This is a genomic window from Chitinophaga sp. (genome assembly GCF_035538455.1).
GTDB lineage: Bacteria > Bacteroidota > Bacteroidia > Chitinophagales > Chitinophagaceae > Chitinophaga.
In genome coordinates this window covers 1-57,671 of sequence record NZ_DATLKJ010000202.1, presented here as the reverse complement: position 1 = coordinate 57,671, position 57,671 = coordinate 1, and the positions used below count along the sequence as shown (strand labels likewise).

Below are 57,671 nucleotides of genomic sequence, written 5' to 3'. Positions count from 1 at the left end.
CTGAAAAGCAGCGATAGCTTTCTTTGTAGTGTCGCCAACCTTCCGCGTATTCTTTTCATCATTTGCAACCGGTAGCCCAACTTTACCCAGCAACACCTGCAATTTTTCAGTGCGCGTCTTACTATCCACATAAAACGTGTTATGAAGCGCAGTATTCAATACCTGTAGTGTATGATCATTCAACTGCCCCGTGGGCGTAATCCTGTGCTGCTCCTGCAATGCCTTTATGGCTTCCACGGAAGTCGTTCCCAGTGTCTTGGATTGTAATTCCCCAGCAGCAACCGGTAACTTCAGCTTTTGCAAAGCGAGATGTAAATTACCGATGTCGTTTTTGCTAAGGTTGGTAACGGTGGTAATGTTAAGCTTGTTCATTGATAAATATTTGAGGTTAGCGGTTGGGGAATCTGAACAGGCTGTTTTGGGGCCTTCTGTTTATATACTCAGGTTTTAGTTTGAACATTCAGTAAAATCAAAGGATCAGGCTGTTGATTCGTAATTGTAAAAGTTGTCTGTGGTGCTAGTGGAACAATCGCGGTAGGTGATACAATCACATGCTCATTTTTATTTCCTTGCTGTAACTGCATAATAGCATGGCCACTCAGGCAGTAAACCAGTTGTGCCGTGCCGATATGATCGTTTTGCCATGTTTGGTTGTAGTCAAGACGCTGCAGGGTACAGTCTGCGTTTATACCCTGTATCAGGCTATTCACCGTATCACTATATACGCCGAACTGGCTGTTGTTAGTGACAGATTGCTCCCCCGCTGCAGACGGCTGGTTATTAGTGGTCTCCGGTTGTCGCCGTCTTATATAAAAAAACATATACAAGACCAATATCAGCAGATAACCCGATAACGCCAGCCAACTATGTGTTAAGAACCACATGAGTATTGCAGTAGCTAAAAACACGATAGCAAGTGTAATGACAGTTTTAGTTTTAAATATTGTTTTCATCTCTTTAAATATCTGCTGACATCATTTAGAACAGTTTACTCAGTCCATATCCGATTACGCCAAGACATGCACCGATAGCTGCTCCCGCCAGGGTACTAACGCCTGGTATCGGAATAAAGCTCCCTATAATAGCGCCCGTGATCGCCGCAGCAACAACGGCGCCTCCTATACCCAGATCTTCTTCAACAGCATTCCCTACAATGGCGCCGCCCAAAGCTGGTAGCGTAACTGCTGCTGCGAATGTAGTAGGTGCGGCAGATATAGCCTCAGCTATTCCCACTGCTGGCCCTGTAGTAATGCCAAGCGTACCGACAACAAATGGATGTGCGTATATACCCACCACTTCTGCTTCTGCAAAGAAAGGTATGAAAGTACGGCCCAGCTCTGCGCCTACTGCTCCAAAGCGATTGTTACCCTGTGCAGTGTATATGATGCTGTTTACGGTATTTCGTATCGCTCCCAATACCCTGGCACCACGGGTTTGAGCGGGCAGTCTGCTGGCTACCGTACCCAAAGGATGCGTTTCAAACAGGTTACCCAGTTGTCCAAGCAACCCCCTGTTCAATGATTCCGGTGTTTCTCCTCCTGACGATGCCGCAGCAGCCCTGGCAGCATTCCGCGCGCTGGGTATTACAATATCCTCGTTCAGGTCAATTGCACCTCCCCTGGCTCTGAGAGCATTGGTACGGGCGTTGTCCCCCTGTACCGGATCATTGGTTTTGTCTAATGCAAAAGGCCTGGTCACACGTGTTGTATCATCCCGTCTGTAACTGCGCGGCGTATAGTCGGATGTGCCGGTTGATGGATTCCGTGTAATATCACGCAGCTGCGCAGCAGGTGCAACGTGCTCGTTCTCTGAAGTACGTACCCCTCCGGAATAAGTAGCCCTTGGCTGTCTTTGCATGGGTGCTACACTGCCTACACTGCCACGGGCAGTAGGAGGAGGCGTAGTCCCCGGCGTGCCTGACGAAAAATCAGGCGTAACAGCCACCGGCGGTGGTGGTGGCGGCGGTGGTGGTGGTGGTGCGCCTCCACGGGGTGCACCGGTTATTCGCGGCGCAGAACTTCGCCGGCGGGGTGGCGGTGGTGGCGGCGGCGGCGTATTAGGCAAGTCAGCATGTAAGTGCCAGGTTCCTCCCGGTCTTGGATTTGCCATCTCGCCTTCCAGGCTGATACCAAAAGTCGGCTCAAACCAGATCATACTGTTTCCCGCATTCACCCGGGGATCCAACGTCACTCCCGAGCTGGCTGCCAGCCGTCTGAAATCATCGACGGAAGGATGTTCCCTTCCCGTGAACCGGCTATCTGTAACGGCGAAATCAACAGTATCCGTACCTGTCGGATCCTTTAGCATAACCGGATTATTACGGCAGTAGCGGTATAAGTTAAACCCATCCACAAACCCTGCCGGGTCGCTGCTCGTCCATCGCCCCAACCACGCGGCATAATACCGCGCCCCGAAATAATAGAACCCTGTTTCATCATCACGCTCCTTACCACTGTAACGGTAACGTTTCAAACTCAGATCTACATCACTTTTACTACTACGATAAGCACTCGTACCATATGCGTGATATTCTTCGTAAGACACTACCGTACCATCTCCGTCGGTCTCCATCACAGCAGAACCAAGGTGATTACCATACTGATACCGCATCAGATTAATGTTAAGCGGATTGCCGGCGTCAACATTATCTGTATCCAGCAACTTGGTATCCACCTGCGCAATGCGGCCGCTATTGTCGGAAATGTGTACAGTGTTGCGCTCAAAGCGCTTATCACCTCCCTGGTATTCGCGGTAAATTTCCACTACCCCAAGGTATATACGCTCCAGGCGTTTACCCCCAATGCGTTCAATCACCTTCCTGATACGGCCTCCTCCTGCGCCATACACATAGTACGCCTTCCCTCCCCCTCCCAGATCAACCTGTTGCAGTTGAGCCATAAAATTCCATTGCAGGCTGTCAGCTGCCGGCAAATGCGGCATCATGGTCATATTACCATGCTGATCATGCTGATAGATCGCGGAAAATATTCCCGGCGCATCTCCCGGCAAACTACTACTCTTCAGCCTGTTGGTAAAGTTCGTAGCATCATCCTGGTAATGATAGTGATAACGTTGTGTCCAGTTAGCATTGGTAGCGATATGTTGTAACTGCAAAATATTCCCGCAATCATCATAATCGTACAACTCCGTATAATTCCTTACTGCATCTGCATCATTACTATGTGGTAACTGCGCAATAAAAGGCAGGTCATTATTGTTGCGCTGCACATTCCCACCCAGCCCTGCATGTTCACGGCCGGTAGCCTTCTTAAGCTGGTAATTGGCGTTGTACTCGAAAAAACTTTCCGGCTTGACAACCGCATTATTGAAGTAATGCGTTTGCTGTGCATCATCCCTTATCTGCACAATATTCCCCACCGGATCATAAGTATAAAAGAGGTTCTGATGACTGTCAACATCATTGCTGCCTGCTGTTTGAGTAATGAGGTTGATCAGGCGATAGCTGTTGGGATCATGAAAATAACGGGTAATGAGTCCATTCCCGTATTCAGCATGCAAACGCAAACCTTTAGCATCATAGTCCTGGCCTTGTAAAAAGGTAATGAACCCGCCCGTCCCCCGGATTTTTGCACGAAGGCTCTTCAAGTGGTTCGCTTCATCATAAGTGGGTTCAACAACAGTAGCATCCGGCAAGGTAATGCTGGTGGCCCTCCCTAATGCATCGAACTGCGAGGTAGTGGTAAAGGCTTCATTTTCCAGCAACAGATTAGCGGCATTATCAATGTCCGCAATAGTGGTCAATCCATCCAACACCTTCCAGTCCAATGCCTGTTTATACGCCACCGCAAGCTGCCGTTGGGCACTTTCGAGGTTCCCTTTAAAATCAATTTTCCCCATCGTCACTCCTCCTGCCTGATCAAATAATTTATACGCTCTTCCCTTGAGGTTGAGCGGAATACATACAGCGTCGGGTAATATATCCCCATATACCGCATAGTTGAAAAGAATCTCATTAAGCCCCTCTTTCACAAAGGCGCTCACAGGACGATGCAATTTGTCAAACGTAGCACGTATCTCACGCAGGTCATTATCCCAGACCCTAACCAGACGTCCCATTACATCAACAAATGACCAGGTCTCCCCTTTCTCCGCATTTTTGGTATATATACCTGTTCCTAGTATATTAACATGTGTTTCAGCCACACAACGGTCCAGCTGATCATATAGTTTTATCCAGCTGTCGTCAGGAGCCGTTTCATTATACACGGCAGTTGTTTTACCGCCACCAAAATCCGATACGCTGTAAAAACTACGTCCCATTGAATCTGCATGTACTACCGTAGGCGTATTATAGTGTTTAGCCGCCAGCCAGGCGGCACGCCGTTCAGGGTCCGCCGGTTCCGGATCAGTAACCGGATCAGGACTACCTCTGTCAATGTACCACCGACTGTCTTTTACCGTATCATTTGCATCATACCCGCTCGCGGTCCATCCTGCGTATACAGCTTTCACAAAAGTGCCGTTAGGATTATTAGTATGAGAAATACGCCCGACAGCATCATAGTAGGTAATAGCTGTAACACCTGTTTCTACCAGTGCAGCCTCACTTTCATATTCAGAAGTAGCGCTGAAGTAAGGTTCATATTTCTTTACAGCATTCCCTTTATTATTAAAAATAGTGCGGCCATTACCCACCCAGCGGGGATCTGCATCAACCTCATCTACCTGTTTGGTAATGGCATTCCAGCGCCTGGCCTTACCGGGTGTGGCAGGCACCTTCGTCATGATTACGCCGCCTTCCCCGTCACTATAGGCATAACTTTCCTGCCAGCGCGTATCCGGCATATTGTGCCGCTCACGCATGAAAGTATGCACGAAATTAGGCTTGGCATTATTCTGCCAGTTAAACAACTCGTACTCCATGCGTATCGTAGGATCTTCCAGCGTATCCCCTTCACCCGCGCCGGCCTTTCCCATTACCGCTGTTTTAAACACCATACCTAATTCATCCGTCTCTATAGCGGTGCGGTTCAGGTTCATATCAGTTGTCATAACCGCTCCCAGTGTTCTGTAATCGTTCTCTGCCCACTCCGTATGCCCCAGGGCATTTGTCGCAGATTTTATCAACAAAGTATAGTCATCAAATTCAATCAGACTTTCATTGTTGTAAACATCCCTCGCTCCGATAGGTGTATAGCCATTCGCCGCAGGATTGGCGGCATATATGGCAGTCCCGCTTTGTACCCACCAGTCTTCATCGCCTTCGCTGTGTACATACTTGGCATCTGTAAGCATAAGATCAGTCACTCTCATGCCATAACGGGCTGTCACCAGATTTTTGGTAAATGCCAGTTGGTAAGTTTTATACGCTATGCCCAACGGCGACAATGTGCCCAATGATAAAGCACTTGACATATCAGGTCCGATAAAATACTGACGGCTATGACTGACGATCTTCTTTTGTTTACCTGTCGTAAACGGGGTTTCGAACAACAGCAATGCTGCCGTACTTATATCGCTCCGCAAGCCATTTTTATTGAGATAGAATGCCGGCGGCTGTACAATGCCAGCCATCGTATACAATGTCGCTTCATAGCCCACCCGCAAGCGGTATACATTATCTTCGTCTATATCGTTGGTAAATAAAGTTTCTCCATATTGAACATGCATTTTGCTTTGCTCCTCCCAAACCTTGTCAGGTATTGATTCCGGTCCAACCGGCCGCTTAACGCGCGGGTATACTACCGTTGCCGATTGAGTTACATTACCCCAACGGTCTGTTCCCAATATAAAGGAATGACTGATACGCGGATCTGCAGATTTGCGGTCATAACCGTAAGAAACAGATTCCGCCGGCAACACCTGAAAAACCGCATACCTGTTCCCAGCACGGGGCTGTATCAGCTTCACACTATAGGTCGACTGACTCGTACTATAAGGCAGATCGCTTTCAGGCTCATGATCCTCCGCATATACTTCCGATCGCAGCAATAATCCTTTACAGGCGCGTAACGCTTCGCGCTCCTCGTCGGCAGTCAACTCCCAATCCGTATTATCTGCTAACTTGCTCACAATTTCCAGCTCTGGCAGTACACATTCTGCAAAATCCGGATGCTGAAAATACTCCTGCTTACACTGCTGCAATATCTTCTCTCTGTTTAGATAAGCGCCGGTATGATACCACGAAACAGTTTTTACAGGAGGCTGATGCAAATCTTCCTCTACTACATTACTGGCATTATTCAGTTTAAACTGCGCAAAATCTTCTGTGTCATAACTCTCCACCCGTGCAAATCCGCGGAACTCACGCTCTGCAGTATCAAAGTATCCATGACTGTAATGGTAAGAACTAACATATACAGTCTCCCGTACCTTATCCGTGGTAGTTACTTTATCTATGCAATGCACCGGGAAAGGAAGCCTCGTGATCCACGGCCGGCCAAGCTTTTTATCTTCCAGGTAATACCAGGTAGAAGGCTTATACTGAATGGTCACCTCCAATCCTGTATTGTTGATATACCCGGTAAACAGATGCGGTTTTTTGCTGTCCATCAGATCAATGTACAGCAGGTGTTGCTCTTGCAGCGGTGAGGAGTATACAATACATGCAGTGCCTGTACCCAGAAAATCGAGTACCGACACGTCAGCCAGATTATGTATTTCAGGGAATGGATTAATAATTTGCGGGCCGGCGGTGAAACCATTACCGTTTAAATTCATCCACACACGGAAATCATTTCTACCCAGGTATATGATGTCTGTTGTCCCGCTTCCGTCTATATCCGCCAAACGGATATAGGCAGGATCAAATTTATCACTGTAGTCAAATACCGGCGCATCTTCCATAGCAACCTTGGCGCCAAAGTGACCATACCCCATATTCGGCCAATAGCATACCTCTCCGTTGCGTATACGTACAATATCAGTTAATCCGTCGCCATTCATATCTACCAGGAAAATGCACTGGGTTTTGTCACTGAATATAACGAAAGGCCCCTTCTCCTCATCGATAGCCTGCGTTACTTTCCGCGATACGTCAAACCCTTGCTCACCCAGGCTTTCATACCAACGTAAATCATCGGCTTCCGTCACCAATATATCCGCGCGACCGCTACCCGTAAGGTCAATCCGGCGGGTATTCGGATCTTGTTGATCTATATTCGGGAAGGATATAAAATTCTTAAACGGCGTCCATTCACCATTTTCCAATAACTTAAAAAAACCCTTCGGTTCTTTCTCGTAGTGTACAAGGTATTTAGTGCCTTCTCCCTCCAGCTCCTGCAAAAAGGCAGACTCCTTCTGAAGCCCGCCAAATGAGGGCTTAGGCGATATTACCTGTGCAGGTGAAAAGTCGCCATTTCCCAGGTTACGTTTATAAAACCAGCTCCCCGCCTGTCCTGTTAATACGCCGGAAATACCTTCGTTATACAAATCAATCCATATATACTGCTTCCCGTCAATACCCTGCGGAATATGAACGGTACTTTGTTCAGCAACGGCCTTTACCGATGTATTCCAGCTATGTTGTTCGTAATGAAAAATCGTTTCCGGCAAAAACTTACTGCTGTATGCATTCGCATCAGCATCCCATTTATAACCACTCTGCCGCAACTTCACCAGGTATGAAAAGTGTGGTACCTGGCTACCTGCTCCCGCCAGGTCCAGCTCATCTTTGTAGAAAAACTGCATAGTTCTCACCAGGTAAGGACTGTGAGGTAATTCATCTGCTGTAAAACAATGAAACAGCATTACCCTGCTGCAACGCCTGTAGGTTCTTATCTCGAAACCAGCCCTGTACGTCGAAAAAGGGTCCTGACGGCGCCCCCATGTATGCTTGGCTATATCAATATCCTTAGGTACCGTAACGGATGTATCATGCTCTCCATAATCAAAGACCACCCTGAATAAAAAGTCTTCGTCTGCAGGAAGATTACCGCCCGGATACCAGGGTTGTTTGTTCCCGTAAAAAACTGTCTTCAGATAAACCTGCGTGCAATGATGCAAACGGTTCTGCTCAGATATAGCTGGGTCAATTCCCTGAAAGTCCTCCTGTTTATACCGGTAAATACAAATGTTCCCTTTGTCGTCGTGGGTATAACTCAATAACCATTCAAATACCCGGCTGCTATCATCAGGGTCAGTAACCCGGCTTTCAGAAGTTACCCCAAAATAGGCGTGTACATTACCTGTCGAAACAGTACGCCAGTGCACTTCTCCGGTAAGCGTCTGCTCCCATTTCTCAATCCGGGCAAAGAGTCCTTCAATACGTGGACAATAGCGGTAAACAGTATAGTTAACGGCATTTTCAGTCCGCGGCCGGGTATAAGGAACCAGTTGGCCTCCTTGCTTTTCAAGCAAAGGCACAAGATGCTCTGCGCCTGACATAATAAAGGTATCTGACTCATTCGCGTCATTGTACTGTGGCAGCTGTTTCTCCGTACGGCGCGTAATCCGCGGGATCTCCAGTTCCCACCCAATACCGAACGGACTATTACCATTGCCCGAATTATAATTAAGAGCAAGTACCGGCGTGAACCCATGCCGGGCAGGACTTACAGGCAGAGGTACGCTGAAAGAAGCAGTGCCGTTGACAGCATTCACCTGGAATTTTTCTTCAATTCCTTTAATAGCTCCGCCCCCACGAGGCAAATTGATAGCAGGCAATGTCGGCTGATAATTATTGAACGTACCTGCACTATTGCCAGCATTCGTTTTTGGGGTCGCGCTAACACTACTTCCGTTATCAACAGAAGTACTATTTCTTTTTCCGTTCATATACTTACACTAGAATCTGGGGTATGTGGCAAAATTGGGGTTTAGCCTAAAACGTCTTAGTGCACAACAAAGGTTAAGAAATTTTTCCTATAAAAACAAATAAATATGGGACTATAAATAACAGCGTTTATAACCGGATCATCCTGGCTTATCTGAATTTATTTTTGATATGATTGTCAATCAAACTATTATTTCAACATATACCGTTACACTAAACAGTAAAATTCCTCAGTGGGTCCGGCAGCTTTTCCGCTGTATCACCCCAATAAAATTCCGGCCAGCGGATATATACAACGAATACGGTATATTTACATAATGCATGAAAGCATAAACCTGATCATGCATTATTTCATCATTGAATATTGTAAGCCATGAAACCCTTCTTCTGCTCTTTCATACTTCTCTTCTTCTGTAACGCCATAGCAATAGGACAGCAAACCGCTGTAATAAAAGAAATCCTGCCATTTGGAAATAATCCGCAGGCAGGAAAATACTATAATATTCGTGGGATGAAAATGTATTGTGAAGTATATGGTAAAGGCCAGCCTTTGTTAATGATCCACGGTAACAATGGCAGTATCGAAAACTTTAAGCAGCAGATCCCCTACTTCTCCCAACACTACAAAGTAATTATAGCAGACAGCCGCGCACAGGGAAAATCAATTGACAAAGGCGATTCCCTGTCTTATGAAATGATGGCGGATGACTATGCCGCCTTGCTCGATGCCATGCACCTCGACTCCGCCAACGTTATCGGCTGGAGCGACGGCGGTATCAACGGACTTTTACTCGCAATGCGCCGCCCCGATCTCGTGCGAAGACTCGCCGTCACCGGCCCTAATCTCTGGCCGGATACCACCGCCATACATCCTGTTGTTGTTCAGCAAATCAGGGACTGGGCAAAAGACGCAAAAGCAGCAGCAGATAAAAACCGCCTGAAGTTAATGCAACTGATGCTGGACCAGCCTAATATCCCCCTGCAAACACTGCACGTCATAAAGTGCCCCGTGCTGGTAATAGGTGGAGATCATGACGTAATACGGGAAGAACATACCATGCAGATCTATCAGCACATCCCCCAGGCATACCTCTGGATACTGCCAAACTCAGGCCACAGCACCCTGATAACATACAAAGAAGACTTTAATAAAATCGTGGCAAACTTTCTGAAAAACCCCTACCGGGTAATTGAAGGTGAAGGAAGATTTAACTGACCCACTTTTCTATCACTGTTGATCCTCTCAGTCAATTTTTCTTGAAAAAAATTTCGTAGTTAAATAACTACACTTATATTTGTAGTCAAATAGCTACATAACTACATTTATTCAACCGTATAACACCAAAGTATATGAATAAGAAACTGTCATCTTCACAGCGCGAAACGCTACTCAAAACCCTGAAAGCCCGTTTTGAGAAACACCCGGCCCGCCACAAAGGCATCGAATGGGCCAAAGTACAAGCCCGGCTGGAAACCTCCGGAAAGCTGTGGTCGCTGAATGAAATGGAAGCCTCTGAAGGCGAACCAGATGTAGTAGGCTATGATAAAAAAACAGATGAATATATCTTCTTTGACTGCTCGCCCGAAAGTCCCAAAGGCCGCAGAAACCTATGCTACGATGCCGACGCACTGGAAGCCAGGAAAAAATTCAAACCAGATGATAATGCGGTTGATGTAGCCGAAGCAATGGGCATTGAACTGTTGACAGAACAACAATACCACGACTTACAGCAACTCGGAAAATTCGATACCAAAACCTCCACCTGGCTGCTAACACCTGCTCCTATCAGGAAACATGGAGGCGCTATCTTCGGTGATCGCCGCTACGACCACGTCTTCATCTATCACAATGGAGCAGAATCCTATTACGCCGCCAGAGGGTTCCGTGGCGCCCTGAGACTCTAAACCACCTCCGGCTGATCATAGCATCGCTGATGATCAGCCGGAGGCTTTATCTTTGGAATCAGTGTATGTATTAATAAGACATTACTTCCCCAACTATTCCAGCTGTAATCAACTTACATGATCTGAAATTTTTTCTCTACATTCGGTAGCACAATAGGTAGTTAACCTGATAAATAACCAATTTATACCTGTAACAGCTACATTAAATCCATTTTAGTATATGCTTAACCGTTATACCCATATATCCTGTATTACCAATAACATTCCCTCGATAAAATAACAAATCACTTCACACCTAAATTTCACAACATGAAAAAATTACAACAGAAAGTCCTGGCCCTGGGCGCCAACACAGCACTTACAAGAACACAACAGAAAAATGTACTTGGTGGAGAAAAAGCCAGCGCTGCATTTGGTTGCAATGACCTGTGTAATGTTGATGCAGACTGTCCGGGTAACCAAAGATGCTACCTCACTACCTTTGACAATGGTAACAAGTGTAAGAGATGTATTGAACCCGGCATAAACGATTAATACAGGTAATCCATTAATAAGCTGCCGGCACATCCTTCTGGCAGCTTATTACCTGGCCAGCCATGTAAAGCAGAAAAATAATCCTACTTTTAGGAGCTGTAGCATTATATATCTATGAACAAGAAATGTTACCTCCTGCTCTCCCTCGTCCTGCTAACAGGATGCAGTTACATCATCAGCGGCGAAAGCAGGCAAAAACACCACTACTCCTGGCAACGCGATCCTTACACCGGCGCCCTGCAACAGAAAGACGCCCCCTCAAGCCTGCTCACCGCCAATAAAGGCAAAAGAAGAAAACGTACCCAGATCCATCCACCCATCGCTTTCGTGGAATCTGTAAAATCATACCGCACTACACTGGGAGCCTTCCCGCAGGATCTGTTGCTCCTCGAGAACTTCAACGACCGATCCCGGAAAACCATCCGCGAAATGAAAATGGACGGCTTCAAAGAACTAACCATCGACTATCTGTACCTCGACTCCCTGGTAATAGCATTCACCTTCAACGAAGACGCCAGGCGAACAGTTGGCAATGCGGAATTCTCCTCCATCGACAGGAACGGAAAGTTCATCTTTGTCTATAACCGCCACGACTCTACCCTGATGACGACCACCGTGCTGCCAAAGAGGAAGAATTTCGTATTCAGAAACTAATGGTGATATATCATTCATCGCCCGCCAGGAAATATTTCAGATCATTGATGCTGTATAGCTTCGGTAACTGAAAGAACTGCATGCCGTCTCCTGCCGGTGAAAGAACCGATACAAAAAAAGTAGGCGTAAATTCAATATTCACCGCATTGCACCAGTCACGCATAGCCTCCAGCTCAGGCCCCTGCTGCTTTAGTTCACCGTTCATCGGGTACTTTTGCGCAAAGGTTTCGTAATCCTTTTTCTCAGGCAGGTACCAGTCGTTCAGCGCCTGTTTGGTGACGGCTTCATCTCCTTGACGGGCTATCGCCAGCAGATGCTGTACCGGCGGTGTTTTAATATCATGCTCGTTATTGGTAGCCGTGAAGATAATCTGCAACTGTACATCCGGGTTATGCTCCAGCAGTTCCTCCATCGCGGGATGCGCCTTGGCACACGGGCCACAATAGGGATTACATACTTTTATCACTTTATGCCTGGCAGCCGGATTACCCAATGTAATCCCCAATCCACCTGTAGGCACAGTCAGTGCCTTCTGCCGCATCAGCAACGCTTCAAATATCTCAGGGTTATGTTTCAGGCGTTGCAGCTCACTTTTATTATTCTTGCTTTCCTTGGCTTTCTGCAAAGCCGGCATCAGTAACGTTGCCGCAATAAATGGTACTGCAAGCGCAAGTATAGTTGTAAGTAACGTTGCCACTACTGCATGCTCAGGATAGACAAAATACCACCCTCCCGTTAACACTACTGCCAGTTGCAATAACAGTAACGCCTGTACGCAAAGACACAGCACACACCACTGCTTTACCACACGCCACTGATAATAAACAGAAAACAATACATAGGGGGACGCCAGTATACTCAACCAGCTTACAATAAATAAAGCCTGCGGAGATGTGATCCCGGTAAACAATACCAGCAACAGCTGCCCTGCAAAATAAGTAAAGCCGATCGTACTCCAGCTGATCCCGGAGATCTTGGATGCACCGGATTGCAATACCGCCCCGCAATTAATTTTCTTCCCCGCGCTACAAATCTGTTGTAGCACAGGATTATACTGATCCAGCTCATACCACAATAACAAGGTGCTGATAATCGCTCCTGCCAGGCCCAATACAGCAAACACAAGTGGCAACAATGCACTGGCGCCGTTTTGTGCAAACGTCATTATTCCCATTACCAATGCGATCACAGGAATACCAAACGCCGTCGTCTGCCGGATGAAATCCTGGCTCTTTTCCTTACGAAGACTTTTTTGATAGTCTTTTTCCCCGGCATGTGCCTCATCTTCCACCTCTGCCAGCAGCACCGTACCGGAATATTTTTTCAGGAACACCTCTTTCGAAACAGTACTCCATGTATGTTGTTCAGGATCATAAAAAGTAAACCCGTTCTCACCGGCTTCCTTCACTACTGCAAAAAAAGTGACCGATGAATCTTTTCCTTTCACAGTGGTAACAAAAGGCGTAGGGGCTTTATCCAGCTTCGCAGGCTCTACATTCAATGCCAGGTTATCTATACCATAACTTCTGAGCACATCACTGATACTTAACAGGCTGGGATAATCAGGATGTGATTCTATTTCCTTTACCAGGGTCGTCTTGGTGATCTTTACATGCAACAACGCAGCCAGCAATCCCGCCGCTTCCGCTGTATTACTCTTTGGCTCCAGTAATTTTTCGAAGAAAGCAAACATATCAGGTGCTTTAAATATCGGATAGTAATAACTCAAATTGTCAGCTCACCATACTATTGTACAGTGAGCTGGATAAAAACACAATTACTCGTTTGCACTTAGGAAAGCACCGGACATAATACATCCAGGCAATAAGTGTGGGGAGGCAGGCACGGATCATCCGGGCAGCAACGGTAACAAGGCTGTACCACATGGAGTTCGCCACCGCGAACATCTTTCATCTGTTCTCTTGAAAGGGTTTGCTTGGTCAGTTCAAGTGCTTTCATTTCTAGTTTTCTCATAATTGAAACGTTTTATTGATTGAAAAATGGGAGCTCATTTATACCGTGAAGCAGGGTGTGACATAGTTAAACCACATGGAATCACAAACAGGTTACAAGTACAAGGTTCATGCTATTGGCCAGCTCTATAGTCAAAATATAAAAAAAATCATTCATAGCAAAATAATTGCAACACAATAGGCAAGTCTTAGCTTTCAGGTTCTGGCATCAGTGAAGCGCTAAAACCTGAAAGCTGAAAGCTAAAGTTGCGGGCATACTATATCCATGCAATAAATGCGGATAGGCACACAGGCGTCATTGGGGCAACAGCGGTAGCATATAGGTTGCAGTTGGTGCCCGCTACCCTGAATACCACCACCACGAACATCTTTCATTTGTTCTCTCGAAAGAGTTTCGTTGGTCAGTTCAAGTGCTTTCAATGCTAGATTTTTCATAGTTGAAAGTTTTATTGATTGAAAAAATAGGAGACTGCTTATACCGTGAAGGAAGGTGTGACATAGCTATACCGCATAGAATCATAAGCAGGTTGTAAATACAAGGGCCGTTCTGTTAGCCAGCGCTGTCAGCTCACCATACTATCGCATGGTGAGCCGGATAAAACAGTAATAGTTCTTTTGCAACTAGGAAATGGCAACTACCGGACATAATACATCCGGGCAATAGATACGGTAAGGCACACAGGGATCATCCGGGCAGCAGCGGTAACATACCGGTTGCCGCTGAATGCCACTGCCCTCGATACCGCCACCGTGAACGCCTTTCATCTGTTCTCTTGAAAGGGTTTCAGTAGTCAGTGCTTGTGCTTTCAATGCTAGTTTTTTCATAGTGAAATTTTTATTAATTGAAAAATGGGAACTTGTTTATACCGTGAAGCAGGGTGTGACATAGCTATACAATATGAAATCATAAACAGGTTACATGTACTAGGGTCATTCTGTTGGCCAGCTCTATAGTTAAAGTATAAAAAAAATCATACTTAGCAAAATATTTGCAGTATAAACATCCCCTTTCCAATCAAAAAAATTACAGCGTCCGTAAATGCCAGGCCTTAGACTTTGTAAAGGCACGTATCCCCTGGTGCGATAATGTTGCACCAAAACCGGAATGCTTCCTTCCACTCCAGGGCACCGCCGCACTCACACGATCACAACAGTTCCAGTAGCCTGTCCCGGCATTGATCTTTCTCAAAACAGCTGCCGCCCGCTCCTGACTGGATGAATACACTCCCGCCGTAAGGCCATAAACTGTATCCTGCATCAGCTTCAATGCTTCCTCATCATCACTTACCTTCATAATACCAATCACCGGCCCAAAACTCTCTTCCTGCATCAGCCGCATGCTATGGGTAACATTCGTTAAAACAGTAGGCGCAAAGTAATAACCCGGTCCTGGCAAAGCTTTCCCTCCCGCCTGTATCACTGCCCCCTGCGCCAATGCATCAGCGACCTGCTTTTCAAGTTCATGCAACTGCTCCCTCCTGGTAAGCGGACCAATATAAGTACCGGCTACTGTAGGGTCACCCGCCTTCCAGGAATTCACTTCTTTTACAAACTCATTTACATAATCATCATAAATCTTCTCATGCACATAAATACGCTCAACGGCACAACAACTCTGACCATTGTTGTAAAAAGCGCCATCCGCGGTCGCAGCAGCAACAGCCTTCACATCCGGCACATCGTCTGTTACATACACAGGATCTTTGCCGCCCAACTCCAGCTGGCAAGGCGCCATCTTATGTGCTACTCTTTCATAAATATGCTTTCCGGTACGATATGATCCGGTAAAGAAGTATCCGTCAAAATCCATATCCAGCAACAACTCCCCTGTTTCTTTTGCACCCAGGGCCAGCTGAAAAATATCATCAGGCACACCGGCTTCCTTCAGCAATTGTGCAATATGCTGCCCCGTAAGCGTGGCATGCTCCGAAGGCTTATACATCACTGCATTGCCCGCCAGCAACGCCGGAATAAACACATTTACCCCTACGAGATAAGGATAATTCCAGGCCGAAATATTACACACAACACCAAGCGGCTCGTAAGATATTATCTCCTGCAAACCGGGAGCTGCTGTCATCTGTTCGTCAGCAAGAAACTTTTCTGCATTATCTGCAAGCCACTGTATACGGGCAGCCGCGCCATTCAGCTCATTACCAGACTGCGACAACGGCTTGCCCACTTCTGCCGTAAGTGTAGCTGCCAGTTCTTCTTGATGGCTTCCAAGCAACTCACGGAACCGGCGCACCACAGCCACACGGTCAGCCACACTGCGTGCAGCCCACTGCGGTTGTGCTGCACGCAGCAGGTTATATTTGGTAGAAAGACTGTGCTGGTTATCTGGTGCAATAGTAGCGATAATTGTTTCTGTAGCTGGATTGATAATATGCATACGTAGTATTTTTATTTCTCCCGCGTCGCGGTAAGAAATGCGTCCATGATATTCTTTACAAAAGGGCTTTGCTGGTCTTTCATCCGCTCCGGGTGCCATTGCAGCAGGCACAGGAAAGACTTGCCCGTCACACTTTTCCGCTCCATCGCTTCCACAATGCCATCCGCTGAAAGCACATTGGCAACTAATCCGTCGCCCGCTTTTTCAACTGACTGATGATGATTGCTGTTGATAACGCCGGACGCCGTTTTTACAATGCCATGCAACCAAGAGGCTGTATCCACGGTTACCGCATGATACTTATCCCCGCCATCCGGCAGCTTGCCGTGGTTGAATCTGCCCCAGGTAGGTATATCCGGAATCAATGTGCCGCCAAAAAAAACATTGGCGATCTGCAAGCCCCGGCAAATCCCCAGCACAGGCACTCCCTGCTCCTCTGTATAACGCAGCGCTTCCAGTTCAAAGATGTCCCGCGCTTCATTAATATCATCAGGATAACAATAAGGTAGATATTCCGGCTGATGATAGAAACGCGGATGTACGTCCTCTCCGCCGGTAAGCACCAGACCATCACAGCGCTTCAGTTGCTCAAGTCCGTCCGTACAGCCATCCAGCTTTATAATGGTAATATCTGCTGCAGCTTGCTGCACCCAGTCATGATACAGCTTATACTTACTGCAATCTGTAACTCCCAGTATTAACTTTGATCTGTCTGACATATGAATGATTAAAGCGCACGTTCATACAATTGTCTGAAATCCTCACGGCTGACAGGCTTAGGATTATTGGGATGTGCAAAGTCAGCCTCCGCAAGGTCCGCCAGCGTTTCGATATGTTCCTGCTGCACGCCTATATCCCTTAACTTTAACGGGATGTGAATGCGGCTATTCAGATCAAAAAGATATTGCACCACCGCTTCGCCCGTTTCCTCTTTCAGCTCCAGCGTACGTGCAATACGTCTGAACTTATCTTCAAAGCCTGCAATATTGAATGCCATGCCGTACGGCAGGTTCACCGCATTCGCCAGCCCGTGGTGCGTATCCAGCAAAGAAGAAAGCGGATGCGCCAGGGAGTGTACCACACCAAGCCCCTTCTGGAAAGCAATTGCCCCCATCATAGATGCCTGTAACATTTTGCTGCGCGACAACTGATCAGGTTTCAACACCGCAGTTTCCAGCGAATCTTTTATCAAAGCAATCCCTTCCAGCGCAATACCTTCACAAATAGGATGCGGGTTCTTTGCCAGAAAGGCTTCCATATTATGCGTGAGCGCATCCATGCCGGTAGCAGCGGTAACATGCGGCGGCAAATCCATCGTAAGCGCAGGATCTGCAAAAACAACACGCGCCAGCAGCTTGGGAGAGAAGAGAATCTTTTTCTGATGCGTTTCATCATCCGCAATGATAGCACTGCGCCCCACTTCACTACCCGTACCTGAGGTAGTGGGAATAGTGATGAAGTGCGGCACATCATTCGTCACATACACATCTCCTCCTATCAGGTCATCATATTTGAACAGGTCTTCGCGGTGAAAAACACGCAGCACAATAGCCCTCGCCACATCCAGCGCAGCGCCGCCGCCAATACCAATGATGCTGTCGCGATCTGTATGATCCCATACCTGTGTACCATTGTATACATCAGACTTTACGGGATTCTTATGAATAGCTGAAAAAACTTCAGGACTGATATTTTTCTGCTTCAGCAAATCCAATATCTGCTTGAAGAACGGCAGACCAGCTACCGTCGCATCTGTTACAATCAATGGTCTGCTCAGCTGATGCTGATGCAGGTATTGCGGTAGTTCATTCACGGCTCCCCAGCCAAAACGGATGATGGTGGGAAAGTTGTATTGGTATATTTTACCAGGCTCCATATCTTAAATTTTATATGATCTCGAAATATCTTTTAAGCTCCCAGTCTGTAACTGCTTTCGCATACTGCCTCCACTCCCATTCCCTCGTAGCCGTGAAATGAGCCACAAACTCCGCACCCAGCAACTCTTCCGCAACAGGCGAATGCTTCATATGCCGGGTAGCTTCATCCAGGTTACGCGGTAGCGTCCCATGTGAAAAATCGCGGTAGCCGTTACCGATCACCGCGGGCTGGTCCAGCGACAATCCATGCCGGATGCCATACAGGCCGGAAGCCAGGCAGGCAGCCATCACCAGGTAAGGATTAGTATCAGCCCCCGGCACCCGTGTCTCAAGACGCGCTGATTTCTTACTGCCCGAAAGCACCCTCAATGCCACCGTTCTGTTATCTCGGCCCCACGTAAGCGTTGTAGGCGCCCACGCACCTTCCACCAACCGCTTATAACTATTTACGGTAGGCGCATACATCGGCAGTATATGCGGCAAACAGAATAACTGCCCCGCTACATATTGCTTCATCAATCCGCTCATATGCAACGGATCATCATAATCATAAAACAGGTTTTCCTGTTGCTGTTCATCCCACAAGCTCTGATGCACATGCCCGCCGCAGCCCGGCAACGCCTCATTCCATTTAGCCATGAACGTGGCAATGATACCGTGACGGTAAGCAATTTCCTTTACCGCAGTTTTAAACAGTACCGCACGGTCTGCAGCAGTGAGTATGTCCGTGTGTGCAATCGCCGCTTCATATACGCCGGGACCCGTTTCTGTATGCAGTCCTTCCAGCGGCACGTCAAAACGTTTCAGCAAGTCAAACAGATCACTGAAGAAATCATTCTTCAACGTAGTGCGTAAAATAGAATAACCAAACATCCCCGGTGAAAGGGCCGTGAGGTTATTGAATTTTTTCTCATGAAGACTGTCAGGCGTTTCCTGGAAATTGAACCACTCAAACTCCTGCGAGAAACTAGGCTTGAAGCCTGCCCCCTCTGCATCACGCAACACTTTGCGCAGCAGTTGCCGCGGACATACGGGAGAAGATTCGCCCTTACCATCCGCAAATTCTCCCAGGAAGAACGGCACTTCATTCTCCCACGGAACCCTGCGGAAAGTGTTGATGTCCAATTGCACATCCGCATCCGGATAACCCGTGTGCCAACCAGTGTAGGTGGCATTGTCATAAGCCACATCATTCATGTCCCAGCCAAATACCACATCACAAAAGCCCATTGTGCCGGATACCAGTCCCAGGAATTTTTCCGAAGCAATATATTTTCCGCGCAACACACCATCTATATCTGATATGGCCACTTTCACTTTCCCCGATGGGTGCTGTTTAACGTAATCCAGTATTTCCTGTTTTGTCATACAGTGATTTAAGGTGAACGGTTTTGAATATGATATAGGAAAAGACAAGTATACCAATGTAAATAAGACCCAGTTTAAGGTTGTACACCAGCATAGCTATCAACGATATGCTGGCAATCACCAACACCGTTACAGGCAACACCGGATACCACGGCACGCGGTAAGGACGGTGCAGATCCGGTTGCTTACGACGCAGTGCTATCAACGAAACCATAGACAGAATATACAAGGTCAGCGCACCAAAAACAGAAATAGTAATGATCTCAGCAGTACGGCCGGAAAACAGCGCCAGCAAACCAATGACCATGTTGCCAAGTAACGCGTTGATCGGTGTACGGAATCGCGGTGAAATCTTTCCGGAAAACACAGGCAGATTCCCGGTGCGCCCCATTTCGTAAGTGGCACGGCCTGCCGCCAGGATAAGACCATGAAAGGATGCAATCAACCCAAACAACCCCACCGTAATCAGCAAATGATACATCAGTGTAGAACTCCCCGTGATCTTCGCTAACGCCAGCGGTAACGGTGAATCAGAGGTATCACCGCTTATTCCGTTCCTGTACACGATAGCCTCCCATCCTCCCACACCAATAGAGCATACAAACACCAGCACACAAAGAATCACCAGGGTGATAATTGCCGAACCAAATCCTTTAATAATATCACGTTGCGGATGCGCCGTTTCTTCCGCCACATTAGCCAACCCCTCAATGCCCAGAAAGAACCATATGGCAAAGGGAATAGCGCCGAAAATCCCTGTCCATCCTGCCGGCAGCGCATTATGTGTAAGATGGGTAAACTGAAACCCCGGCGCAGTGATCCCCGCAAACAGTAACAGCTCCCCTACCGCCAGCACCGTTACAATAATTTCGAAGGAGGCTGCCAGGCTAATACCCAGGATATTGATAGAAGTAAAAATGAAATACACCACCACGGCACTGACCAGTATCGGTATCTGCGGCATGAATGCATTGAAATAAGCGCCTATTGCAAAGGCGATGGCCGGCGGCGCAAGTATGAACTCTACCGTCTGCGCAATGCCGGCAATAAAAGCTACGTCCTTCCCCAACGCTCTTGCCGCGTAATCGTATACGCCGCCCGCTCTTGGAATGGCACAGGCCAGTTCGGCATAGCTGAAAGAAAATGCAACATACATCAGCATCACCACGCCGGTCGCGATAGCCATGCCCAATGTACCGCCCTTTTCTAATCCCAGGTTCCAGCCGAAATACATCCCTGAGATAACATAACCTACGCCTAGTGCCCAGAGTGAAAATGGTGTAAGGGTCTTCTTCAAATCATTATTACTCATGCAACTGTATGATTAATCAGTATGATCAATTACGATTCAATATTACTCGGGGCGGAAGGCCATCATCGGTGTATGATATTCTAGAAATATAGGTAATTATATTCAAAATATCAGGCATCCGTAAAAAATGTTCTGCACTTTCCAATATACCGGATATGGTACCGCTATAGAAGATGTAGCGGAATCATGAAGTGGATGAGCCAGTCAACAGATAGACGATATAGTATAAAATACTTTTAAGCTGGCTAAACTAAAATCGGTACAGATTGTTCTCTTCTAAAACACAACGTTATTAATCTCAAAATGCCAGGTTCATCTCAAAAATACCGCGGGGAAAAATACGGGGGTATTCATGTTAAATAATGAGCTACCTTGAACTCACATAACGATGTATACAACATTATGCCGGTTGAATAAGTGCAGTTAACAACTTTCTAAATGAAGGAAAAAAGAATCACAACTAAATGGGGAATATATCAGATCCTTCATCCCTCAAAAATACATTAGCGACCACAAGTGAATTACACGTGTGCTCCCTATTTGTAAAACAGTTCAATGCTGATACCGTTACTATTCAATATAAAGGATTACCCGGTAACAGACCCAAAGACTACCTGAACTACGTCGCTATCTGGGAAGCAAGTGTAATTCCATGGAATGCAGAACCAATTAAAAAGACACCGGTTCCTCAAAATAGCGAAGAAGGAGATTTCGTGATATTCGATCTGTCTATTACCAGCGCAGGTTACATCTTGGGTTATGGCGTAGGGGAAGCCGTTACAGACATATGTACATCAGCCGGCATTGCACCCGCTATGTATGATATCCGGATACCCCACGCAGTATCGCTTTCGCTGGCAGCTGTCGGCAGTAATTCAATTACCATCAATTATGCAACACTGCCAGGCTACCTGCCCGCTGTATATAAAAACTGGATAGGCTTGTGGGAAGGTTTTGCATCACCCTATAATGCAGTCGAACCAATAGGAATGGTAAATATATCAAACAATGCAAGTCAGGGAACCACAGGAATCAACAATATAACCATCGGCAATAATACAGCGTATACGCTCGTCTATTTCATGGGCCCTTCCTATGATGGCAATTGGCCCCGGATAATTACTAATGCTGGCGCATTACTATATTTCCAGACCGGTACAAACCGCTGACCATCGAAAGGACGATTGTACTCCTATGGTGCCTGTTGAAAACAGAAATATCAATCCAATTTAAACCTTATTATTTCACCCTCACTAAACCAATACTTACTATGGAACTAACACAGGAAATTATGGAATCCCAGAAAATCATTCTCGCTGGGAAATCCCTGCTGGCTATCAACACCATTAGCCGTACCACTGAATTTTCAATCAACCAGGTAACACAAAACACCATCAACTTCGGTTTTAAAACACTGCCCGGCAACAAACCAAACTCCTATGGCAACTACGTAGCCATATGGCAGAACAGCGGCAACACCATCCCATGGGATACAGAGCCTATGAAAGTAAAGCCCATTACCAAAGCATCCCCCAGCGGCGATAGCTTCTTTGATGAACTGGACCTGGACAAATACAGTTACATCCTGGGATATTCGGTAGGCGCAGAACTAACTGCCACCGGCGCACAAAAGGTCGGCAACATCTGCTCCACTGCCTACGTTCCTGAACTCGAGGATGAAGATCCATATCCCCCTTTCCTCCCTCAACTGAAAATGGGATACATCGGCGGCAACTCCGTAAGCGTCGACTACAAACTGCCCGCAGGTCTCAAACCTAAATCAAACGGAGCATGGATCGGTATTTGGGAAGCAGAACAAGCTTCATACACTACCCAGCCTAAAGCTGCTAACACCATCATGGTAGACAAAAGCAATGGCAACGCATTTATTAATGGCATCACTATCGGGCGCGGCGCCACCTATACCATCGGCCTCTTCATGAGCGGATGGGCTGGCGCCGGTAAACCACAGACGCTTACTGCAATGGCATGCAGCATCACCTTTACCAATCCCGGTTGAGATATTACCATACATATAAAATAACGGGCTGATTTCCCCATCAGCCCTCTTTGTTCATTTCAGCTTTTCCCTCTATGAACTTTCAGACTAAATATGCTGACAGGCTCTTTATTGCCGAAAGCCAGCCAGGCGACAGAGGCTTTATTGCTTTCGTTGTTCCGGAAACAGCCACCCCGCCCGATCGCAGCATAAGCTTGCAGGAAGCGTTGGAAGAAAATGCCTGGTCCGGATCTTTTGTGTTTTCCGCACAAACGCCCGTCATTAATGATAAGTCATCTGCTGATGATTTTCTCCTGAAAATTTACGGGATTATCGGTACGTCGCGTATGTTCATCTGGATGCCTGACCCTGCTGCAATCCTTCCGGAAACAGTTTTCAGCGCGCCATTCAGCGGCAACGCTAATGCCTTTACTTTCAAAAAAGCACTGAACATTATCATTACGCCATCATTGACGTTCGTAGTCAATAGCGGCATACAGATCAAAGTAGATCCTGATGGCTCTGCATTGATCTTTGATGGCAACAACGATTATGAAATGCAGTTCTCAGGTCCCAGCAAACCAGATATGAAACAGGTAATGCTGGCACAGATCCCATGCGTGGGCGGATTACGCGGCTGCATACAGTTCACAGGCTACATACAACACGCATCCCTGTTTACAGCACTGCAATGGGGCTTTCAGTTCCTCATCCCCAACCCCGATACAAGTGATCCCGACAGACCTACATTATCAGAATGGCTGCCTTTCGCGGACCCCATTAACGGGCCAACAGAATATTTCGGCTTCAACATCTCCATCGATCCATGCGACCCGTTCAACACAGTGTTTGATCCCTGCAAAGACAACAACTGCCCCATCACCGATGCATATGCTTCACGCAGAACATTCTTCGACTTCACCGGTAAAGATTTTCTCGATAACCCCATAACGCTTACCAGTTACTTTATTACTGCATTCGGTGAAAACCTGGTGCTCATTCCCGGCAATAAAGACAATGCAACATTCAACGCCAGACTCGTATTCAGCCTGAGCGACCGCAGCGCAAGACCCTATGAAGATTTTCATCTGTCGCCGGAAGGAGATTTCATTATGTCGCTGCCCAATAGCAACAACAGCAATAATCATTATGTCATCTGCGGAATGTCCGGTACGGAATTCTTTAAGATTACCCCTCACACAACCACACAAAAAGGAGACATCATCCGCTTCATTTCGCGTAAACCGGTATATGTCCCAGGTTTCCCCTTCGCTTCAGCATCACCCGTTGCCGCTCCCTGCGATTACAACGCATCTCCGTTTACCAACACATACTACAGCTCCTGGGTAACGATGGTAAACAATTCAGGCAACAGGATTTATTATGTATCGCAACCCAAAGGATCTGCCTTCTATGGGATAGACACACTGATAGAACCAAATTTCAACGACCTGCTCGGACACTCCACACAAGGATTTATATTCACCGCCAACGATACCACCTTCTTCCCGATGGTGCCCTACAGCGGCGTAGTTTCCAAAGGCGTACAATTATCAGCCATTGACGTTAACAATCTCGAACAGTCTGTAATAAGCCCGCAGCGCAGGCTTATCATCACCTCACGCACAACTAATTGCAGCGCATCGCAGCCAGACCAAAGCGATACGGTCACCAAATATGATACGACACCCTCCGGGCTCATTGTGAAAACCTCCCAAACCCTGGATGGCTGTATCATAAGCTGGGAGGAGGTACTGCTTGGATGGAATATAGACAGGGGAACCCGCTATAACCTTTCCTTTATAAAGCCGCTCCCTGCCCTCGTAAATGCATTACAATCCAGTGATGTTTTCCTGGTCGCCGCCAACAATAAGAACATTGGCAACTTCCAGGATACAATAAGCATAGGTGATTGGAAGATGAAAGCAAATATCGGACTCAATCAGCAATATGGCGATTACAAGAATATAATGATCATCAAAGGACGCAGAGGTAAACTGTATGATCCCGTGCAACCCGCCAACGGCCTCATCTCCAATCCACTCAAATGGACACAGACAAATGATTTCTCCATCCCCACCACACAAACAGCCGGTGGCGATGGTACCTATAAAGAAGATCCATCACAACTCGTAATACTATCGCAATGGTTACAAACCTATTTTGACAATGCCAGGTTACAGGCAGGCAATCCGTATTTTGAGAAATTCAATAACATCGCCACCTCCGATAACTGGACAGGTATCCTGTTCCTGCGCGTAGATATTACCGACATACCATACAACCTCAAAGGTATAATGGCAGGTGTTACCGATCCCGATGCATTCAATGCACATCACTTCGGCATTGAGATCAACCCCGTAACAAAGGGCAGCAAAGGCCCGCAAATAGATCAGCCTTCGTCTGTCTTCGGTCTCATATACTATGTTGATCCCGATTTCGCCGATGTGCAGCCGGTAAAAACAATCGCCCCTTCCAGCAATGCAACATACAATTACCGCCTGCTTTCACTGAAAGTCCTATTCGAAAACACCATCGTAAAGAACTTCGAAAGTTATGCGCAGCTGACCTTGAATAAAGTTTTCAATACCACTGTTACCGGCATGTATGATCCGGATAATATTTACAGGAACATCCTCCTCAGCGGTAGCCTCCAGATCAATAACGGCAACCCCGTTTACTCCCTGGGAAGCAAACAGGATGAAGCGTTCACGCTCGACAGCAATATTATCAGGAAGGTGGAGATAACCAATGTAATGCTCTCTACACGCTCTTCAGGAGATAAAAATAAAATGGTATCGTGGTTCGCAATGTCAGGATTCATCGACTTCTACTGCTTGCAGGACGATGCGGCAAAAACACCTTTCGATATATTCTCATTCGGTAACAAGCCCGGCGAAAACTATCTGAAAAAAGGACTGAGCTTCTCCAACATGGGCATAAAGATGATCTTCTCCACCGCCGATCCGGCAGACAGTGCGCTCAACTTCGACCTGTCAGAAATCACTTTCGATCCCAGCATCAGCACCCCAAGGGAAAACTGCCTGTATAGTAATATGCTGCTCGACCTGGAATCACTCGTAACCGGGCAGGAAGGCGCCACTCCCAAAGAAACCGGCTATCTCGATGTAATACCCGATATAAGATTCGGCGGCGTAGCCGGCAGCCAATGGTATGGTCTTCGCATGAAGCTGAATATGGGAACTCCCGGAGAACTGGCCGGTAAAATCAACCTCAACTCATACCTGCTGCTCTCATGGTCGCCCGACAGCAATCTGCAAAACGGTTATAAGGCCAATGTAGGTATATCACTACCAGGAACTGGCGGCGGCGCCAAACTGATCAGCCTTCAGAATGTAATGAAACTATCGATCGGACAGATAAGACTGATGTACATAAAAGACAAAACATCTTTCCTCCTGCTGTTCACCGAAATAGCCCTCAAGTTCCTGGGACTGCTCAAAATACCATCCGGAGGAAATACCCTCTTCTACCTGTTTGGCAATCCTCATGCAGGCGGCAAGGCGTCCGGTCTCGGTTGGTACGCCATGTATGCGAAAGAAGAAAAAAAATCTGAGGCCGTAACTATTCAATAACATCGAAAACCCATATACCATGCCCTTCCCCGAATTTAAACTGCTTGGTGAAGAAACCAATAAACAATCACAGAAAACCATCAAAGAATACCTCGATAAATTTGGTACGTTCATTTCCAGCCAGAAGGTAATCCGGGCCATCGTACAAAATGGTCCCGGATACGGGCATCAATCTTCAACCGTCAATCTCATCAGGCGGCTGGCTGGCCCTGTAACCAATTATCCCCGCGGATTTGCATATAAAGGAACTATCGAAGTATATGGAGATATGAATTCTGATGGGGGTTCGCTCAGAACAAAGTTGCTTGAATTGATGCCGGAACTGAACGGTAAGGATAAGGGCCAGATCAATGAAGCCACTATCGAATTGAAAGACAGCGAAAAAGACAAACCGGAAGGTTATGTGCTGTTCGGATTCAGCGGAGGATACGACTTTCCTAATTTTCTGCAAGGTGAAGGTAGATTTGAAGGAGAGCTGGAAGATCACAAAATAACAACATTCTTGCTGATGCAGCCATACCGGTGGCTGCTCAACCCTACGTTCGGAAGAACAGAAGCACAGGTACCCGGGAACCTTGTCTTCTATGAAGCAGATGCAAGCGTCAGCCCTAAAGTATACAGGCTTTTCAACCTGGATAAATTTGAATTTGCAAAAACCTTTCATATTGCCTACAGGGGATTCAGTATGCCGCTTCAGGACCTGAGCCCCGAAACATGGGAAGAGATCAAAAGCCTCACCAAACCTCCCATTACTGGTTTGGTCGAGATGATCCAATACCTTACACAGGATGCCATTGTAAGCCGGTACGACCTGGTGCCGATATACGGGATTAAAACGCCTGGCGATATCCAGTTCAAAAAACCGGTAAGCCATCGCCTCGCCCTCGAAATGGCCATATATTACAACGCGCTGAAAGACGGCGCCAGGATCAAGCCTCCAATCATTATTAATTTCAGTCAGTACGATCCCCTGGGAGATGCTACGCTCTCACTCGACACCGTACAACAGCTGGCAGAAGGTGAATACACTCTTGATGAGATGATCGCTGCCAGCCAGCTGGGGACCCGGCTTTCAGAGATAAAAAAGGCACAACTGGAGAAAAAAATCACCATCGCCAAAAACCGGAAAATAGCATTCGGAAATACCATCGGACAAGGACTCATACGCGTCGTTAACTACCTCACGCTGGACAACAAGGAAAAAGTGGATGAGCAGCTCGCCTGGCTCGCAGAAAAAAAGAACCGCGTACTTCTCATCCAGGCAGACAGAGTACCGCCGCTCGTATTCAACTACGCGATAAAACGCGCAGGCCTGCCGCCACTATTCGAAGGGAACAACACTGCGATCGTCACCATCAATGCAGGAAAACCTTACTTCCACACCAACTCACCCGGCGGAAAAGTAAATCAGTATCCCGTCGGTAAGGTGGGAACCATTGATTACACAAAACTCATCGGGAGTATTCAGAAGGTCGCGTCCCACATTCAGGATGATTTCTCCGCCTGGCCGGCTGCCATTAAAAAATCTGCCACTTCTATCACTGCGGCATTTCTCAAACTGACCTATCCGGATGAACCGGTTTTCTTCGAATACTTCGGGTCAATTATGGAGTTCTTTGGCAATGAATTCAACGACAAATTCAATGTCGCTTCCGCATTAACAACAATGATGATGGAATCCAAATGGTTTACGGAGGCCTCTGCCAATCTTGCCGCAAGTCCTTCGCTCAGCCAGCTGTATGATAATATACTGGCCGAGATAGAAAAGAGTGGCAGCGTTGACCTGTTAGGTACAATCCTCCCTTCCGGCGGCATACACGACTACCTCAAATCTACAGTAGCCATTTCCGGAGGAAAGATTATTGTTACCACTCCTACCGTTACGGCCGAAAAAGATAAAGACCAAAAGATCGTAAAGGTGTTGCTGACCGGGAAAACAAATGCATTCGGCATCGCTACATTATGTACCTTCAGTTTCACCATCGTGCAGGATGCATACGCCTGTAGCGCCGACTTCCAGGGCGCCACATCCTGGAGCCTCGATAATGTTCCCTGGATCGTTTTTGATCAACCAACCTTCTCCTCTATTTCTTCCGATGCCGGCCTGCCGCCCAGTGGCGCAATAAACGCCAGGCTCCACGGCACCGATCTTAAGCTGTCCGTCGCCTTCCCCGACGTCGCCGGTATCGCTGTAGGAACTGCATCCTTTGATAAGCCCCAGTCCTTATCCCTGTTCTCTAATTTCGTGGGCGGTATCAGCCTCGAACAATATCTCCCCGCTCCCCTCGCGAAGCTCGCAAACATTGGTGTTACAAGCGTCGCCTTTGGATACAACATGGAAAGGAAAGCCCTGGACCGGATCGTAGTGGTCATCACTTCTCCGGACTCCTGGAGCATCCTCCCAAGATTAGTCCTGAAAGATCTCAACCTCGAAATCACCGTCACATCTCCCGGCGATCTCGAAACAAGAACTACCACCGCGGCATTATCCGGCAACCTGCTGATAGGCGCCGATGATAAAGCCCCCACTGTAAAGGTGCTCGTAACCTTGCCAGATCTCTATATTACCGGACAATTAACCAGCGATGAACTCCCGCTGAATACATTACTCAGCGTTTTCTGGAGCAACGTGAACCTCCCTTGGCCCGGCGGAAAAGAACCCGCCATCACAGCCTTCACTATCGGTTACGGCTACACGAGCAGGGATTACCAACTCGATGTCAACCTGGCACTGCAATGGCCTATCACGTTAGCGGGTACAACTATTCTCACCATCGAATACATCTCCCTGTATTTAATGGGCGGCCCCGGCCTGCAAACCGGCGGACTTAGCGGCTCACTCACCGTACTGCCCGACAGCGAAAAAATAGGCCTGAAACTCATCGCCAACTACCTCGGCGAAAATACCGGCTGGCGCTTCTCCGCAATACAAACATCCGGACAGGTAAGCCTTGTCAAACTACTTACATTCTATCTCCCTGCCGGCTGGGCCCCGGATACAAGCCAGTTCGATATCCTGATCAACGGCTTGGGAATTATCGTGGAAACAGCCACCAACTCCTGGGAGTTCACCGGAAAAACCGCTACGCCCATCAGCATTCCCGGAATTGGTGTCGACATCGATCTTAACCTGAAAGCTGGCTACAATGGCGGCACGCTCGGTCTGGGCCGCGACTCACTTACCGACAGTACCCCAATTCCTTATACCAGTGAAGGCAGGGACCTGCTCTCTGCACAAATAGTAACACCGGAAAAAGGTTACTTCGGTACACTCAGCGCCAAAATAACCTGGGAAAACATCTCCCTGACTGTCTTCTATGACTTCAATCCAACATACCAGGCATACGGAATAAGATGGGGTATACTCGAAGGGAAAATAGTGGAAAACAAAAACGGAGATCAGATAGCCACGCTCTCCTTCACAAAATCCACTACCATTGGCAGCATGGTGGAAACTATGATCAGCTGGGCAACAGGATCCTCTTTTAACCTCAGCTCACCATGGAATATCCTGAACTCCATCCCGCTCAATAACCTCTCTTTAGAATATAACTTCACTAAAAAACAAGTAGGCTTCAACGTTAATATCGGTCCGATAGAAATGGGCTTTGCCCGGATCGACGGCATCAGGATCACCTACAAATCCAATCAGCCCGATCCCGCCGACAATGGCGTGCAGATAGAACTGAACGGCTCCTTCCGCTGGCAGGATGATCCAAATAAACCACTGGCATGGGATGCCGCCAGACCAGAAACCACTCCTGCTCCCGATGGTCAGGGCAACAAATACCTCAACCTCCGTCTGCTCGCATTGGGACAACACGTTACGCTCCCCTGCTTTGCCACAGCAAACAACGTACAGGAAGCCATCGCCTGCATGAAGCAGCTGCCAAAACCCGACAAAGACAACATCACCATCCCTCCCGTAACCCTCGATCCCAACAGCTCCTGGATCACAGGAATGGAATTTGGCGTGCTCCGCTTCGGCGATGAAAAGAAACCCGCCAAAAACAACGTCATTGATCTCGCAACAGCACAGGCTGCAACAACAGGCTATCTCCTGACAATGCAGATCATTTTCAATGATCCCACCCTGTACGCTTTACGCCTCAAACTGGATGGTCCCGCCGCCAAAGTGTTCAAAGGACTCGACTTCCAGATCATGTATAAAAAGATCAGTGACGAAATCGGGATGTACAAAGCAGAGATCACACTACCCGATCGCATGCGGTTCATTCGTGCAGGACAATTCAATATCACGCTCCCCTCTTTCGGAATCGAATACTATACAAACGGAGATTTTCAGGTGGACATCGGCTTCCCCTGGAAGGCAGACTTCGCCCGTTCCTTTACATTCCAGACACTCATATGGACGCCTATTGGTATCCCTATACCTGTAATGGGCTCCGTGGGAATTTATTTTGGTAAGCTTTCCAGCGCTACCACCAACAGAGTCCCCAAAATAGACAACGGTACGTTCAACCCCGTACTGGTATTCGGATTCGGCGTGCAGTTCGGTATCGGCTACACGTTCGATGTCGGCATATTAAAAGCAGGCTTCAGTCTTACTGCAGTGGCCATCATCGAAGGCATCCTCGCCAAATTCAACCCTTACCAGCTCACAGATGGCTCAGGCAATACCAACCAGCTTGAAAGCTCCTATTATTTCTGGCTGAAAGGAACAGCCGGCATTATCGGAAAACTCTTTGGCACAATAGATTTTGCCATCATCAAAGCCGAGGTTAATGTAGACGTACGCATACTTGCCTCCTTTACTTTTGCACCCTATGAGGATATCGAATTAAGCCTCACCGCATCTGTTTCGGTATCCGTATCCGTTTCTATCAACCTGGGACTTTTCAAAATCAGGATCAGTTTCAGCTTCTCTGCAAAAATATCTCAAGCCGTCAGGATCAAAGGAATCGGTGGTACGCCGCCATGGCATGTAATTCCGGGACCAGCTGCTTTCAATATAACGCAAAGGCGTATACGCAGACGCGGACTCGCCGCAGCATCCCGCCTGCTCTCCGATATAGCCGCCCCACAGCTCAAATGGAACAACCTCGTAAATCCCGGCAACCCGCAGCCGCTGAACGCCTACTTAGGTCTGGGCCTTACAATGGCTGGTGATAATGCCGCCACGCTTTCACAACAGGTAGCCTGCTATGTGGCCATGATGTTCATTGAATCGGTAGCAGGACCGCAGGAAGATAGCACCAGCTGCGTTCTCAAAGCCGCCAGCACAGCGGCAGACAGCTCCTTTGAAATGCTGGTAAAGATGGCCCTTCGCTGGGCGGTAGCTGCATTACAACCTTCCGGCAATCTGTCCCCTGCACAGGTAGATGAAATCGTCGTTACTTCCATAGACCTGCAATACCTGTTAACCGTCCTCCAACATCCGGAACAGGGCAATGTATTCTCAGAAGGCGACATCGACAATTTCCTCGGCAGCCAGTTCAGCCTCCAGGTAGAAGGACCTACCACACAGAAGGAAATGAATGCTACCTACTTCCCCGTTGCTCCCGCCCTCGAACTGGCACTTCCGAAGTACGGCAGCAATTATAAAGACATCAGTTACTCCTTCAGAGAGTATAACAAAACATCTTCCGATTACCAGGCATTCCTGCGCGAATATTTCGATCAGCTGGCCGTTCATGCGCAAAAAGAAAACAACAAAGGCCTCAAAGCCTTTGCACTCGCTGATGAAAACGGACCCTCACTGGGAAGCTTCATCTTCAATGATTACTTCCTGCTCATATGCAGGCAGATGATACAAACAGCTATTGATTCCCTGCAGGAATTCAAATACTTTATCCCCAACAACGAAACAAGCGTACAAAATATCCTCGACTGGATCAACAGCAATGCAGGACTCACCGGCCCGGATGCATACAACGTGGAAGAACTCTTTGCAGACAACGCATCTGCTGCACTCAATGCAGGCATCGATCTGAAGATACACGGCGCCACTTACGTTGTACAGGCAAAAGATACGTTCGATACCATTGCTAAGAACAGCCTCTTCGGAGGTAGCTTCAGCGGAGCCACAGTAGCTACGCTTAACGCAGATACAGACAACACGCTGACACCCGGCATCACGATCAGCTATCCTGACAAACCGCCTTACAACACCCAACCGGGCCAATCGCTCGCAGCAGTAGCCCAGGCACTGAATGTCTCCGTGGCTGACCTGATCAGCAAAGGCGGCGTCACCACACTCGCCAACCTGCCCCTGCCTGTTGCTACACTGGCGTTGCCTGACTTCACCTGTAAAACAGCAGCAGGCGATACGCTGCGTAGCATCGCGGCGAAGTACCGTATTACCCTGACTACGCTGGCTATACCAAACAGCAGTGCGAAGAATCTGTTCAACAGATCCGAAACACCATCACTGGATATTGCCGGCCTCACACAATTCAAAGTGGGAGAACTGCTCCGGGAAATACAGGCTACGCAAGGATTACAGCATCTCTCCGGAATGACTTCCCGGTACTATATGGCAGGGCTGCGCCTCCCCACACAGGGCATAGCGCCAAAGAAAAAAGGTATGTGGGTTACCGGCAATGATCCCAAAGACTTCAAACTGCCTGACTTTGCAGGTCTCTATGCACTCACCGGCCAGCAGTTCGCAATACCCGACCTGAATGATACCGATACTTTCAATGTGAATTTTGAAAATAAAGGAATCAAGTGGCTGAGCTTTGTGAACACTGATAAGAACAAACTTACCATTGCCATTGCGCCGAAGAGTGATGATGCAAAACAGATCAAACTGGTGAAAGACTACGCCACTACCACCAAACTGGATACCGGCCTGTCTTTCCTCGGCATGAACGGCATGTTCAATACCAAAGAAGCCACCTACGCTTTCAACACACCAATAGAATGGAATGCAGCTTCTGCGTTCAGCATGCCGTATGGCGGCATGCCGCCGGGAGTACCCGCCTTGCAGTGCTGGCAGATCCCCGATCCCCTGCTGGCATTGCCTGACCTCTCCGTGCGCAAAGTCAATCCGCGCATAGCCATGAAAACAGGTGAATACAACGAAGCATTACGGACCATGGTGAAACATCCGCTTAACTACTATGGCTATGCTTCCCTCGTCGGATTCACCATTAAGAAAGTCCCCGTCAATACCGCCAGCCCGTCAACACTCACATTGTATGAGATCACCGGCGCAGACGGCAGCAGCGCGAAAATACTGGAACGCATAGTGAGCCAGATCGGAAACGATAACAACGCCATACAATCCCTCATCCCGGCATACGGCGCAGATGCCAACAGCACAACATCCGAAGGCATACAAACAGATGATATCAACGCCCTGACAGTAGGTATCGCACAGGTCAACCTGTCCACCGATACACACCCCGATGTCGCTGCCGCTGCACGATTCGCCGCCGTCGGCGACCAGATGACGCTGCTCAACAGCAAAACCGATTTCATAAGATTGCTATGGGAAGCATCCATTACAAGGTCGGGAGGATATTTCCTGTATTACTTCAATAAAGACAATGGTGCAGGGCTCCCCGACAGAATCTTTAATGATAAAGGTGAAGCAGATATATCACTGATCGTGATGTATGCACAGCCCGCCGACACCAATATCCGGAATACTGTATGCAGCTACATGAATGCACTGGTAACCGGCGAAACAGTTGATCCGCAAAACGCACAACTATTTGCAGAAGCAGATCCGCTGAAAGACTTCTCTATCCCTTCTTCCCGTACACAAACACTCTCAGAGCTGGCCTACCAGTACTTCGGAAATGTATCTGACGTCGCACGGGATAATCAAAAGCTCAGACTCCGGAAAGGCCTTCGGATCAAGGCGGCGGAAGGTGCCTATGAAGTTGGCCCCAACGCACCCGGCGGTGACCTCCCGGCTATCGCAACATATTTTAATACAACGCAGCAGGCCATTAAAGACGCCAATCCACAAATAACATCCTGGCCGCAGCCACTCCCGCTGTTCACCGCTATCTTCCTGCCTGTGCTGGAAGTTGAACCAGGAAACAACCTGAACACATTAGGCGATATCGCTAAATACTATGGCATTAATCTTACATCACTGGCGAATTATAATAAAGACATTGCCGGTATCTTCGATGACGGCCAATCCGTAAAAATAAGCGGAGGTCCGGTAATCACTACTTCAACCCTGCCACAAGGCAATATGGCAATGGAAGCCGTGCGCCCCAAACCACCGGTTATACCGGATACACCGGGAGCCGACTACGGAAAAATCTTCCTGCTCAATATGTACAGCCTGTTGTCCTACCAGATTTATCAGAATGCGTTCTTCAGCCAAAGTCCGATTGGTCTTCCTGTAGGACCGACCGCCGAACCGGATGATCCGGAAAACTGGTCTAAGGTACGGGCGCCTAAAACACTGGCTCCCGGAGAAGACTGGCGCTTCAATGTCACCATGCCTTACAGCCAGTATTCGCTGCAAACACCAAAGGCCGCTGGCAACAATCTGCCCGATCCCGGTAAAAGCCCGTACAAAGGAATTGGAGACATATTCCAGGTTAACTTCGCATGGCAGGATCTCTACGGCAACCAACTGATCACAGACCTGAAATCCCCCGCTGCCGGAGGAAACTCACCATTAAACATGCCACCGGTACTTACAGGCTATACTGATCCCATCATAGGATTGAACCAATGGCCTTCTGTTGCATCCACCTATAAAGTGGTGAAGGATAATACAAAACCGGCACTGGTTATTTCACTGACCTTCGACAATAGTCCATACCAGGGCCTTATATCAGCAGCGGCGCCTGATGCACAAACGGTAAGTGCAGTGTTTACGGAACCACTCGATAGAACATCAGCAGAACTAATAATCAATTATCAGCTGAATGATAATATTGTCGTTACTGCTGCCACACTACTCGCAGATAATGTGACCGTAAAACTTGCTGTCAGCAATATACCCGATGAAAAAGAACTGCTGCTGGATATTTCCAATATCAGCAATGCCGCAAAAACACAGGTATTCCAGGGACAGGCAAAATTCTATCATTCACAACGCCCGAATGTCTCCACTTCATCGCTGATAACAAAAGCCCAGGGAGATCTGATAACCTATACCCAGTTATGGTATCAACTTACAGATACTTACGGCATCGGCTATACGGTGGAAACAAGCTTGGTGGCTGAAAAATATCAGCTCAGCAATGCACAGGTCAACAGCCTCGTCCGCGAATGGCTGGCATCTGTTTGGCAATTCATCAACGACAGAGCGCAAGGCAAAACAACAGTGGCAACACCGTCGCCCACACATGATCTAAGCTTTGTCATCGATACAGCTAAACTCAACAATCAGGAAATCTTCAGGCTCAATACAGGTTTCACAATTGAACGTACAGGCGGCGCCGTTATAGGTGATCTCGAAACTACCGGAGGCATAAAACAGGCGGGCACCGCCATCTCGCCTTTCTCCGGCGTGGCTGGCGCGCTCGCCTCCGGACTGGACGAATTCGCCTTCCGGTTGGAAGAAGCATTACTCGATGCCGGAAAATATGAACTGAAAGTTGCTACAGGCAGCGATCGGGATGAATCCCTGTCTTCCGGAAAAGGCAATGAACTGTGGGTAGTCCGGCTTGGGCTCAATAAAGAAACCAGCATCTCTTACGCTATCAACGAAAAAACAGCGCCGCTCATCTTTGCACCAGCGCCCATTTCCACACAACTCATCAACAGAAGCCAGGTACCTATCTGGGACTTCAATCCGGCAAAAGGCATCGACTTCAACACCAATCCAAACCGGTATCTTGATTTCTCCGGTATAGACATGGATATGTGGGGACAAACATTCTTTGGCAATATAGACAATACGCTCTCTGCTGAATACGTGGCCGCCATCCAGCTGGTAGACAATCATCAGAAAACAACATACCTGCAAACGATGCTGGACAACAAGCAAGCGCTCGCAGATATTGTCAAAGCCTGGATGACCTTCGTCTTTGAAGGAGAATCCGGCTCTGTTGCCGAAATGCAGGAAGCATTCAGGCAGCAATTGCTGGCAAAACTCAGCAATGCCTATGCGGTCAAAGCAGGCGTACAGTACGCTGCAACGGTGAATGCCGGAGATTTCAAACTGGTTTACATCAACCAGGATCAGCACAATAATAATAGCATCACCCTCCTGTTCACCAGCGACATCAACAGTACTACTGCACAAAACATCAGTAATTACAGCATCTCAGGAGGTCTGACTATTTTGTCTGCGGCATCCGATCAGCAAAACCCTCAACGTGTAACAATACAGCTAAATGGCACTCCTGTCATAAATGAAACAATAGTAACGGTCAACAAAGACTTCACCAGTGCCAGTGGCCAGGGCATCAAAGGCGCATTAGCCATGAAGGTGGAAGGAGGCGATGCCGCTACGCCACAACTGTACGGCAATATTGCACGGAACTTCAGTTTCCTCGGCGCCGCATTGGATAGCAACAATCATGCACAGCTCTTCCTTTACTTCTCTGATGAGCCAGATAAAAATATCGTTACGGACCGGAGCAGGTACCAGGTATCCGGGCTTACAGTAGATGATGCGCTGCCCTATCCGGAGAATCCGCATATCGTGAAACTGGTGCTTTCCGGAGAAGCTATTGACGGTGAAACCAAAGTAAACATCGTACCTCCTTTCCTTAGCAGTACCGGACAAAAACTAACGCCGCCTACCGAAAAAACGGTAAGCACGAATGTAGATGTCAGCCATTACGCCCAGGAAATAAATATTACAACTGCGAAGCTCAATCTCAAAAACAGCAGTAATGTCCCGCTTCCATTCCTGTTGTCATCTCCGCAGCTCGTCAAAAGCGATACCGGCGCCATACTCTCCTATATTGATCTTGACACCTCTTACGATGTCACCGCCATTGAGCATCAGATCAATATACTGCCACAGGTAGCCGACTACCACGCTTCCAGCTGGCTGGGCTTCATTCAGCCCGCCCCTGTACTGAAAGCCAGCCTGGGCACAGTGAAAGTTCCGGTAATCCTGAGAGCATTCCCCGCCAGCCCTTCAATGGTCAAGCAAGACGGTGAATACCCCGGCGTTGCGCAACCAGACGACATCAGCAGAATATTGGATTGGGATTACATCATCCGGTATAACCAGGCCGTTCATTATCCGCAGGATACACTTTTCTTTACCGTTAACTTCAACGTCTTTGATAACAATGCCCTCAAAGCCGCATCTTTCAAAGACGCCTTCAATGCACTGGCGGAGTTTATTGTAGTCTATCCGGATGTAGAAAAAGCATTGAACGAATACCTGATCAGGATAGATGCCACAACAACCAGCGACGAAACATTCAGGTCTGCATCTGTTGCACTGGGATCATTCAACGCGATGGTAAGCCGTATCATCGACAGCGCAGAAGGAAACGCACTGAAGATGACTGGCTTCATACCCGCCAGCTACAGCAACAACGCAGAACCATATCATTTCCGGGTGAAAGAAGGCAGTGGTTCCCTGGGCGCTGATACAGGCATCCTGGTCATCACTATACTGGGCGCACCACCGGAAGGTATAGACAATCCCGTCGTTGAGATCCCCGGGTATACGACAAGAACTTACGGCGACCCCCTTCCGGGAGTGTTCAGTTTCTACTTCACCGGTAAAGACGATAAGCCGCTCAAAGCAGAGGAAGGTCAGAACATCGGAGCACGGACAGTAAGACTGACTAAGATGAATATACTCGCACGCCAGGATGTAGAAACCACCGTAGAATTGAAACGCAACGACGACCTGATTCCGGAAAAAATAACCGCGCCTGGTTTCATCTATACAACCGGACATGTCGGCTTCCCCAACATCTTCCATCCGCTGATCAGCTATGACAAGTTGGTGAATATAGCAACCTTAAGTGGACAGGGTCCTCAGAGCGCCACCCTGGATGCCCATCTGACACAGCTCTTTGATATGCTGCTGAAAGAAAACACGCAGGACAAACTGAGCTTCCTGATGTCAAACACATACAGCTATAAGTCAAACACCGAATTGCCTGGTCTCGATAACATCCAGTTACCCGTGATCATGCAACCCATGCAGCTGTTTAATGTAAAGTCCTCCGCCACAGAGGATGGAGATACAACACTGAAACAGATGATCAGCAATTGGAGCAACAGCATATTACTCTGGTTTGGCTCGCATAAGCCCAGCCAGCTGGAAGGTGTATTGCAGTTCGACCTGACAATATTCTCCAATCTGACAAAACAGCCAATGCCGCTGATCAGGTTAACCACCCTGGTACTCGACATTAAATATATCACCGATATACCATCATAAATCAATTGACAACAGGAGGGTGTCCCCAAAGGCGCCCTCCTGTTATTTACATCAGGAAAAGTGTAATTAATCCATCACGTCTTGTTGCCTTAAATTAAAACAGGAAGCCGTCTCTCTATTCGAAACGACTTCCTGTTTTTAACTACAACCATATCATTGCTGTAGAAATACCTTCCCTGAATAAATTTCTTTTCTGACAGTAATAACCTGAATGAAATACAAACCTGTAATTATTTGTTTCGAAAAACTCAGGCTGCTCTTCCTTAAGGTTTCCCGCTGTATTTCTCGACCATTCATATCTCTTATAATTACCAGACTACCAGTAATGTCATTATTACCTATAGCCAGCCAGATGTTTCCATGGCTGGGGTTCGGGAATATTTGCAGCCGTTTAAAAGTCATGTCTGGAAGCATACCTTCATTTTTTGAACGTAGCAAGACCAGTGCCGGGCAATTTTTTACAGTTACTTTCACGGATTTGCGCTCAGGATAATCACATACATATGCGGAAGTAACGTAGTAGGTTGTAGTAATGGGTGGGCTTACTTTATAGTAATTTCCGGTAAACAATAAATTGCCGGCACTGGGGGCATTATACCATCGTATTAAAGGTACATTGGTATCGGGTACATAAGCGTGTAACGTAATGCTGTCGCCCTTACAGATACTGACACTATCTGCATCAACACTAGGTAATACGGACGAAGCGCCAATAATAAATATCTGATGTACAGTATCTGATTTGCAGCTGTCAAGTGAGTTTACTGCCTGTACATAGATATCCCCCCGCATAAGATATCGCTGAGGTTGCATCACCGAAGTTATTGTATCCTTGTTAACAACAACAAAGGAAGTATCCAGCAGATTGGGATTTACAGAACTTGTATATTTCACCCGCACATTATAATTAATGCCTGTCTGATGATTTAATACTGGAAATTTCCGTACAGCGCCACATAAAAATCCTCCCGGAACAACATAATCCGGATCTGGTAATTTTGTTACGATCACCTTTACAGGTTTGCGTTGCGGATATTCGCAAGTAACGGATGCCGCAGCATAATACGTAGTAGTTATAGCTGGTTTTACTGTAAAATAGTTTCCGTTATGCAACAGATTTCCTCCTGTAGGTGCATCATACCAACTAATAATAGGGACATCTGTCAGGGGGATGTAGGCATGTAAAGTAGCACTTTTATCAAAACAAATAACCAGACTATCGGCATCCACTGACGGCAGTTTGCCGGCTGCGCCGAAAATAAGTGTTTTGTGAATGCTGTCTGACCTGCAACCTGTCAGGGCATCTACAGCCTGAATATACACCTCCACCTGCTGAGAACCATATGTATGATTGTTTACAACAACAACTGTGTTCGAATTATTCACTAAATAGGAAGTGTCTCGTACTGTACCGGTAAAATCTAAATATTTAACTTTTACATTATAATTAATGCCAGGCTGATAATTAGTGACACGTATTATTTCATTACTACAAACAACTCCCTGTGAGACCGTATATATCGGGTTTGCGGGTCTTGGATTTACTATAACCAACACTGCTTTACGAATACTTTTACATCCCCCGGCATTAGCTTCTGCATAATAAGTAGTAGTAGCCGCAGGTTTAACCATATAACGCTGACCAGTAGCTAAAAACGTTCCTCCGCTGGCTGCATCATACCACCGGATAGTTGCATTACTTGCGCCTGTAGCGGTTAGTGCTATAGAATCTCCGGAACAGACAGCAAAGCTATCTGCTGCAACAGGTGTTGTAACGCTGGGTTTGCGATAAGCATAATAGAGATGGAACGAGTTCAGTAATCCTAATAAAGTACTACTCAGGGTTATCTTAACACGATCAAAAGCATTAACCGGCTTAAGCATAATCTCCGCCCTTGTGTTGCTTTGCAGCAGACGTAAGCTGCTGCTGTCTGCTACATGTGCATCATTATTTGCAGTGGTTCCATTAAATGTTTGTACAGTAACTCCTCCGAAAAGGTTGAGAGAAAGTAAAGCATTGCTGCTGCCAATACCGATGATCAATGAGTCGCAACCAATTGTGCTGACCGTCGGGAAAATGAGCGTCTGATAAACAGTTGTACCCAGCAAACCAGCAGTAATATTAAAAACAGAATAATCGTTGAGATTGGCATTGTTTACAGGATTATCGGGATTGCTGACACCGCAGAGTAAACAGAGTCCGGTGATCCCATTTGTTTGGCTGCTGGCATACATTTGTGCATGCAAGCGGCCCGATGAAGAGCATAGAAAAGTTATGATAACCCATACGGCTATTTTGAATGAGTAAAATTTCGATTTCATTATTTATGTTTTAGTGGGGAGATTAGAATATCAGCTAACATTCATCCGTGTATCTCTGGCAAATAAAGCAATTGATAGATCTAATATTATTTCTGGATAAGCTTCTGCCTGATAATTCATTTCTTTTCATAGTAATTATTCTGAGGGTACTTAACAGGAATACCTGGCTAATGAATTACAAATAAGCAGTGCGGATGGCAAAAGCAAGCATGATACCCTAAATTAAGTAATGTAACTGCTATTTAAGCACCAATTATCTAAAAGCTCGTTCAAAAAATTTAGAGAAGAAACTTAGAAAAGAACAAATCGATCTATTAGTTTGGATTTATGAGAAACAAAGACAGGGAAGAAATAGATTAACCGATATTTCCCTACTTTTGATGCCATCTATGCGTATCATCCGTTTTTTATTCTTATTGTTAATCACCTGCCAGTGTGCATTTGCTACAGATACAGAACTGGCTGAGATCATGTCTTCCCTCACACCGGGACAGAAAACTTTCTTCTACCAATACGCCGTATTGCGTACCTATGCCGCTCCCGGAGAAGCAGAACGCTTCTGGTTGCAGCATGCGAAAGAAACAGGTAACATCACCCGCGAACAAGGCGCCCTGCTGGCACAGGAACTCCTGGTAAATACAAACCTGGAATATGCTGTAAAGCAACCCTCGCGGTTGCAGGCGCTGAGAGGCGTATTCACCGCTTCCCGGCTACTCACAGGCCTGGCGGCACTGGCGGGCGCTGTAGCCATTGTGTTGCTGCTGAAACGTTACTGGGATGCTATACTACAGGCGCTGATCCGCTACTTCTCTCCCCTGTTCCGCCGGCTGTTCTCGCCCCGCATGCTTACCTGGGAACTACTGCTGCTGTCCATCGTTAGCATCTGGTTAGGCCCACGTATAGGCGACACCGTAGTACGCACCATTATCATACATGCCGCCCTGTTTGTAGGGTGGGCGCAACTAACAGCCATCCTTACACGCAGATACCAGATCCACGACTATACAAATGCCGTCAGATACAGCCTGCGCCATGAAAGCAAACCACTGGAAGCATTCCTCCATGTCTCCGTTCCTGATCTCCTGACAACGGCTGCCGTAGCCTGGCTGATCAACGCATGCCCCGACAAATGGTATCCATATGAACTGATCATCCCCCTGATGACCGCCATCTTTACACTCCCGCCACTACGCACCATTGAAGCGCCACTCAGCAGAATACTCTTTCCGTTCAGCCACTACAGCATCCGGGCAAAAGATCAACGTGTAGCCGCCTACGTAGTCATCTCGCTGGCAGCCTGGGTTGTTATGCTGCTCCTCCCTGTTCAGGCTGCACCCACCCTGCTCATGCTCACAGGATTCCTCATCCTTGCATTCCTGATGCTGTCCATAGAAGACGTTACCCGCTGCGGCATCCGTAATTATAGCTGGATGCAGATTCTTACCGTAGCGTTCATTCTTGGGGTAATACTGGCCGGCTCACAAACCGGCTCACTGCCAGTTACCTGGACAGGCATGGGCGGTCTTATCCTCTACATCCTCATCCGCTACTGGGAACTGCCCAAACTAATGGGATGGTGGAAATGGAAAAACCGCGAAGCCTGGGGCCTCCTCGGTATGGCGTTACTGGTATGGGGGATCGCTTTGCTGATACGCCACAACCCCAGCTGGTTCATCTTCACCCACCAATAGCCTTTTCTTATGCACTGCTGCGCCAGCATAAAATTCTTTTAGTCCACAAATTTTGTAGACTTATAAAATTGCCCTAGTTTTGCCGCCAGGAAACGAAACTATGCACCAGAACAATTACTGTACATGCTGTAGCATAACAGCATAACCGGCTTCTCTTGTTGTTGCTGTCAATCCCACCATCAGCACAGCCAGCATCACGATCTGCTTCATGCTTTTTTCTTCCGTAACAACGGAACAGGGAATGTCATGTCCGTCAGTCAACCATACATTTTCAATAAACAGAACTATGCAAATGAAAAAAATGCTGCACTTCCTGTGCATGCTCCTGCTGTTATCACAGGCAATAGCAGCACAGGACAACGCCATCACCGGTCAGGTGAGATCAGCCACAGACGCCGCTCCGCTTCCGGGTGTCACCATTACCGTGAAAGGAAGTACTACCGGCGCCATCACAGATAATCAGGGCGCGTTCAGACTATCGCTCCCGCAAGGCACACATGTGCTCACCTTCAACTTCATCGGCTTCCTCCCACAGGATGTTAAGGTTACAGACAACCGGAAACTGCTCGTACAACTCACAGAGAATGTAAAATCACTCGACGCAGTAGTAGTATCCGGACTTGCCTCTGCCACCAAACGCGCCAACCTGGCCAATGCGGTGACTTCCATCTCTGCAAAAGAACTCACCGGCACTGCCACACCACAAACGCTCGATAATGCGCTCTACGGTAAACTCCCCGGCGCCGACATCAAAAGCAACAGCGGCGCCCCCGGCGGTGGCCTCTCCGTACAGCTGCGCGGTATCAGCTCCCTCCAGGGCGCTTCACAGCCGCTCTACATCATCGATGGTGTATACCTCAACAACAGCGTAATACGCACCGGAAGATCCACCATCACCGGCGCAGGCGGCAAAGATGAAGACGATGCTGCTAACAGGCTGGCCGACATCAACCCCGATGATATCGCCACCGTGGAAGTATTGAAAGGCGCCTCTGCATCCGCCATCTATGGTGCCCGCGCCAATGCCGGCGTTATCATCATCACCACCAAAAAAGGAAAAGCAGGACGCACCCGTGTAAGCCTGGGCCAGGAAATCGGCTTCGCCAGAATACAACACTACATAGGCAGCGCCCCCTGGGATGAAAACAAAATACGCCAGTTCTTCCCCACTTCCCGCCAGGAACAGGAAATACAGCGCTACCACAACGCACTCGCCAACGGCGGCCCCTTCAATTATGAAAAGATGTTGTACGGCGAAACACCACTGCTCACCAACACACATCTCAATATCTCCGGCGGAACAGAGAAAACAAAGTTTTACGTTTCCGGTAACCTGTCAAAAGAAAACGGCATCATCAAACATACCGGCTTCGCACGCAGATCCATCCGCCTCAACCTCGATCACCAGCTGAGCACACACATCAGCTTTTCCATCAACTCAAACTATATCAACAGCAACACCGACAGAGGCTTTACCGGCAATGAAAACAACGCCGGCGCCAGCCTTGGCTATATCATCGGCTACACTCCCAACTATTTCAACCCATTCCCGGATGCCGCAGGCAACTACCCCGACAATCCGTACCCGGAATCCGAAAATCCACTGGCACTCCGCGACAAAGCAATCAACAACGCTAACGTGAACCGCTTCATACAGTCAGGCAAACTGAATATCCAACTCCTCAGCAATGCCCGCAGCAGCCTCTCCGTAGCCGTACAAGGCGGCGTCGATTACCTCAGCAGCCGCACGAAAGTATACTTCCCCGACGATCTCCAGGCGCAACGCAGTGAAGCTTATCCCGGCGACATCGTACTAGGGCAGGAAAACGCTATCAACACCAACCTGCAGGCCTTCCTCCTCTATCAGCAGACAGTCGGTAAAATCAACTTCAGCACACAGGCCGGAACCGTATTCCTGGAAACAAAATCCAATAGCACACTTAACCGCGGACAGGGACTCGTAGCCAAACAACAGAATATCTCACAGGCAGCCGTACAATCACTGTTGCAACAATACGATCAGCAAGTAAGAGATGCCGGTATCGTGGCACAGGAAGAAGTGAACTTCGACGATAAACTGATCACCACACTCGGCGTACGTTTCGATAAATCAACACTCAACGGCGACGCAAACAAATACTACGCTTTTCCCAAAGCATCCGTAGCGCTGAATGTCAACAAATTCAGCTTCTGGAAATCACACACCATCTCACAACTTAAACTGAGAGCTGCTTACGGACAAACCGGCGGCCTCGCTTCCTTTGGCGATACTTACAGCTCTCTCCTCCCCGCCATCAACGGCGGACTGATAGGCTCCAAAGTATCAGGTGTTGCAGGCAACCCGGATCTTAAACCGGAACGCGCCGGAGAACTGGAACTAGGTATCGACGCCGGCTTCTTCAACAACCGCCTCAACGTTGAAGGTACTTATTACAGTAAGCGTGTCACTGACCTGATACAGAATCTTACCCTCGCTTCTTCCACCGGCATCACCACCAAGAAAATCAACGCTGCCGAACTGGTGAACAAAGGCGTGGAAATAGCCGTCAGCGGTGTCCCCGTATCCACACGCAACCTGACCTGGACCAGCCGCCTCCTCTTCTGGAAAAATACCAGCAAGCTCACAAGACTGGATGTACCTTCTTATACAATGGGTTCCTATGGTCCTACCTTTGGCACTTACCTCATCCGGAAAGGCTATTCACCTACCACCATCGTAGGCGTGCCTCAAACAAAACCGGGAGAATACACCTTATACGGTAATTCACAGCCCGATTTCCAAAGCTCTCTTTACAACGATATACAGTTCCTCCACAACTTCAACTTCTCGTTTCTGCTACACTGGAAAAAAGGCGGCGACCTGCTGAACATCACACTGTATAACACAGACAACGGCGGTACTACCAAAGACTGGAACGACGATTATAACCACAACGGCGTACCTAACGGGAAAGACAGACAAGGCGCCGGTGCAGGCGTATACGTGCAGGATGCAGGTTACCTCCGCCTCCGCGAAGTAAGCCTCAGCTATACCCTCCCGAAGTCTTTAATCAGCGGTGCTTTCAGAAATGTTGTAGAGCAGGTGAAAATCGGCGTATCCGCCACCAACCTGTTTACAATCACCAGCTACCCCGGCTATGATCCGGAAGCATCCAACTTCGGAACACAGGCCATCAACGCAGGAACAGACCTCTTTCAATATCCGTCTTCCAAACGTATCCTGTTTAATGTGAAAGTAGATTTCTAATTTCTTAAATACTGATGATGAAAAATAAAATCACTACGCTATTTATACTTGCTGCAATGACACTGGGTTCCTGCAAACTGGACCCTGTTGCAGATCCCAACAACCCCTCCGTAACAAGTGTTACCACCAACGCCTCCCGCAATCAGCTGCAAAGCCTGGTTACCGGCCTGGAAGCACGCAGCAGGGAATACCTCTTCACCGCCTCCATCGCGTTTGGCACATTCGGCAGGGAGGTATGGTATTTCAACTCAGCTGATTCAAGAAACGTACAGTTCTGGCTGGGCCAGGGCGGCCGCAAACCAGACGCCAACTTCTACGGCGTCTTCACGGCATATGCAGCGCCTTACCAAACCATCAAACAGGCAAATGTACTCATCAGCGCAGTCAACAACACCCATACAATCGGTGACGCCGAAAAGCCCGCCTACATCGGGTTCGCACTTACCATACAGGGATACCAGTATCTTATTCCCGCCAACAGTCAATATAAAAGCGGCATACGCATACAGGTAAACGATGAACTGAATCCCGGCGCCTTCGTGACTTACGAAGAAGCATTAAAAGCCATCAGGAATGTGCTGGACAGTGGTTACAAAGCATTAACACAGGCTGGCAACACGCTGCCATTCAGGCTTACAGCCGGGTACAGTAACTACAGCACACCCGCCGGGCTGGCAAAAATCAACCGTGCTCTCGCCGCCCGCACCGCCATTTACCAGCAGGACTGGCAGGGCGCACTGGATGCACTCTCCGGCTCCTTCTTTGATCTGAACGGCAACCTGCAAGCCGGACCCGCTCACATATACGGCGCGCCGCCGGATGGATTCAACCCGCTCTACTACCTGCCGGATGGCAGTTTCAGCGGGATACCCGTAGTACATCCCTCTCTTGTTGCAGATGCATTGCCCGGCGATAAAAGAGTAACAGAGAAATTCTTTGTAAGAAAACAACCACTGATCAATACCGTAGGTGCGGTACCGTTATCCAGCCAGTACCAGGACAAACGCTGGATACAGAATACAAGCCCCATTCCCTACATCCGGAATGAAGAGCTGGTACTCATCTATGCAGAAGCCAAAGCACAACTGCATCAACCACAGGACGCTGTTGCAGCAATTAACCGCATACGTGCCGCTGCAGGTCTGCCGGCTTACACCGGCGCACAGGATACACCAGCCCTCATCACAGAAATACTGTTCCAGCGCAGGTACTCATTGTGGTTTGAACCTGCCGGCCATCGCTGGATAGACCTCCGCCGCTACAACCGGCTCAATGAAATCCCCGTAGCACTCGACCAGGGCAGCGTCTTCACACAACTCGAAAGACCCGCCGATGAAGTCAACTGGGATATTTACAAAGGCGGCAGGTAATTTCTCGCAAAGGCGCAAAGAGAGCAAAGGATATTTTTAAGTTAGCAAAGAGCTCTTTGATAGTCCGTAAATATTGTCGGGCACTATTAAATAGTCTTAATAAACTTAAAATATCCTTTGCTCTCTTTGCTCTCTTTGTGCCTTTGCGAGAAACCCTCGCTGGTAAATATTACCTTTGGCAGGAATAAATTGCAAGACGTATATGCATGAAAACCTGCTTCAGCACATCAGCAAATTTGTGTCGCTCACGGAAAACGACCAGCAACTGCTGATCGCTAAGATGCAGTTCTTGAAAGTCAGGAAAAAAGGATACCTGCTGAAACCGCAACATATCTGCGACGGACGCTATTTCGTCGTATCCGGATGCTTGAGGCAATACGTGCTGAAAGACAATGGCGGCGAACAGATCATTCAGTTCGCTATTCCCGGCTGGTGGATGTCTGACCATCATAGCTTCGAAAGTAAAAAGCCTTCTTTCTATTACATACAGGCCACGGAAGACACAGAAATAGCAATGATGGATCTGGCCGCACAGGAAATATTATTCAGGGAAATACCCGCACTGGAAACCTACTTCAGACTCGTGCTCCAACGTGCCTACGACGCCTCCCTCACAAGGATGTATTACATGTTCTGCAAAAGCGGTGAGGAACGTTACCATAACTTCGCCCGCTCCTTCCCTGAATTTGTACAGCAGGTGCCGCAATATATGCTCGCCTCCTTCCTGGGACTTACCCCCGAATTTATCAGCACCGTGAGAAGTAAAAAAAACAAATGAATTTCTTAAAGTACTTCAATTTTTCAGGTCAGCTACCCAGGTAATTTTGTTGTATCAAAAAACAAAATTATGAGCAACAGAATCCGTATTAAAGAAGTGGAACCCGAAGCCTACAAAGTGATGTATGCGTTCGAAAACTATCTGGCCACCACTAAGTTAACACCCATCCAGCACGAGCTTATCAGGATCAGAACAGCCCAACTCAACGGCTGCTCCTATTGCATAAATGCACACACCAGAGACGCCCGGAAACTGGGAGAAACAGAACAACGGCTCTATGCGCTTACAGCATGGCGCGAAACACCTTTCTTTACCGAAGAAGAGCAAGCCATACTGGCAATGACCGAAGAAATCACCCTCATCCATAACGGCCTCTCTGACGCCACCTACGAAGCCGCCGCCCGCCTCTTCGATCCGCAAACACTCGCCCAGCTGATCATGGCCATCATCGCCATCAACGCCTGGACAAGAATCGGCGTATCCACCCGCATGACACCCCCTAAGAACTAAAAAAATACGCCCCTGCCCACCTCAGATGGACAGGGGCGTATATGCATTGCCGTTATACCCCGCCGGAATTCTTCACTCGATAATCTCTTATTAAAACTGAAAACCTATCTTCGTCCCAGCTATTCTGTAAAAAGCTATACTTATGGAACTAACCGACAATTTCCTCCAGGAGGAATACCACCTGGTCATGGCCAGCACAGGCAAACGGCTGGCTAATTACCTCATTGACATGCTCGTCTTCTACGCATTTATCTTCCTGCTCTTCATGATGCTGGCAGTTGTCAATCCCTACGTAATGGCACTATTCGACGACGAAAGCCCCGGCTTTAAATACCTGGACAGGCTCCTTGGATTAGTGCTATATGGCCTCTTCATGGGGCTCGTAGAAGGCCTGTTCAAAGGCAGAAGCCTCGGTAAACTGATCACTGGCACCAGAGCCGTAAACAATGACGGTACAGAAATCAGCTTCGCTACCGGCTTTAAAAGAGGACTCTCCCGGATGGTGCCTTTTGAAGTATTCAGCGCCTTTGGCAATCCCTGCCACCCCTGGCACGACAAATGGACCCAAACAGAAGTAGTAGTATTAAAAGAATCTGTACTTCCAGAGAATAATTAATATTGAGGGATTTTGTGATGTAGGAATTTGAAAGGCAAGTTTTTTATTATAAAAAATCAATAAATATTGATCTCTGCTGCATTTCAAATACCTACATCACAAAATCTCAAAATCTCAAAATCCCTCAATAAAAAGAGGATGGCCTGAAAACCTTTCTGCTTCTCCATATAACACCGCCTGTCGGGATCAGCAACAACCACCAGCCAGACACTGGCATTATACATACGGCTACTATCACCATAGCCAGCATACCCCATCCCAGAAAATCAGGTAATGCACGCTGCTCCCGCTCCGCACGCTGAATCAACCCACCCACTATCATCATCATAAAGCCTGAAATAATAAACCAGAAAGCGGCTTCCCGGTCCCACTCCCCATGGATGCTATTCAGCAACCCCTCAGAAAAAATAGCCTGCAATACCTTCCGGAAAAGAAAAATACCCACCACATTATGAATGATGCCGATGATGATCACGGCCCTTCCTATCCATGGTTTCATAAGAAATGTTTTTTGAATGATAAGTATAGAAGATGTTGAAAATTGTTATCGCAAATCTACGTAAACCATTCCGAATTTTCAAAAAATACTGAAAATTCGGAATAGTCAGGTCACACAATATCACACGCCCCGTCGCAATAAACATCCGGTACAATACGCATAACCATGGCGCACTGGAAATCTTATCTTTAAGTAAGATCAATATCTTTTGTAATGGCAAAGCAAACTTCTATCCTCACCTTCACGGGCAAGCTTGGCAACCTGATAGGTTACCGCCGCAATAGCGAATACTTTGTTCGCAGCATGCCCGCAAATGTCCGGCAAACAACCGCTACCCGCCGCGCCGCACAACGATTCGGCATGGCCAGCAAAAACGGAGCGCTCATCCGCAACGCCTTCACCGGCAAGCTCGATGTTCACTACGACAGCGGACATATCAACCGGCTCACCAGCGCCCTCATTCCCTCCGCCGGCAGGGACACCAACAGCCTCACCAGCTTCCGGTTCAACCGGCAGACAGGAACAGACAAGTTCCTCGTATCAGCGCCCAGGCTTTCCCGGAACGGTATACTCCATATTCCGCCGCAAACATTGCCTGTATACAAAGGCATCAGTGCCCTGGAAATAAAAGTGATCGCCGCCCGTATCCATTTCGCCACACACCAGGTAACCGGTACCGAAAGCGCCGCATTCACCGTAAAAACCGGAGAGCCTTTTGAAGGCGCAGCCTGCGATGTAGACATCCCCGGCAAAGGAACACTGGTGGTCATCCTCCAAATAAGAGCCCTCCTGGATGATGTTCCCTCCCGTAACGCAAAGTACCTCGCCGCCGATATTATTGCCGTACAGCCTCCACAAACGCAGCAGCCCCTCCATAAACCAACCCGTCAGCAACACCCTGGGCTAAGGCCGGCGCCTGAAAGAATAGCAGCCGCCGCACCAGTCTTCTACCTTCCTCCCATCATCCAAAGGGAATAAACCCCCTCCCGCCTGACAACCAGATATTGATGATCAAACATAACTACCATTAAACCTTACACTCCACACACCTGCCCGCAGATTAAACCTGCGGTTACCTTTGCATGTGTCTCATCTGCCGCCCGTCTCTTCTCTGACATACGCTACCGCCGCCGCACATCCGTAACACACCTCCGCATCAAGTCCACCTTTACTCCCATATTACTATACGTATGATAGCAGTATCCCAGGTATATACCGCCTGAAAGCCCCTTCCTGATGGCGCATTTACATCCCACGGGAAATAAATCACAGTTTTATTTGTTTATATAATCGTTACGCGTTAATTTGACACTTAATACAGTGAGCAATTAATTACATCAACCAAGCTGATTATTGTTGAAGGCATAAGAGCGGAATATCCACTTCCCAACACGTTACCCGTGTTTCCGGTTCATGTTTTATTCTCACCACTTTAGTTTATGTCGGGAGTAGTGTATACCATCAGGGTATAACCGTCTGCCTTTAAGGAGTGTTCTGTTTAATGTTCTGCTGACAGCAGGACACAGTACTGTTTTATCCGTAACCGTAAATATTAACCTTAAACCACACCACTATGAAAAAAAAGTTGTTACTGCTGATGCTTCCTGTAATAGGAATGGTCGCATGTCAGAAAAACCTGTCGGAAGTTATTTCTCCTCCACAGACAGACACCACGGTCGTTTCCGGCAACTATAGCAGCAACCATATTCACAACCTGAACATCATCTATTTCGTACCAAATGACCTCGACACACTACCCGGTTACCAGACCCGCCTGAGTAAACTCATGCTATGGGGACAGAACTGGTACAAAAGTGAAATGGCCCGCAACGGCTACCCCGGTAAAACGTTCGGCATGTTCGTCAGCAACGACAGCCTCGTAAAAATCATTACCATACGCGGTTCCAAGCCTAAAGCCAGCTATCCGTATTCCGGTGGCTCCGGCGCCATGTCCGCAGAAATCAAGGCTTACTTTACCGCGCATCCTGAAGAACAAACCAGTGAACACACACTCGTAATCATACCACGCTACGAATTCAAACCCGATGGAACACCCAGTGGCGGCCCATTCTATGGCACAGGCAGATGGTGCTATGCACTCGACTACGAAGGCATGGACATCAAAAACCTCGGCAAATCAGACACAGAAGGCAATCGCTTCAGCGTATGGTTCGGCGGTATGATGCATGAACTGGGACATGGCCTCAACCTCCCCCACAACTGCCAGAAAGTTTCCGAAAACGCCACCCTCGGCATGGCGCTCATGTGGGCCGGCAACGGTACCCTCGGCAAAAGCCCCACCTTCCTCACCGCCACAGATGCTGCTATTCTGAATGTGAACCAGGTATTCAATAAAGACAACCACACTTACTACGGTCCGGTAAAAGCCAAACTGGATCGCATCCACGCTGCATACAACGATGTAAAGAAAGCCATCGTGGTATCCGGACGATTCACCTCCGATGTAAAAGTAAACAGCGTAGTATATTACAACGATCCCAACGTAAATAACGAAGGCACCGGCGTTAACCGCGACTACAACGCCGTTACCTGGGAATCCAAAGCCATCGGTGCCGACAGCTTCTACGTAGAAATGCCCATCTCAGAATTCAAGTATAAAGATGGCAGTCCTTACGAACTGAAAGTTAAACTGGTGCACGACAACGGCAACGTAACAGAAACCATCTACAACTACGAGTTTGTGGGCGGTATCCCTGTGCTTAATTTCAGCACCCGTGATGAAATCAGCAAACAGGGCTGGAACGTTGCTTCCTTCAGCTCTGAAGAAACAGCCAGCGAAAGTGGCGCTGCCATCAACGTCATCGACAACAACAATACTACCTACTGGCACTCCCGCTGGTCCAGCAGCGCAGCCGTTTATCCGCACGAACTCGTAGTGGATATGGGCGCCGCTAAAACAGTAAAGGGCCTGAGCTACACCCACCGCTCAGGACTGTCAAGGGCCGTAAAAGATATAGAACTGCTGTATAGCAACGATGGCGTAAACTTCACCTCCGCAGGCAATTTCGTCGTGCCCAAAGTGAACGGACCGCAGTACCTGGATTTCAGCACAACACTGTCATTCCGTTACTTCAAACTGATCGCCAAAACCGCCTACGACGGCACCCAGTTCGCCGCCATCGCGGAACTGGGGATGTACTGATTTATGTAGTTATTTAGGTATTTAGGTATGTGGTTATGTTGCTATTTAAAATGCAGCGGAGAATATGTTTTGTTTATTTTTATATTGACCAAACACTATCTCCGCTGCATTTTAAATAGCAACATAACCACATACCTAAATACCTAAATATTTCTCCTCCGGATACTCCTTCCCTCCCTTCTCTTCGTCTTTATCATTACAGACTGCCAGACGCACATTTATCACTATAGGTTAACCGTTGATTCGTTTGTTTATCCATTATCCGCATTTTATCACCTTAAAATTTCACCGATGAAAACGAAGAGAAATTCCCGTTTCCCGCTGCTGGCCGGCCTTGCACTCTTGTTGCTCGCAACGGCCTGTTCTAAAGAGAATTCCGCGAAACAAGATCTGTCGGAACTTGATGGCAACAAAGCACTTACAGCGATGTCCCTTGCCGCTACCGCTACGTCACCCTTCGTGCCTAAAGTGGCCGCCTACTGGCTGCCCTACGCCGGCGCCGACGACGTGATGCCACTGAAAGACATCCCTAAGACCATACCACTGGCAATTCTCTTCGCCGGCGGCCTGCACGACAGTACCGGCACACAGGTGATAGACACCCGCCTGATGACTTCCACCGGCAAGAATTTCAATAAAATACTGGATACTGCACACATACTTCAAAGCCAGGGCTTTAAAGTAACCGTATCCCTGTTCATGCCCAATGACTACAACACCACCATCCCCTACGACAGCGTGGCGCTTGCCGCCAGGAAACTGGTAGTAGACACCTGGAAACTGGATGGTATCGACCTTGATATTGAAGGCCGCAGCAGCTCCGTACTAACCAACGATATCAACATGACCAAAAGCCTCTCAAAGTATTTCGGGCCGCTGTCCGGTACCGGTAAAATACTTTCTGCGGTGGTATATATGTCAGATGGCTTCAATGTGCTGAAAGGTACAAAGGGATGCTTCGACTACGTAGCCACCATGAACTACTGGGCAGTAAGCTCCGGTTCCAATCAAAGCACATTCACCAGCATCGTCAATGCAGGCGTTCCGGTGAATCAGATCCTGTTCGGCGTATCAGCGGAAGCCAGCTTCCGCAGCACCTCCACAGGGCCTAATGTGAAGGCGTCTACGCTGTGGCAGCCCACACAAGGCAAAAAGGGAGGCATGATGATATTCGATCTCGGTGGCGACTATGTGAAGGGCTTCCCCATCACGGATACCATTGTAAAGTATCAGTAATAGCCGTTAACTGTCAGGTGTTAGCCAGACAGCTAACACCTGACAGTTATTCTCTGGAAAGTTCACCATATGCAGTGTTTCAACGCACCCTATCTTTATTCCGGGATTTAATTATATTTGGATGGATTAACCTGTTATACCCCGCTATCCTGTTGCGCGGGAACTGGTGAATGTTCATCTTTACTGTATTGTCATACATGAAGCATATTATAGCTTTTCTGCGAAAACAGAAATATGAAGTGTTACTGGCGGCACTACTGCAGCACCTTTTCATCGGTATTTTTCTTTCCGACCTCCCCTTCTATACGCATGTAATATGGCCCGTCAATATGATTATACTGGGGCTGGCCAGCGTGAGCGTATTTGTCGGGAAAAGCAGGTGGAAAAGCATCACCCGGTATGTGCTGTTCATAGCCGTAGTAGCGTTACCGTTATGTCTCCCGCTGATCAGGAATATCAGGGGGTTCATGCCCTACCTGTGTACTGCCTATGTGATATTCTATATCTTCATCTTCTGGGAGATTATGCGCTTCCTCGTGAAGCCGGGTTACATCAATACAGACATCATCTCCGCTGCTGCATGCGGCTACCTGCTGCTGATAGAGATCAGCGTATTCCTGTTGCAGTCGCTGTTATACCGCGATCCAACCGTATTCAAAGGCGTGGACATTTCAGGTCCCGCAGCCACCTATATGGACCTGGTCTACTTCTGTAGCATCACAATCACCAGCATTGGCTTCGGCGACATTGTACCCAATACAGCTTGCACCAAACTGATCACATCCCTGTTCGGTATCGCGGGGCAGTTCTATACTGTAGTACTGGTCGGCATCCTCATCAGTAAATTTTCGTCCCGTACCAGCAGTTGATTTTATTCATCATCCAACAAAAACACATTACATGTTTACAGGACGGAATTACAAGATCCGCGAATTTTTGATCTGGACCCGCAGAGACATCCTTAAACTGATGCTGATAGCCGCTATTCCTACCCTGCTATATCAGCTGGCCGGCTGGAAATGGGTAGGCATCCCCTGGGTGCCGATTGCCCTGATAGGCACCGCCGCCGCCTTTATTGCCGGATTCAAAAACACCCAGAGCTACAACCGGATGTGGGAAGCCCGGACCATCTGGGGCGGTATTGTAAACAGCAGCCGCGCCTGGGGGATAATGGTAACCGGGTATATCAGGAACGCCAATAACGAAGAAGAACAACGGCTACACCGTACCTTCATCTACCGGCATATCGCCTGGATGACCGCGTTGCGCTTCCAGCTGAGAGAATCGCGCAGCTGGGAAAATATCAAAACCAAAGCCTACAACATCTCCTACACAAAATTCTACCATGTGCAGGAATGGGAAAACAACCTGGAAGATGAACTCACACCTTTCCTGTCCGACAGCGAGAAAGCTTACATCCTCCAAAGGAAGAACCGCGCCACACAACTGATTGCGCTGCAATCCGATCACCTGAAAGAACTGAATGCCACCGGTAAACTCGATACGCTCTGTTATGTAGAGATGGAAAATATGCTGAAAGAACTCTACGAACAACAGGGTAAATGTGAACGCATCAAGAACTTCCCCTATCCACGGCAGTTTGCAAGTATCAATCTGTTCTTCATCCGGCTCCTGACCTACTCGCTCCCTTTCGGCCTGCTGAATGAATTTGCAAAGCTCGGGGAACACGGCGCATGGCTGACCATCCCGTTTACTGTAGTAGTAGGCTGGGTATTCACGTCCCTGGAACAAGTGGGTGAAAGCACAGAGAATCCCTTTGAAGGCGGCGCCAACGATGTACCCATCACTTCTATGAGCCGGACCATAGAGATAGACCTCCGGGAGATGCTGGGCGAAAAAGAGCTACCTGCACCGGTTCCTGCTATGAACAATATTCTGATGTAAATGTCCGCAGGCTAATTGCCTTTCAGACTGGCTGCAGGATTGACCACAGCCGCCTTCACGGACTGATAGGAAATGGTGATCAGCGCAATGAAAACAGCAATGAGTCCCGCTGCCGCAAATACCTGCCAGCCCATATTTACACGGTAGGCAAAATCCTGCAGCCACTTGCCCATAATATACCATGCCAGCGGCACCGCAATAATAATAGCAATGATCACCAGCGAGATAAAGTCTTTTGCCAGCAGCTGAATAATGCTGACAATACTGGCTCCCAGCACTTTCCTGACACCAATCTCACGGGTACGCACCTGCGCCGTGTAAGTGGCGAGTCCCAATAATCCCAGGCAGGAGATCAGGATAGCGATGCCCGCAAACAAAGAGAATAATGAGCCGGTACGCTGCTCAGACCTGTACAGCTGGTTGAATACCTCATCGAGAAAGTCATAGCGGAATGGGTAATCACCGTTGTAACGGCGGAAGATCTTATTGACGGCCCCTATAGCGGCAGCAGCGTCTTTACCACTGGTGCGCACGTACATCAGCTCGCATTCATGGGGAAAGCTATACAACACAGCAGGACCTATCTTCTCTTTCATAGAAGTAAAATGAAAGTCGCTGATAACGCCCGTCACAGTACCTTGGATACCCCACAGTGCAAAACGCTTACCTATAGGGTCTTTCATCCCGATCTCCTTCACCGCCGCTTCATTCAGGATGTAATGCCCCGAATCAGCGGCGCCCCCCCTGAAAGGCTGTCCCTCTTTCAGCTTCATTTTAAAGAAGGGAATGAAACTTTTATCTACCGACATCGGATGCACGATAAATGTCTGGTTGGCTGCTTTGCCATCCCAGTCGCTGTTTCCGGTGATATTGCCCATTGCCACAATGTTGCCATTGGCCCTGGTAATATCCTGTATCCCGGGTTGCTTCAACAATTCGTCCTTCACAACCTCATAGTGATCCTTCATGTTGCGCATGGAGAAAGTAAACACATAGCTTTTATCATAGCCCAGTTCCTTTGACTGAATATATTGCAGTTGTCTGCCAATGACCAGCGTACCGGTTATCAGAATCACCGAAAATACAAATTGCGTTACCACCAGTCCCTTTCTGAATGCAGCATTGCCCATGCCCGCAGTAAGCCTTCCCTGCAAGGCTCTCAGCGGTTCAAAAGAAGAGAGCAGCAGAGCCGGATATATACTCGATGCAGCGAGTGTGCCTGCAAACGTGATCAACAACAGCAACCATACCTGTCTATCTGCCAGGTTAAACACCAGCTCCTTGCCCGACAACAGATTGAAGGCAGGCAACAGTACATGAATCAATAATAGTGACAACGCCACTGCGAATAGAAACAGCAGCAGTGTTTCAATGATAAACTGCATGAACAGCTGGCTCCTCGCCGCGCCTATCACCTTACGCATGCTCACTTCCCTGGAACGCAGCGTAGCTCTCGCCGTGGAGAGGTTCACATAATTGATACAGGCGATCACCAATATCAGCAACGCCACCACGATAAAAATCTTCACTGTTTCCATCCCGCCCGGCGAACCATCCGGGTTGTGCAGGTGCAGCTCCTTCAATGGCTGAAAGAGATACTCCACGTCTGTATCTTCTGCCTTATGCCGGAGATGTATCTTGTAGAGTTTATCCGAGAGGCTTTTGAAAGGAGCATCTGGCTTTATC

Annotated in this window: 34 protein-coding genes (1 of these 34 running past the window's edge); 19 read left to right on the top strand and 15 right to left on the bottom strand. The window is 47.9% G+C overall.

Annotated elements, in window-relative coordinates; genetic code table 11:
• From VM802_RS24210 to VM802_RS24200, 3 genes are all read right to left on the bottom strand, one after another.
• Positions 1 to 372 carry the 5' portion of a Tc toxin subunit A-related protein gene (locus VM802_RS24210; protein ID WP_325535490.1) on the bottom strand. Its footprint begins 9,603 nt before the window's first position, so 372 of the gene's 9,975 nt are visible here — the first part of the coding sequence; its start codon is at positions 370 to 372; its stop codon lies off the left edge, out of view.
• A gap of 68 nt (positions 373 to 440) precedes the next feature.
• The gene (locus VM802_RS24205; RefSeq protein ID WP_325535488.1) at positions 441 to 953 is read right to left on the bottom strand and encodes a hypothetical protein; all 513 of its coding nucleotides are present in this window, start codon (positions 951 to 953) and stop codon (positions 441 to 443) included.
• Positions 954 to 978: 25 nt separating this feature from the next.
• Entirely contained in the window at positions 979 to 8,736 is a 7,758-nt protein-coding gene (locus VM802_RS24200; protein ID WP_325535486.1) for a SpvB/TcaC N-terminal domain-containing protein, read from the bottom strand.
• A 371-nt stretch (positions 8,737 to 9,107) separates the two neighbouring features.
• On the opposite strand from VM802_RS24200, the gene VM802_RS24195 reads away from it, so the two are divergent.
• From VM802_RS24195 to VM802_RS24180, 4 genes are all read left to right on the top strand, one after another.
• Positions 9,108 to 9,950: an alpha/beta fold hydrolase gene (locus VM802_RS24195; RefSeq protein WP_325535484.1), complete on the top strand. Its 843-nt coding sequence runs from the start codon at positions 9,108 to 9,110 to the stop codon at positions 9,948 to 9,950.
• Between the two features lie 134 nt (positions 9,951 to 10,084).
• Positions 10,085 to 10,639, top strand: coding sequence for a DUF4256 domain-containing protein (locus VM802_RS24190; protein ID WP_325535482.1), 555 nt, complete (start codon positions 10,085 to 10,087; stop codon positions 10,637 to 10,639).
• Between the two features lie 309 nt (positions 10,640 to 10,948).
• On the top strand, positions 10,949 to 11,173 hold the full coding sequence (locus VM802_RS24185) for a hypothetical protein (RefSeq protein WP_325535480.1): 225 nt from the start codon (positions 10,949 to 10,951) through the stop codon (positions 11,171 to 11,173).
• 114 nt (positions 11,174 to 11,287) lie between these two features.
• Positions 11,288 to 11,827 carry a hypothetical protein gene (locus VM802_RS24180; protein WP_325535478.1) on the top strand — a complete coding sequence of 180 codons (540 nt, stop codon included), beginning with the start codon at positions 11,288 to 11,290 and terminating at the stop codon, positions 11,825 to 11,827.
• Positions 11,828 to 11,837: 10 nt separating this feature from the next.
• On the opposite strand, the gene VM802_RS24175 is transcribed toward VM802_RS24180, so the two are convergent.
• From VM802_RS24175 to eat, 9 genes are all read right to left on the bottom strand, one after another.
• Positions 11,838 to 13,520: a vitamin K epoxide reductase family protein gene (locus VM802_RS24175; RefSeq protein ID WP_325535476.1), complete on the bottom strand. Its 1,683-nt coding sequence runs from the start codon at positions 13,518 to 13,520 to the stop codon at positions 11,838 to 11,840.
• Between the two features lie 98 nt (positions 13,521 to 13,618).
• A complete protein-coding gene (locus VM802_RS24170) occupies positions 13,619 to 13,801 on the bottom strand; it encodes a hypothetical protein (protein ID WP_325535474.1) in 183 nt (60 codons plus the stop codon).
• Between the two features lie 239 nt (positions 13,802 to 14,040).
• On the bottom strand, positions 14,041 to 14,235 hold the full coding sequence (locus tag VM802_RS24165; protein ID WP_325535472.1) for a hypothetical protein: 195 nt from the start codon (positions 14,233 to 14,235) through the stop codon (positions 14,041 to 14,043).
• A 186-nt stretch (positions 14,236 to 14,421) separates the two neighbouring features.
• Positions 14,422 to 14,625, bottom strand: a complete 204-nt coding sequence (locus VM802_RS24160; protein WP_325535470.1) for a hypothetical protein — start codon at positions 14,623 to 14,625, stop codon at positions 14,422 to 14,424.
• A gap of 199 nt (positions 14,626 to 14,824) precedes the next feature.
• Positions 14,825 to 16,192: an aldehyde dehydrogenase family protein gene (locus tag VM802_RS24155; protein ID WP_325535468.1), complete on the bottom strand. Its 1,368-nt coding sequence runs from the start codon at positions 16,190 to 16,192 to the stop codon at positions 14,825 to 14,827.
• A gap of 11 nt (positions 16,193 to 16,203) precedes the next feature.
• Positions 16,204 to 16,911 carry a gamma-glutamyl-gamma-aminobutyrate hydrolase family protein gene (locus tag VM802_RS24150; protein ID WP_325535466.1) on the bottom strand — a complete coding sequence of 236 codons (708 nt, stop codon included), beginning with the start codon at positions 16,909 to 16,911 and terminating at the stop codon, positions 16,204 to 16,206.
• An 8-nt stretch (positions 16,912 to 16,919) separates the two neighbouring features.
• Complete coding sequence (locus VM802_RS24145; RefSeq protein ID WP_325535464.1) at positions 16,920 to 18,068, bottom strand: iron-containing alcohol dehydrogenase; 1,149 nt, start codon at positions 18,066 to 18,068, stop codon at positions 16,920 to 16,922.
• A gap of 10 nt (positions 18,069 to 18,078) precedes the next feature.
• Positions 18,079 to 19,437 carry a glutamine synthetase family protein gene (locus VM802_RS24140; RefSeq protein WP_325535462.1) on the bottom strand — a complete coding sequence of 453 codons (1,359 nt, stop codon included), beginning with the start codon at positions 19,435 to 19,437 and terminating at the stop codon, positions 18,079 to 18,081.
• On the bottom strand, positions 19,406 to 20,749 hold the full coding sequence (gene eat, locus VM802_RS24135) for an ethanolamine permease (RefSeq protein ID WP_325535460.1): 1,344 nt from the start codon (positions 20,747 to 20,749) through the stop codon (positions 19,406 to 19,408). The genes VM802_RS24140 and eat overlap by 32 nt, the downstream gene beginning before the upstream one ends.
• A gap of 464 nt (positions 20,750 to 21,213) precedes the next feature.
• Between eat and VM802_RS24130 the strand changes: the two genes are divergently transcribed.
• The 4 genes from VM802_RS24130 to VM802_RS24115 all read left to right on the top strand — a co-directional run bounded on the left by VM802_RS24130 (position 21,214) and on the right by VM802_RS24115 (position 38,648).
• Complete coding sequence (locus VM802_RS24130) at positions 21,214 to 21,918, top strand: hypothetical protein (RefSeq protein ID WP_325535458.1); 705 nt, start codon at positions 21,214 to 21,216, stop codon at positions 21,916 to 21,918.
• Positions 21,919 to 22,019: 101 nt separating this feature from the next.
• On the top strand, positions 22,020 to 22,769 hold the full coding sequence (locus VM802_RS24125) for a hypothetical protein (RefSeq protein WP_325535456.1): 750 nt from the start codon (positions 22,020 to 22,022) through the stop codon (positions 22,767 to 22,769).
• A gap of 74 nt (positions 22,770 to 22,843) precedes the next feature.
• A complete protein-coding gene (locus VM802_RS24120; RefSeq protein ID WP_325535454.1) occupies positions 22,844 to 26,344 on the top strand; it encodes a hypothetical protein in 3,501 nt (1,166 codons plus the stop codon).
• A gap of 19 nt (positions 26,345 to 26,363) precedes the next feature.
• A complete protein-coding gene (locus VM802_RS24115; protein ID WP_325535452.1) occupies positions 26,364 to 38,648 on the top strand; it encodes a LysM peptidoglycan-binding domain-containing protein in 12,285 nt (4,094 codons plus the stop codon).
• Positions 38,649 to 38,801: 153 nt separating this feature from the next.
• On the opposite strand, the gene VM802_RS24110 is transcribed toward VM802_RS24115, so the two are convergent.
• A complete protein-coding gene (locus VM802_RS24110; RefSeq protein WP_325535450.1) occupies positions 38,802 to 40,757 on the bottom strand; it encodes an Ig-like domain-containing protein in 1,956 nt (651 codons plus the stop codon).
• Between the two features lie 602 nt (positions 40,758 to 41,359).
• Between VM802_RS24110 and VM802_RS24105 the strand changes: the two genes are divergently transcribed.
• The 6 genes from VM802_RS24105 to VM802_RS24080 all read left to right on the top strand — a co-directional run bounded on the left by VM802_RS24105 (position 41,360) and on the right by VM802_RS24080 (position 49,182).
• Positions 41,360 to 42,661: a hypothetical protein gene (locus tag VM802_RS24105; RefSeq protein WP_325535448.1), complete on the top strand. Its 1,302-nt coding sequence runs from the start codon at positions 41,360 to 41,362 to the stop codon at positions 42,659 to 42,661.
• 292 nt (positions 42,662 to 42,953) lie between these two features.
• Complete coding sequence (locus VM802_RS24100) at positions 42,954 to 45,908, top strand: SusC/RagA family TonB-linked outer membrane protein (RefSeq protein WP_325535446.1); 2,955 nt, start codon at positions 42,954 to 42,956, stop codon at positions 45,906 to 45,908.
• 14 nt (positions 45,909 to 45,922) lie between these two features.
• On the top strand, positions 45,923 to 47,278 hold the full coding sequence (locus VM802_RS24095; protein ID WP_325535444.1) for a RagB/SusD family nutrient uptake outer membrane protein: 1,356 nt from the start codon (positions 45,923 to 45,925) through the stop codon (positions 47,276 to 47,278).
• 202 nt (positions 47,279 to 47,480) lie between these two features.
• Positions 47,481 to 48,056 (top strand): Crp/Fnr family transcriptional regulator, encoded by a 576-nt coding sequence (locus VM802_RS24090; protein ID WP_325535442.1) that lies wholly within the window; start codon positions 47,481 to 47,483, stop codon positions 48,054 to 48,056.
• Positions 48,057 to 48,125: 69 nt separating this feature from the next.
• Positions 48,126 to 48,566, top strand: coding sequence for a carboxymuconolactone decarboxylase family protein (locus VM802_RS24085; RefSeq protein WP_325535440.1), 441 nt, complete (start codon positions 48,126 to 48,128; stop codon positions 48,564 to 48,566).
• A gap of 142 nt (positions 48,567 to 48,708) precedes the next feature.
• On the top strand, positions 48,709 to 49,182 hold the full coding sequence (locus VM802_RS24080; RefSeq protein WP_325535438.1) for an RDD family protein: 474 nt from the start codon (positions 48,709 to 48,711) through the stop codon (positions 49,180 to 49,182).
• Positions 49,183 to 49,306: 124 nt separating this feature from the next.
• Here the strand turns inward: VM802_RS24080 and VM802_RS24075 are convergent, their stop codons facing one another.
• Positions 49,307 to 49,681 (bottom strand): DUF6463 family protein, encoded by a 375-nt coding sequence (locus VM802_RS24075; protein ID WP_325535436.1) that lies wholly within the window; start codon positions 49,679 to 49,681, stop codon positions 49,307 to 49,309.
• 213 nt (positions 49,682 to 49,894) lie between these two features.
• On the opposite strand from VM802_RS24075, the gene VM802_RS24070 reads away from it, so the two are divergent.
• The 5 genes from VM802_RS24070 (at position 49,895) to VM802_RS24050 (ending at position 55,985) form a co-directional block, all read left to right on the top strand.
• A complete protein-coding gene (locus tag VM802_RS24070) occupies positions 49,895 to 50,659 on the top strand; it encodes a hypothetical protein (protein ID WP_325535434.1) in 765 nt (254 codons plus the stop codon).
• 595 nt (positions 50,660 to 51,254) lie between these two features.
• The gene (locus tag VM802_RS24065) at positions 51,255 to 52,844 is read left to right on the top strand and encodes a discoidin domain-containing protein (RefSeq protein WP_325535432.1); all 1,590 of its coding nucleotides are present in this window, start codon (positions 51,255 to 51,257) and stop codon (positions 52,842 to 52,844) included.
• A 291-nt stretch (positions 52,845 to 53,135) separates the two neighbouring features.
• Positions 53,136 to 54,080, top strand: coding sequence for an EndoS/ChiA family endoglycosidase (locus VM802_RS24060; protein ID WP_325535429.1), 945 nt, complete (start codon positions 53,136 to 53,138; stop codon positions 54,078 to 54,080).
• A 197-nt stretch (positions 54,081 to 54,277) separates the two neighbouring features.
• Complete coding sequence (locus VM802_RS24055; protein WP_325535428.1) at positions 54,278 to 54,949, top strand: potassium channel family protein; 672 nt, start codon at positions 54,278 to 54,280, stop codon at positions 54,947 to 54,949.
• A 31-nt stretch (positions 54,950 to 54,980) separates the two neighbouring features.
• Positions 54,981 to 55,985, top strand: a complete 1,005-nt coding sequence (locus VM802_RS24050; RefSeq protein WP_325535426.1) for a bestrophin family protein — start codon at positions 54,981 to 54,983, stop codon at positions 55,983 to 55,985.
• 11 nt (positions 55,986 to 55,996) lie between these two features.
• On the opposite strand, the gene VM802_RS24045 is transcribed toward VM802_RS24050, so the two are convergent.
• Positions 55,997 to 57,671, bottom strand: a 1,675-nt coding sequence (locus tag VM802_RS24045) for an FtsX-like permease family protein (protein ID WP_325535424.1), incomplete at its 5' end; no start/stop codon positions are given.

What these genes read in the sequence shown, in the direction of transcription:
- VM802_RS24205 (WP_325535488.1), bottom strand. Translation starts at nt 953, where the DNA reads ATGAAAACAATATTTAAAACTAAAACTGTCATTACACTTGCTATCGTG.
- VM802_RS24200 (WP_325535486.1), bottom strand. Translation starts at nt 8,736, where the DNA reads ATGAACGGAAAAAGAAATAGTACTTCTGTTGATAACGGAAGTAGTGTT.
- VM802_RS24195 (WP_325535484.1), top strand. Translation starts at nt 9,108, where the DNA reads ATGAAACCCTTCTTCTGCTCTTTCATACTTCTCTTCTTCTGTAACGCC.
- VM802_RS24190 (WP_325535482.1), top strand. Translation starts at nt 10,085, where the DNA reads ATGAATAAGAAACTGTCATCTTCACAGCGCGAAACGCTACTCAAAACC.
- VM802_RS24185 (WP_325535480.1), top strand. Translation starts at nt 10,949, where the DNA reads ATGAAAAAATTACAACAGAAAGTCCTGGCCCTGGGCGCCAACACAGCA.
- VM802_RS24180 (WP_325535478.1), top strand. Translation starts at nt 11,288, where the DNA reads ATGAACAAGAAATGTTACCTCCTGCTCTCCCTCGTCCTGCTAACAGGA.
- VM802_RS24175 (WP_325535476.1), bottom strand. Translation starts at nt 13,520, where the DNA reads ATGTTTGCTTTCTTCGAAAAATTACTGGAGCCAAAGAGTAATACAGCG.
- VM802_RS24170 (WP_325535474.1), bottom strand. Translation starts at nt 13,801, where the DNA reads ATGAGAAAACTAGAAATGAAAGCACTTGAACTGACCAAGCAAACCCTT.
- VM802_RS24165 (WP_325535472.1), bottom strand. Translation starts at nt 14,235, where the DNA reads ATGAAAAATCTAGCATTGAAAGCACTTGAACTGACCAACGAAACTCTT.
- VM802_RS24160 (WP_325535470.1), bottom strand. Translation starts at nt 14,625, where the DNA reads ATGAAAAAACTAGCATTGAAAGCACAAGCACTGACTACTGAAACCCTT.
- VM802_RS24155 (WP_325535468.1), bottom strand. Translation starts at nt 16,192, where the DNA reads ATGCATATTATCAATCCAGCTACAGAAACAATTATCGCTACTATTGCA.
- VM802_RS24150 (WP_325535466.1), bottom strand. Translation starts at nt 16,911, where the DNA reads ATGTCAGACAGATCAAAGTTAATACTGGGAGTTACAGATTGCAGTAAG.
- VM802_RS24145 (WP_325535464.1), bottom strand. Translation starts at nt 18,068, where the DNA reads ATGGAGCCTGGTAAAATATACCAATACAACTTTCCCACCATCATCCGT.
- VM802_RS24140 (WP_325535462.1), bottom strand. Translation starts at nt 19,437, where the DNA reads ATGACAAAACAGGAAATACTGGATTACGTTAAACAGCACCCATCGGGG.
- eat (WP_325535460.1), bottom strand. Translation starts at nt 20,749, where the DNA reads ATGAGTAATAATGATTTGAAGAAGACCCTTACACCATTTTCACTCTGG.
- VM802_RS24130 (WP_325535458.1), top strand. Translation starts at nt 21,214, where the DNA reads ATGGGGAATATATCAGATCCTTCATCCCTCAAAAATACATTAGCGACC.
- VM802_RS24125 (WP_325535456.1), top strand. Translation starts at nt 22,020, where the DNA reads ATGGAACTAACACAGGAAATTATGGAATCCCAGAAAATCATTCTCGCT.
- VM802_RS24120 (WP_325535454.1), top strand. Translation starts at nt 22,844, where the DNA reads ATGAACTTTCAGACTAAATATGCTGACAGGCTCTTTATTGCCGAAAGC.
- VM802_RS24115 (WP_325535452.1), top strand. Translation starts at nt 26,364, where the DNA reads ATGCCCTTCCCCGAATTTAAACTGCTTGGTGAAGAAACCAATAAACAA.
- VM802_RS24105 (WP_325535448.1), top strand. Translation starts at nt 41,360, where the DNA reads ATGCGTATCATCCGTTTTTTATTCTTATTGTTAATCACCTGCCAGTGT.
- VM802_RS24100 (WP_325535446.1), top strand. Translation starts at nt 42,954, where the DNA reads ATGAAAAAAATGCTGCACTTCCTGTGCATGCTCCTGCTGTTATCACAG.
- VM802_RS24095 (WP_325535444.1), top strand. Translation starts at nt 45,923, where the DNA reads ATGATGAAAAATAAAATCACTACGCTATTTATACTTGCTGCAATGACA.
- VM802_RS24090 (WP_325535442.1), top strand. Translation starts at nt 47,481, where the DNA reads ATGCATGAAAACCTGCTTCAGCACATCAGCAAATTTGTGTCGCTCACG.
- VM802_RS24085 (WP_325535440.1), top strand. Translation starts at nt 48,126, where the DNA reads ATGAGCAACAGAATCCGTATTAAAGAAGTGGAACCCGAAGCCTACAAA.
- VM802_RS24080 (WP_325535438.1), top strand. Translation starts at nt 48,709, where the DNA reads ATGGAACTAACCGACAATTTCCTCCAGGAGGAATACCACCTGGTCATG.
- VM802_RS24075 (WP_325535436.1), bottom strand. Translation starts at nt 49,681, where the DNA reads ATGAAACCATGGATAGGAAGGGCCGTGATCATCATCGGCATCATTCAT.
- VM802_RS24070 (WP_325535434.1), top strand. Translation starts at nt 49,895, where the DNA reads ATGGCAAAGCAAACTTCTATCCTCACCTTCACGGGCAAGCTTGGCAAC.
- VM802_RS24065 (WP_325535432.1), top strand. Translation starts at nt 51,255, where the DNA reads ATGAAAAAAAAGTTGTTACTGCTGATGCTTCCTGTAATAGGAATGGTC.
- VM802_RS24060 (WP_325535429.1), top strand. Translation starts at nt 53,136, where the DNA reads ATGAAAACGAAGAGAAATTCCCGTTTCCCGCTGCTGGCCGGCCTTGCA.
- VM802_RS24055 (WP_325535428.1), top strand. Translation starts at nt 54,278, where the DNA reads ATGAAGCATATTATAGCTTTTCTGCGAAAACAGAAATATGAAGTGTTA.
- VM802_RS24050 (WP_325535426.1), top strand. Translation starts at nt 54,981, where the DNA reads ATGTTTACAGGACGGAATTACAAGATCCGCGAATTTTTGATCTGGACC.